Genomic DNA, 44,504 nt, shown 5'->3' on the forward strand with positions numbered 1-44,504 from the left:
TGCCGTACCCGAAGGAGCGGCGCGGGAAAGCACTACCGAGAGAGGACGTGAGTCACATGCGCGTGGCATTCCTCGTGGCGCCTGAGGGCGTGGAGCAGGTCGAGCTGACCGAACCCTGGAAGGCCGTGGGCAACGCGGGCGGGGAGCCCATCCTGGTCTCCACGGCCGAGGGGGAGGTCCAGGCGTTCCACCATCTCGACAAGGCGGACACCTTCCCCGTCGACCGGACGGTCTCCGGGACCACCGCCGCGGACTTCGACGCGCTCGTGCTGCCCGGTGGCGTCGCCAACCCGGACGCGCTGCGGACGGACGGGACGGCCGTCTCCTTCGTCAAAGGCTTCTTCTCGGCGGGCAAGCCGGTGGCGGCGATCTGTCACGCCCCCTGGACGCTCATCGAGGCCGATGTGGTGCGCGGCAGGACGCTGACCTCATGGCCGTCCTTGCGGACGGACCTGCGCAACGCGGGGGCCACGTGGGTCGACGAGCAGGTCACGGTGTGCACCGCGGCCCCCGGCACCCTGATCACCAGCCGGAAGCCGGACGATCTGAACGCCTTCTGCACCGCGTTGCTCAAGGAGTTCAACGCCTGAACACGTGAGAGCACCCGCGGACTCGGACGCGGGAACGGCCGGATGGAGAACGACACCACGTGTGTGGACGATGACCGGGGGTAGGCGCGATTGCATGACCGTCGCGAAGACCAGTGTTCTTGTCCTTGACTGTGCCGAACCCGCCGAACTGGCGGAGTTCTACTCGTCCTTCCTCGGCGCCGAGACCCGCGTGGGCGCGGATCCCGACGTGCTGGAGATCATCGGACATGACGGGGTCCGTATCGCCGTCAGGCGGGACCACGGCTACGCGCCGGCGAGCTGGCCGCGGCCGGAGAGTTCCCAGCAGGCCCATCTGCGGATCATGGTGTCCCGGGAAGAGATCGACGAGGCGGAGCGCGAGCTGATCGCTCTCGGCGCCCGGCCGCTGGACACCAAGGACAATGGCGGGCCCCGGGACAGCCGGCTCTACTCGGACCCGGCGGGCCACTCCTTCACCCTGGCCGTCCAGCTCTGAGACGACACCCAAGCCGGTCCCGGCCGGAGAGGACTCCGCGAGGGGTCCCCGCCCCCGCCCTACTGCTCGTCGGGCGACTCGGAAACCCTTCGGGCCGAGCGCTCGGGAGGCCGTTTCGGCTGCTCCCCCGGCCGGGGAGGGCGGGGTTCCCGGGCCCGGACACGCCGGCCGAAGGCAAACCCGGCGATGAGGATGCCGACCCCCACGAGACCGAAGACGAGGGGGAGGAAGGCCGCAGCTCCGGGGGCCGCGACGTACATCGCTGCCAGTGTGTCGCCCGTGTCGCTGTTCATGACGGCCGCGTACCCCGGAATGCCTCACCCAGGCTCTCCCGACCGGCTCGATTCCCGCGCCCACCCGTACGGCCGCCTTGCCCCTCCCCTTGAGTTTCAGAGCGCGCGCAGCGCGGGCAGCAGCGTCTTCTCCGACCAGTCGAGGAAGGGGTCCTGGTGCGCGCCGCCGATCTGGATCAGCGCGATCTCCGTGAAGCCCGCGAACGGGCGCACACCAGTGGCGCGCAACGGCTTCGGGGGCCCGGCCGCCGCCACCCGCGCTCAACACACCGCGGTTCGACCGGGGCCGCGCCGAGGGACGGCGTTTCGATCCCCGTATAACGGCAAGTCGACCCAGGAATCCTTATGCCGAAAGGAGACACCTGATGAGCACGATCACGGATTCCGTGGACGTCCACGTCCCGATCCATACCGCGTACAACCAGTGGACGCAATTCGAGGAATTCCCGAATTTCATGGAGGGCGTGGAGCAGATCACGCAGATCGACAGCCGCCACAACCACTGGATCACCAGTGTCGCGGGGGCCCGCCGGGAGTTCGACACGGAAATCGTCGATCAGCTCCCGGACGAACGGGTCGCCTGGCGCACCGTGTCCGGGGATGTGAAGCAGGACGGCGTCGTCAGCTTCCAGCGGCTGGACGAGACCCTTACGCGGGTCCATCTCGCCATGATCGTCGAGCCCACGGGGATGGCGGACAAGGCCGCCGACGTGGTCGGCATCATCGACCGCCGGGCCAAGGGCGACCTGCGGCGCTTCAAGCAGTTCATCGAGGAGCGCGGCGGCGAGAGCGGCGCCTGGCGCGGCCGGATCCCCCCGTCCTGACCGGGCGGACAGCCGTACGGCCCGGAACGGACCCCGGCCGGCGCAAGCGGCGCGGCCATTCCGTCACCCGAATCGGAAAGGCCGTGTATCACCGGGAATTCGGGGCATCCGATTCTTCAGGAGGTACTGAAATGATTCCGCTGCTTCTGGTACTGCTTCTCGTCCTGATTCTATTCGGGGCGGGATTCGCGGTGAAGGTTCTCTGGTGGATCGCCCTGGCTGTGCTGGTCCTGTGGCTGCTCGGTTTTGTCGCGCGGAGCGCCGGCCCCAGCGGGGGCAGGTCGCGCTGGTACCGGTGGTAGCCGTATCCGAAACGGCACCCGGGGCCATGCCCACCGGTGCGGAAAGGGCGGCGGAGGCTTTCCGCCGCCCTTTCCGCCGTCGACACGGCGTACGGCACTTCCGGGCTTCCGGGCGCTGAGCCGTTCGGCCCTGTGCCGGCGAGCACCATCGCGTAGTCCGTAACGAGAATCGAGACGTGACCAGGCCGGCTCCGCCTGAGCTCCTCGAACAGAGAAGCGCCCGAGCGAGACAGGAAAGCTTTCTCATGCTGCAAGCCATCGCCGATGTCCTCCGCGGCGCCTCGGACACCGCACACGGCCGCCGCGGCTGATCGCACCGGCTGGGACCGGCCACCCGGTGAGCCGTCATCGCACACAACAGGAGGTGGGCACGGTGCCCAGTGGATCGAACGCCAAGCGTGAACGGCAGTACGAGCACATCAAGGACAGCGCCAAGGACCGCGGCCAGTCCGACCGGCGCGCCAGGGAGATCGCGGCGCGCACCGTCAACAAGGAACGCGCCCGTGCCGGCGAGTCCCGCACCGCCGGCCGCACCTCGACCGAGGACATCTCCTCGTCCCGGCGCGGCGGCCTGCGCTCACACTCCGGCGCCAAGGGCCCGACGAGGGACCAGCTCTACAACGAGGCCCGTCAACGCGACATCAAGGGCCGCTCCACCATGACCAAGGCTCAACTGAGCAAGGCACTCGGCCGCTGACACCCGCACCGGCAGGGCACGGCGAGCGGTCGCGCCGGCACAGTCAGCGCTTCCCTCGACGTCGGCCACGACCTGACTGCACGTCCGCGCGGCATGAGGGGCAAAGGGGGGCCGGCAAGTCAGTGGCCGAAGTACTGGCATGTCGGGAGGGGCGCCGGTGAATACCGACAAGCTGGAGCGCGCCTTGTACGAGGCGGAGCGCCGGGTACTGAAGATCCAGACCAAGCTGCACGGTTGGGCTCGTGATGATCCTCATCGCAGGTTCGACGACCCGTTCATCGTTGCCGATCCGGGCTTCCTGCTGGTGGCCTGGGATCGGGTGCGGGGTAACAAGGGTGCACGCACGGCCGGGGGGACGGGCGCACAGCGCGGCGAGGCTCTCGTCGACGCCCGCGCGTACGGACTGAGGGTCGACAACCGCAAGCAGAACGCTGCGGGCGCGCCTGGGCCCACGCCCGCCGGGGCGTGCTCACACGGCTCCAGGAGGCGCATCCGTTACTCCCTGACGGCGTGCAGTTGCTGTTCATCGAGAGCCTCCGGCCTCCGGCCCCGCAGCGCCGGTATTTCGAGGAGTACAGCGCCGAGCTCGCGCGCGCCCATCCGGACTGGCAGGCTGCCCAGCTTCGGGAGGCCGTCAGCCGCTTCGTGTCGCCTCCGGAGATCGCGCCGCACTCCGCCTGCGCGGCCGTCGACGTGACCCTGATCGACGACCAGGGCTGCGAGCCGACCATGGGCACGCGCGTCAACGCTTCCCAGGAGGAAGACGCTGCATCATCACCGACCTTTTCGTGAAGGAGGAGCGATCTGTGGGACACACGCGGGCAGAGCAGTCCGAGGTTTTCGCCGAGGATCATGGGCTGCGGGCTCTCGGAGATGAGGAGAAGGGTCTGCTCGCCGAGCACGTTCCGGTGCCCGAGGGCGGGCGTGCCCTGGATGTCTGCCTCGGTGGCGTCGACGAGTTCGCGGATCTCCTGGTCGGACCCTTCTGGGCGATCGGGGCGGGGGAAGAGCGGGGGATACGGTTCATGGGCAAATCTCCTGTCCGCTGAGGTCGCCGTATCACGCGGGCTTTGCGCGGCAGCGCCTTTGACGCCGTCTCAACGCTCCACGCTTTCCCGCCATTCTGCTGTCCCCTCGCATTTCCGCCTCCACGTCAGGCAGGGTTGACGCGACAGAAAGCGATTTTCCCATCCGCGGATGGGAACATTGCGGCACGGTGGCCGTTATCGACCCCCAGCCAGACGGACCACAGGTCAGAGGTTATGATCGATCAAGAACCCACGCACAAGGTCATTGAACTCGGCCGGCTTCTCGAAAAAGGGAGCGTGGCGGGTGTCCGGAATTCGCACCGGCGCAGACCGCCAGAGCGCGGAGAACGGCAACGCGTCCACGTATTCACGATTGACGAATGGATCGTCGGCCCCGTCAATGATTCCCAGCGGCACCGGTGGAGTCAGCGATAGTTGCCGCTTGTCCTGGCCCTCACCAGCCATCAACGAGTCGAACATCCGTTTGCGCGCGCGCCCGTCCGCTCGAACCACATTCGCCGTAATGTCACCGGGAGCGGGGGTGACAGTCGACTGTTCAGCCATTTCCACCGCCTGCTCGGCCGTGAGCACCTCCTGCCCGATGTACTCAAACGTCGGATTATTCAGGAAGCCCTGGAAAAGTGTCTCGTGATTGACCGGCGGCGTTCCCACTGTGATCAGCGCCGCCACACCCGAGTGCTTGGCCGCCAGTTCGTACCCGATGTACCCACCCAGCGACCAACCGATGACGACAACGCGCTCGACCGCGAGAGCATCCAGCACCTCGATGAGGGTGTCGGCATACCCCTCATGCGTGTAGGCAGCGAAGGGGTCTGCCGCGTCATCCGACTCGCCATGTCCGAGAAGGTCCACCGCCAAGAGACGCCGCGGGCCGAAGTCGCCGGCCAGTTGACCCTGAAAGACCCTTTGCGAGACCGAGTTTCCGTGCACGAACAGTAGGGGTACTCCGCCCCCCAGATTTCTGTCCGAGTGATTGTCGAAGACGCTGACCCGGCCGAATCGTGTCGCAACACGACTGACACCGGGCAGGGTTTCACGCAGATTGCTGGTTGCCATGCGAGCAAGCTACAACTTGACATCGTGTAAGATTCAAGTTGCTGTGACGCACCACACACGGAGGAAGCATCATGCGGATCGGGGAACTGTCCGAGCACACCGGCGCCAGTCCACGGTCGTTGCGTTATTACGAGCAATGTGGATTGTTGACGGGCCATCGCCGACCGGGAGGACATCGCACATATGACGAAACTGACATCGCCCAGGTCCGCTTCATCCAGGGCCTGTTGTCGACAGGCTTGTCAACGAGCGTCATCCGCGAGCTTCTGCACCAATGCAATCAAGAAACGAGTAGCGGCACGTCCCGGACCACGACGATACTCATCGAGCAACGCGAACGTCTTGATAATTGCATCGAGAAGCTACTGAGGGCCCGGGTGCAATTGGATGAATTTATTGCGGAGGTACACGCACCCGACCTCAGCACGCGGGCTTAAGGGGCAGTTCTCTGCCCCTTAAGTAATTCGACCTGGACCTGGGAGATTCACTGTTACGGGGCCTTCGAATTCAGTACTGCAACGACACTCCGTTGACGTCGTCTGCGGGGACTGCTCAGCGAGACGGAACGCAAGAACGGCTGGACCCTGGCGGAGGCCGCCGGGGACGACGGCCCTCAGGGGATGCCGCGCCGGCCGAGCCGTTCGCCGGAGTCGATGCCCTTGCGGGCGATCCGGACGCCGATGCGCTTGCCCCATAACCATCGCCGCAGGTGAGGCACGTCGTACGCCTTGTCGGCGTGAAGCCGTTGGGGTGTGGAATCGGCCGCATGGGATTCGTGTCCCATACGGAAATGGGACAGCATCGGCTTCAGGGCCCGGCTGTCGTGGGGTTGGCCGCAGAGACTCCGACGCGTAACGGGAGTCCGTTCGCGTCGGACAGGACGTGCGTCTTGGAACCTGGCTCACCCCGGTCCACGGGATTCGGGCCTGTGAGTTCGCCCCTTTTTTTGGCCCTTACGTGCGCGGAGCTGCAGGACTTTCTGATGCAGCCGTCCCCGGACTCCCGCACGAGACCAGATGACGAAGCTACGGTGCACGGTCGACTTCGACGCTCCGAAGCACGGCGGCAGCGCACGCCAGGCGCAACCGCTGACCAACACGTAGATGATCGCGGCGAAGTCCGCCTCGCCATCGATGTTCGCGACCCCGCCGCCCTGCGGACGCACCCGCGCCGACGGCAGCAGCGGCCTCGCCAACTCCCACAGCCCGTCCGGAACAATCCATCCCCACCGCCCACTCCCCATACGAAGCACAACGGTCAACCGGCCATGTAGGACACAGTCTTAGAGGTCGATGACAACCTTGCCCTTCACGCGCCGGCCGGCCTGGAGCTCGACCGCGCGGCGGATCTCCTCGATCGCGAAACTCGCCTCGATAGGCACGCGGAGTCGACCCTCCGCGACCAGGCGCGCGATCTCTTCCAGGGTGCCGGGAGCCGCGTTCGCGCCGTTGGCCGCCGTCACGCCGTCGATCCGTGCTGCGATGGTGCAGATCCGCTTGTCCGGGACGCCGAGTTCCCGTGCGACGTGCACGGTCTCCTCTCCGTGCAGGTCCATGGCGGCGGTGACGCCGTCGGGAGCGAGGGCACGGACCCGGTCGGTCAGGCCGTCGCCGTAGACGACCGGTTCGGCTCCGAGTTCGCGCAGGTAGTCGGCCGAGGACGGCGATCCCGTCCCGATCACGCGCGCTCCGGCGATCCGGGCGAGCTGGACGGCGAACACCCCGACCCCGCCTCCGGCGCCGCCGATCAGCACGGTGTCGTCCGGACCGGGGTTGATCGCGGCGAGGGCGGCGGATGCCGTCCGGCCCGCGATCGTGAGGGTGGCGGCGACGCGGTCGTCGACGCCGTCGGGCGTGTGGTGGGCCTCGTTCGCCGCGGTGTCCCCGGATGAGTCGACCACCACGAAGTCGGCGACCGCGCGGGACAGGGCGCTCCCGAACGCCCGGTCGCCGGACGTGAAGCCGCTCACCCCGTCGCCGACCTGGTCGACCACTCCCGCGTAGTCGGTCCCGAAGCCGACCGGCAGGGTCAGGCCGAACCGGGCGGCGGTGTCCGCGTCGGTGGTCATGGACCAGTCCATCGGATTCAGACCGGCCGCGGTGACCCGCACACGGACCTGTCCCGGGCCGGCCTGCGGTGCGGGAACCTCGCGGACGTCCAGGACGTCGGGGCCGCCGAATGCATCGAGCTGGACCGCCCTGCTGCGACCCGTCGGCGTCTGATTGCTCTGTTCCTGCATGTTCCTCTGTCTCCTTGGACCTGAGTACGCAGTGGACGCATGGACGCACTGAAACGGACTATGCTCCGTTTATATGGATGACCGTAACACAAACGGAGCGCGTTCCGTTTCGACTGACGCGGAGATGCGCGCGCCACGGGCGGACGCGGCCCGCAATCGTGACCAGCTGCTCGCGGTGGCGACTCGCGTGTTCGCCTCGGCGGACGCCGAGCCGTCGATGCGCGCGATCGCGCGCGAGGCCGGGGTCGGCATCGCCACGCTCTACCGGCACTTCCCGACCCGCGAGTCGCTGGTCGACGCGGTCTACCGGGACCAGGTCGTGGGCCTGACAACCGGCGCCCACGAGCTGCTCGGTCGGCTGGCCCCGGCTGCGGCAATGCGGCGCTGGATGGACTTGTTCGGGGACTGGATCGCGACCAAGAACGGCATGCTCGACACGCTGCTCGCGATGATCGAGTCGGGTGAGATCGCCCATGCGCAGACTCGGACCGAGCTCCTGACGGCCATCACCAGGATGCTCGACGCCGGCCGCGCGGCGGGCGACCTCCGCTCCGACGTCACCGCCGAAGACATCGCCGCCGCCCTCATCGGAATCTTCACCGTGGCCCCCCGACCCGAGCGCGAAGCTCAGGCCGGCCGCCTGCTGAACCTCCTGATGGACGGCCTCCGCGCCACGGACCGGCCGGCCTGAGCCCGGATCGAGGCCGACGCACCTGGGCTCTGCCCGACTGACGCCAGGCCGCTGCTGACCGCCCATCACTGGTGGTCGTCGGTGAGGGGCTCGGTCAGCTGGGCGTCCACCAGTCGTACCTGCTCGGTGAACGGCTGCAAAGTGGCGGCGACGTCCGTGAGTTACTCGTCCTCGTCGGCGTCGGTGACGACCAGCTCAAGGTTCTGGTCGATGATGCGCATGTGCAGCTCGCTCTTCAGAACCGCGGGGTAGCCCCAGTTGTACTGCGGGAAGACGAAGAGAACCCGTCGTAGCCGCTGGCTGTCCGGCTCCAGCGGCGCGTGTGCTCGTGCTCGTACTGACCGAGGACGGGCTTGCGCAGCTCGTAGGTGAGACGGCTGTTCTGGTGGGCTGTCTTGCGTACCCACCCGGCGATCTCGGGGCAGCTGCGGGTCGGTCGAGTGCTGCCGACGACGACCGCGATGCGACGGTCCGTGGTTGTGCTGTTCTCTGTCACGTCATGCATGCTCCCGGTAGAGTGCCGCTCCACGGGTGAGCGCCGCGGCGGGTGGAGCCGTCGAACTTGCGTGATCTCGGGGCCGCGTTGAGCTGCTGAATTCCTCCGAGCCGCGTTCTGCATGTCGGCTCCCCCGGGCGGTGACTGAGAGGGCGTTTGATCTGGAGCGTGTCTCCTTGGTGTTGTCCGCCATGCGAAGCTGTTCGCCATGGCGCCTTCGACAGTCCGTGGACTTGCTCTGCCCGCCCCCGCTGACATCGCTCATCGATCGCGACCTCTGGCGACACCCGGGCGATGCGGTGCCAGCGAAGGTCATCCCGTGGTTCAAGGACCCCCTTGCCTTCGTATCGAACCCCGAGCAGAGGGCGTACGCGTCCCAATCAATGGACATGTTCGCCGATGATCCACACTCCGCCTTCTTTCGCCAGGCACGCGGAATCAGGGGCGCCGCCCCGCTCGAACTTCCTTGGCTTGACGTTGAACAGGCAGTGCTGATCGCCACCACTCGCAACCCGGGCGATGACGGCGCCCTGGCTCTCGACTACCGGACTGACCCCTCAGATCCCCGCGTAGTCGGCAGTGACTGGACAGACCACCTTCTGTGCCAGTGGCGGGTCGTAGCACCTACTTTCTCAGGCTTCGTCTCGAGCTTGGGCCTGTAGCTTCTGCAGTCATGTCATTGACGCGCCCGGACAAGGATGGACGCGACGTGGAGTGCGGCCTGGTAGGCAATGGCGCGTTTGTGAGTCCGCAGGGCCAGCCCGCGCCACTGCTTGAGTCGTATTTCTCGGCGTCGAAGCTGGGCGGGCGGCCTCCGGCACGGCCTGGCCGCAGGCGGTGACCGATCTGGTCGGCGGGCTGCGGGACGACAGCCCGGATGCCTCGGCGACGAAGGTGTCCACGGATCGCGCGGGACGAATAGGCGCGATCCGCCAGGACGATTGCCGGGCGGATTCTTGGCCCCCCGGGTCCGCTGCGCGGGATCCGGATCCTGGCCATGACCGCCTCGGAAGCCGGTGCGTCACCAGCCTGATCGGCGGTGACGTGGGTACCCAGGGGGCGAGCCCGACTGTCACTGGCCAAGTGGACCTTCGTGCTCAGCCCGCCGCGGGACCGAACCGGTCGGTCCACCAATGCGGCAGCACCTCGCTCGAGGTGAGCGACTTGCTGTCGAGCTCCGGGATACGCCCGTCACGCTCGGGGCCGTAGTTGCACGTAGTTCCTCGGATCACATGCGACCCGCCCCCGACAAGGAGAGAACGGCTGTCGGGGCCTCCTGGTGGATCACGCCCGTGGTTTCCGACAGCCGGGCACCACGGCCGCCGTGGCGTAGGAGGAGTATCTCGGCGGCGATGGACAGTGCGGTTTCCGCCGGGCCGGCACCGCCCAGGTCGAGCCCAGCGGGGGAACAGAGCCGCCTCAGTTGGTCGTGGCGCACTCCCGTGGCCCGCAGGGATGCCCTGCGTTGCTCTGCGGTTCTCCGGGAGCCCAAGGCTCCGACGTAGGCCAGGTCCATCCCCAACGCGGCCTGAAGCAAGGGCACGTCGAACTTGGGATCGTGGGTGAGCGAGACGACCACCGTTCTGCCGTCGATCCGGCCTGCCGCCGCCTCGGCGGCGAGGTGGCGGTGGGGCCAGTCCACGACGACCTCGTCCGCGTCCGGAAAGCGTTCGGGGGTGGTGAACACCGGCCGTGCGTCGCACACCGTGACCCGGAAACCGAGCAGTGCACCCTGGCGGGCGAGGACCGAGGCGAACTCATTGGATCCGTAGACCAGCATGCGGGGCGGCGGTGCCAAGCAGTTGACGAACACCCGCGGGCCAGTGCCGGAGTCCCCGTCGGCGGACCCGGTGCGGAACGTGCCGGAGCGCCCCTGCCCGAGCAGTCTCCTGGCCGCTCCGGCGGTGTCACCGTCGAGGGCGGAGTCGCCCGTGCTCCCGCTCGTACCACTGTCCCAGCACACCAGGTGCGTGCCGGCTCGTACCGGCCCGTCAGCCTCGACGACCGTGGCCAGAGCAACGGCGACCCCGCCCCGCATGTGGTGGAGAAGGGTGCCCAATTCGGAGAAGGACTGCTGGTCGACGCGCTCGACGAGGACTTCGATGGTGCCACCGCATGTCAGGCCGACCGCTCCCGCGTCGTCATCGCTCACCGCGTAGCGTTCGAGCACGGGAGTGCCGTCCCGCAGGACCTGCTGTGCCAGGTCGTAAACGGCGCCCTCCACGCAGCCGCCGGACACGCTGCCGGTGACTGTCCCGTCCGGGGCGCAGATCATGATGGCTCCGGGTCGGCGGGGAGCCGAGCCGTACGCGGAGACAACCGTGGCGAGCGCGCACGGTGTGCCGGCTTCCCAGAGACGGTGGAGCCGCTCCCACATGTCGTTCATCCTGCTTCCTCAGCTCCGATGATCTTGTCCAGGGTGAGGGGCAGGTCCCGGATGCGGCGCCCGGTAGCGTGGTAGACGGCGTTTCCGATGGCGGCCGTCATGCCGGTCATCGGGGTTTCTCCGAACCCGCGTGCGCCGAACGCCTCGTGGTTCGCCGGGTCAGGTTTGTCCACGAAGCCGATGTGGATCTCGGGGATATCGGCGTTGACAGGCACCAGATAGCCCGACAGATTGGGGTTGACGATCCGCCCCAGGTGGTGGTCGACCATGGTGTGCTCGGACAGGGTGAAGCCGACGGCCCAGACCGCTCCGCCGATCGCCTGGCTGCGCAGCGTCCTGCGGTTGAGGACTCGGCCAGCGTCGAAGATCCCGTGCATACGGGTGACGCGGACCTGTCCGAGCCTGGGGTTGACGCGTACCTCCGCGAAGACCGCACCGGTGGAGTAACCGGGGGGAATGGGAACTGGGTTGGTGGTCGCTTCCACGGGCTTGCCGTGACGGGTGACGACCGCGCGGATGGTGTCGCGGAGTTTTGGCCGGTCGGTGTCGTGCAGGATCCCGCCTTCGACAGTGATCTGGTCGGCCGGGATGCCGTGCAGGGGGGACCGTGGGTCCGCTACTGCGATGTCGATCACGGATCGGCGGGCTGTGGTGCACGCTCGGTTGACGGCGGCGCTCACACCGGGGACCGTGGCCGACGCGGCGGAGACGAACGCGAACGGGTAGTCGGTGTCACCGAGTTCGAAATCCACGTCGTCAAGATCCAGTCCCAGGCTGTCCGCGGCGACTTGCGACATCACCGTGTAGGTTCCGGTTCCGATGTCGTGGGTGGCGACCTGGACCACTGCTTTTCCATTGGCGGAGATCACTACACGGGCGCCGGCTCCCGGCCTTCCGCCAGTTGTGTGCGCCGCGGACGCCATGCCCAAGCCGATCAGGGTGTCGCCGTCGCGCATCGATCGCGGGCGCGGATCGCGCTTGCTCCAGCCGAATACGTCCGCGCCCCGGCGGTAACACTCCTGTAGGTGCTTGCTGCCGAAGGCGGCACCGTTGTCGGGATTGACCGAGGTGTAATTGCGCAGCCGGAGCTCGATGGGGTCCATGTCCAGCTCGTAGCTCAGCTCGTCGAGTGCGGTCTCCAGACCGTGGGAGGCGACGACTTCCGGTGACCTCATGTTGCTCGGGGCGGGCAGATGAAGTTTCACAGCCCGCTGGGCTACATGCACGTTGGGGCAGGCGTACAGCATGCGCGTGGGTTCGCTGGTGTTGAACAGTAAATCCTCGGTCCGACTGACCTGGGACGTCGTGATGTGGTCGATCGCGGTGAGCGTGCCGTCCAGCTTGGCTCCGATCCTGAACCGCTGGTGGGCTTCGGGGCGGTGGCCGTTGGAGGTATATGCCTGGGCACGGGAGAGCACCAGTTTGACCGGACGCCTCAAATGGCGGGCGAGGGCGGCGGTGAACATGGTGTGTGGCCACACCGGGCCCTTCGCTCCGAACCCTCCGCCCAGGAACGGGGACAGTACACGGATGTTGGCAAGGGGCACATTGAGCGCCTCGGAGAGGCTGAGCCGGGTGGCGTTGATGCCCTGCGCGGTTTCGTGCACAGTCAGCCGGTCGCCGTCCCAGACGGCCGTCGTCGCGGACGGCTCCAGGGCGTTGTGATGGTGCATCGGTGTCGTGTAGCTGACATCGATGCGGACATCGGCCTGCGCCAGCCCCGCCTCGGTGTCGCCGCGGGTGACCTCGTTGGGACCCTCCAGACCCGGATCGGGCACATATGCCTCGTCCATGGCTCCGGAAAGGCTGGTCCGGGGTGTGCGAGCGTCGTAAGTAACGCTGACGAGCGACGCCGCGTGCTGAGCCTGCTCCAGAGTCTGTGCCACCACGTAGGCCACGGGCTGGCCGCTGTGGTGGATGTCCGCGTTCTGCAGGGGGATGACACGCTTCCAGTAGGCCGCGAGCTGCGAGGTGGGAACGGCCAGGCGGGGCATGTTCCGGTGGGTGAAGACGCCGACCACACCGGGCGAACGTTCGGCGTCCTGGGTGGTGATGCCGGTGATGCGTCCGTTGGCGATGGTGCTGAGCACCAGGTAGCCGTACAGGGCTCCGCTGACCTGAGTGTCCGCGGTGTAGGTGGCCGCTCCCGTGACCTTGGCGCGTCCGTCGATCCGGGCTACGGGGCTCCCTACAATCGGGCTCATTTGCGGCCTCCAAGGTCCTTGAGGATGTCGGCCAGGGCGCGCTGAACCAGCTCGACCTTGAACGCGTTGTGCTCCCGCGGCTGAGCGCCGTCAACCAGCGCTCGGCCGGCTGCCGCGATGGTGGCCTGGGTCAGCGGGTGGCCGCGCAGGGCCTCCTCGGCACCGGCCGAGCGCCACGGCCTGGTGGCAATGCCACCGAAGGCGAGCCGCACATCGGTGACCACTCCTCCCGCCTGGGTCAGCGCGGCGGCCACGGAGACCACGGCGAACTCGAACGTGGCCCGGTCACGCAGCTTGAGGTAGCGGGAGCCAGCTGCTGGTCCGCTCTCGGGAATCTCGACAGCAGTGATGAGCTCGCCGTGCCGTAGCGCGGTCTCCTGGTCCGGAGTGGAACCGGGCAGACGGTAGAAGTCCCCGATGGGGATGGACCGGCGGCCATCAGGTCCAAGAGTGAGCACCGTCGCGTCCAGAGCGGTCAGCGAGACGGCCAGATCGGACGGGTGGACGGCGATGCAGTGATCGCTGCCGCCGTGGATCGCGTGCCAGCGGTTCTGTCCGCCGATGGCGGGGCAGCCGCTGCCGGGTTCACGCTTGTTGCAGGCGCTGCCGACGTCCCGGTAGTACCAGCACCGGGTCCGTTGCATGAGATTTCCGCCGATGGTGGCTCTGTTGCGCACCTGTGGGGACGCAGAAGCCAGCAGGGCTTCGGAAATGACGGGAAACCGCTCACGGACCACCGGGTGTTCGGCCACATCCCCCATCCGGGCCGTGGCGCCGATAAGCAGCCGGCCCTTTCTCACGCCGATGTCTGCCAGGGCCAGCGCGCCCACGTCCACGACGAGGTCCGGGGCGAGGACACCGTCCTTCATCAGATTCGTCAGTTCGGTCCCGCCCCCGATGAACGCGCCACCGGGGTGGCCCGCAACCAGGCCGACAGCGTCACATACACGCGACGTACGCGCGTAGTCGAAGAGCTTCACAGCTTGCCTCCCTTCGCGGCGTCTCGTACTGCTTCGACGATGTTCGGATAGCAGCCACACCGACACAGGTTGCCGCTCATCCAGTCACGGATCTCGGCATCGGACCCGGTGTGGCCCTCTTTGATGCAGGCGACGGCCGACATGATCTGCCCGGATGTGCAGAACCCGCACTGGAAGGCATCCCGTTGGATGAACGCCGCCTGTACAGGGTGCAGTTCGTCCCCGCGGGCCAGACCTTCGATTGTGGTGATGTCACGGTTGTCCTCCATGACAGCGAGCGTCATACAGGACTTGACACGCCGGCCCTCGACGAGGACGGTGCAGGCGCCGCATTCACCGCGGTCGCAGCCCTTCTTCGGCCCAGTCACACCCAGACGCTCACGGAGCGCGTCCAGCAGAGTGACGCGGGATTCGACCGTTACATTACGTTGGACTCCGTTGACACGAAGTGTCACCTCGGCAGTCGAGGCCGGGGACGGCAGCGCCGGCTCCGCCGCGACGGCCGGATGAGCAGGCGCGAGCGGCGCCACGCCTCCCGACACGGCCACAGCGGCGCCGCCGGCACCGGCCTTGAGCACGCTCCGGCGACTGTGCTCGCCAGTTGACAGTGCGTCAGAATCGGCCATTGGTGTGTCTCCTCGCGGGTAGGTGATGGGGAGATCTGCCTTCCTCCGCACGGGAAGGCATCAGCGATGCAGTGTGGGGGCTGACACGGCTGGTCCTTGTGTGATGGCCGAGAGGTAGGGCTCGGCGACCTATGCCGGTGCGGAAGCCAGCGCACGAGTGCGTGACGATCCGGAGCAGGGAATCACCGGATGGACTGGTTCAGGGGCAGTCAGCTTCCACCGGACCGGTTTCAGGACAATCCCGGGGGTCGCAACACTCCTCGACGCGGGGAGGCCAGGAGGCGGCTGCCGCCTTCTTCGATTACAGCGGACGGCGGCTCGCCCTGCTTCCCTCCGGTTGCCCGAGCAGCCATCAGGACCCTCCGGAGTCCGGCGGACACGAAGCGCGCCGACGGGAGACCGAGCCCCTTGCCATCCGAGGACCATCGCAGCTTTTACCGATGGGACTCTGCGAGAGCAGTTGGGCCCCGACGCCTCTCCACAGGTGACGCGGGACAAGCCGATGACGTCTGCGTCAGGCCCACGACGCCGCCCTCTAAGGTGTCGCCATGGCTTGAACCTCCGCACGATATGGACGCCTCGTCTACTTATTACGATACACAGAAATGTACAAGCAGTCCACAAGCGGGTGGGATTGGGGGACACCAGTCGACTTCCGCGCCCAACTCCCCTGCTCAACACGGCCAAAGCCCTGAACCGAGAGTGCATTCAGCGTGGGCGAATTGCCACGTATGACCTCGTGGTCTCCTCGCCGGGTTGGCGTTGTGCGAAGGGGTGGGCCAGCTGCCGGACCCGCGTGGATCAGCGCGGTAATCTCCGCAGTGCCCGCAGACTTCGGCGCCCGCCGCCCTCGTACGGCAGTACGATCACCACGGGATGTGGCCATGGGTGCGCGTCGGATCTGTCCACCGGGGGCACACGTCCGTATCCCGTTCTCCGGACAGACCCGTGCGTGCTCGTCCTCCCGCACACCCCCTTGGGGCAGAGATACAGTGTTGCGATCCGGCGGATGAACAGCGGTTCCGCCGACGGTGGTCGTGCACAGGAATCGATGCTCCAAGGGCGACATCCGCGCTCCGACGAGCTGCTTGCATGACGAAAGGAAGAATCGCCCCGATGACCAGTGAGGACACCGGGTCCGAAGAGCCGGGCCGCACGCGTGTGATCGCCGACCGCTACACCCTGCTGTCGCCCCTCGGTGAGGGCGGCATGGGCACCGTGTGGCGCGCCCACGACAAGGTGTTACACCGCAAGGTCGCCATCAAGGAGGTCCGGACGCCTGCCGGGCTGGCCACGGCAGCCATCGAGCGGATGTACACGCGGCTGGAGCGTGAGGCGTGGGCTGCGGCCCGGGTGTCGCACCGGAACGTGGTGACCGTCTACGACGTGGCCATGGAAGAGGGCCGCCCGTGGATCGTCATGGAGCTGGTACAAGGTCAGTCGCTGGCCGACCTGCTCAAGTCCGAGGGCCCGCTCACCCCACAGCGCGCCGCGTCCATCGGTGGTGAGGTGCTCGCCGCTCTCCGCGCCGCCCACGAGGCCGGCGTGCTGCACCGCGACGTCAAGCCGGCCAACGTGCTGATGGCCAAGGGCGGCCGGGTGGTACTCACCGATTTCGGTATCGCCGAGGTCGAGGGCAACACTGCGCTCACCATGACCGGTGAAGTCGTTGGATCGCCCGAATTCCTAGCCCCGGAACGTGCGTTGGGCAAGCGGCCCGGGTTCGCCTCGGACCTGTGGTCGCTCGGCGTGCTGCTGTACGCGTCGGTCGAGGGGATCTCGCCCTTCCGCCAGAACACAGCTCTCAGCACCCTGCGGGCCATCGTGGACACGGAGTTGCCACCCCCTCGACGGGCCGGCGCCCTCACCCCGGTCATCGAAGGACTGCTGCTCAAGGATCCGGACGAACGCCTCGGCGCCGAACCGGCGGCGCGGGAACTGCGGTTGGTCAGTGAGAACGGCACGCCCGACACGGGTACCGCGCGGCAGGCGCCTCACTCACCGACCATCGGGGCAGAGCCCGAGACCGAGTTCACGACGCAGGCATCCCCGGCCCAGGCGGAGACCCAACACACGACGCAGGCATCCCCCACCCAGGCGGAGACCCAACACACCACACAGGTGTCTCCGACCCAGGCCGAGACCGAGTCTGCGGCCACGCAGGTGTCCCCCACCCAGGCGGAGACCGAGCCTGCGGCCACACATCCCTCGGCGCAGCTCACCGCCGTGAGTTCCCCGGCGCAGCCGATCGTCACGCAGCCCGCGGCGCAGCCAACCGCCACGCAGCCCGCCACGCAGCCGACGGCCGTGCACCCCTCGCCGGATACCACCACTGTGGGAACGCCCGCGTTCCCCGTCCCCCCGGCTCCCTCACGCCGCAACCGGCGCGGCACTGCCCTCATGGCGGCGGGCGTGGCCCTGTGCGCTCTGGCGCTGGCCGGGACGGGCTATGCCGTCGTGAACGCCGGGGACGACGACGAAAAGCAGCAGAACGCTGCCACCGCAGGCGCCGGTGCGGCCTCTCCGGATACGAAGGATGCCTCACAGGACGCCTCACAGAACGCCGAGGAGACCGCCGCTCCCAGCACAGGGGCCGGCGGGCAGGACACCTCCACGTCCGAGGGGGTGCAGATGCAGGTGACGGGTTCGCAGGCAACGTACTCGGGACCGTGCCCGCCCCCGAGCGGGGAGGCGCCCATCTTCACGGCGTCGTTCACGGTGGACCGGCTCCCGGCGCAGTTCTCCTACCGGTGGGTGTCCACGGACGGCACGGTCACCGATGAGACGTGGAGGACGCTGTCATTCCCGAACGGCGGAAGCCTCACCAAGCAGGTCAGCGTCAGTCTGACCACGTGGGCGAAGGCCGGAACGTTCGAGAGTGAAATCGGCGTGGAGCTCAATGCCCCTCTGAAGGGCAAGTCCAACATGGTGCCTCTCTCGTTGACGTGCGAGGCGGGAACGACCGGAGGCGCATCGCATGGTCAATGACGGCTCGTGAACGCGTGACCGAGTCCAGGCACGCTGCCCTCCGGCCGGTTGGGTCTCCGAAGAGTTGAACCGAACCGGGCCCGCCCACGCGTGAGTGACAGTTTCGTCCTCATGCCGGGTCAGCCGCATCACGCGGCCTCTGTTTCCCTGTTGAGTATCATCCGCTAGGAGTAGCCGTGCCATCGGTCATCGTGGGGCAAACGGGTCCCTTCACTGGTCAGAGTGTCGTGCTGAGCGCCACTCCTCTGACGTTCGGCCGCAAGAGCGACAGCGGCGTCGTGATTGTCAGCCTCAGTGCCTCCCGCCTGCACGCCGAAATCGTGGAGGAGGACGCCGGCTTCGTCCTGTACGACCGCAGCCGCAACGGCACCTTCGTCAACGACCAGCGCGTCACACGGCATGTACTGCGCGCCAACGACCGCATCCGGATCGGTGAGGAGACCTTCCTCTTCGAGTCGCAGGACGCCGTGGAGACGGTCATGGACCTCTCCCTCCTCGACATGCCCCGGGCCAAGGCATCCGCGGATCCCGGCCTGCTCCGCGTCACGATCACCGGCGGGGGGCCGGTCGGCCTCGCCTTCGCGCTGACGCTGGAGAACATGCTGCGAGGGAGGGTCGCCATCAAGATCTACGAAGGCCGGTGGATCAAGAACGGCTCCTCTGTGGTCTGGAAGGACGAGACCCACGGAAACACCCGTCGTCAACAGGTCGTGACCATCCAGAGCCGGCAGTACCTCGCTCTGCCCGAGGAGATGCAGTCGGCGCTGTTCGGCTCAGGGGACTTCGCGGAGATGTGGCCCGTCGGACCGGACTCCGTGGAGGGCCGGCCTCCTCGCAACATCCGGATCGCCTACATCGAGGACCGCCTGCTGGAGCTGGCGAACAAGAGCACCGCGATCCGGCTGGTACCGGAACGCTTCGACCCGTCGGAGCACCAGGGCCGGCTCTCGCAGGAACACGTCCTGGTGGTCTGCGAGGGCGGACGGTCGCGTACGCGGGAGCACTACAACGACTTCTTCGGCGCGGCCGACGCCTCGATCTACTCCCTCGAAGGCGACCATCTGCAGGACGTGGTGCTGGGGCTACGGGTGAAGTCCCCGCTGCCCGACCCGATGAGCGTTCTGCTGACCGTTTCGCAGAACAGGTTCCTTCTCAACTCGCTCCGCGGCGAAGGCTTCTTGAACATGCGCCTCACCCGTGAGGAAGCCAAGAACGTTGTCGGCCTCGACCCGGTCCGCCATGTCTTCGAGGAGTGCATCGCCGCTCGTCCCTGTGTCATGAGCCGTGAGGAGGACAACGAGTTCCGCTGCCCCTCGCACGGAACCCTCTTCCTGCCCGCCCTGCTGCGCAGCTCGCCCCTGTGGAAGCGGATCCGGGAGGGCCTGAAGCTGTACGGCATGACCGAGGACGATCTCACGGCGGTCACGTCGTTCCGACTGGACATGGTGCAGCGCCCACGGTTCACGGCGCAGCTGACCCGCCCGACCTCGACGAGCCCCGGCACGTACGGCTTCCTGCTGGGCGACGCGGCCAACGCCATCCACTTCTGGCCGGGCCGCGGCCTCAACAGCGGTTTTGCCTCCGCCACTTCGCTGGCCCGCTCGCTCAGCCGCGCGTGGCAGGGAAAGCCGCTGCGTGACGCCGACTTCATCCGGCACGAGGCGGCGATGTCCATGCTTCAATACAGGCACAAGAGCCGGGCCTGGAACGCCATGGTCACCACCGACGAACAGGGTGCCACCCGCGCCATCAAGGACATCATCGCCGGCAGTCTAGAACCGGCTCCCGCCGACGGCTCCACGTCCCAGCAAACCCACCTCGACGCCCTGTTGGAGAGAATGAGTGCGATACGCGAGCGGCTCGCGCCGCGCCTCCCCGGCATGCCCACCGACGAGGAACTGCGCAGCCACCTCTCGGCGTTGGAACCTGCCACGCTCCGCACGCTCCAGGAAAGCGGTGCGTGGGACACCTTGATCGTCGGCGGCGAAGAGGCCGACATCGATCTCTTCTACCAGTCGGACGCCCCCGTCTACGTTCCTCGCCCCGCCGACCCGCAAAATATCCCGTCGGGTCTCGCAGAGCAGGAAGCCGCGTCCGTAAATCCGGCCTGAGGGTGGGTGCGCAGGGCCACCCGTACGCTGCGACAGCCAGCATGACCGGCCCCGCACGGCGGCTGCGCTCGAATCTTCTCGGTTCAGTCCGAGGTTCCCCTCACACCTGGGTGTCGCGGGCTCGGCGCAACGGGTCACCATCGTCGGACCGGCCGGCGGCAGAGCCGTCTCCTTTCGGTGGCCGGCTGCGGGAGAGCGGGCGGAGCTGGAGCGGCTGCGGGCCGAGGCCAGAGGGAAGGACAAGCGCATCCGCGAGCTGGAGATGGAGCGTGATGTCTGCAAGCGATTCGTGGCCTTGTGGGTGAAGTAGCTGACGCGGACCCGGGCGTTGCGGTCGGGGTGATCAGCAGCTGCAAGGCCGAGCAGAAGGTTCCATTCCGTACCGCCTGCCGGGCGTTGGGGGTGTCGGAGTCGTGGTTTTACAAGTGGCGCGACCGCCCGCCCACCGCGTGGGAGACGCGGCGACAGCACCTGGCGGAGGACATCGAGTAGGGCTGGACACGCTCTTGGCCGACGGACCCGCGGTCGAGATCCTCGCCGATGCCGGCTACCAGGGTCTGGGCGCTCAGACAGGTGGGCGGGTGGTGACACCGCCCCGTCGGAGGTTCAAGAAGAACGCGCCCGCCTGGTGCACCAGCGCCAGCGCAACCCACACTCCTCGCGCCGTACCCGGGTCGAGCACGGCATCGCCCACCTCAAGCACTGGCGAGCGCCGGCCCGACACCTCGGCCGCCGAGGTCCTCGACGGCTCACCGCTTGTCGTGCGGCGAGCTCGTTGGACGTCATCTCATTTGGTTCGGTAGCCCGTTGGTCGTGGTTTCGATCGTTGAGCGGCTGGTGCCGGATGAGTTGTGGGAGTTGTTACAGCGAGTGGCCCCAGAGGCACCGTCGCGGGCCCAGGGCGGCGGTCGGCGTCGGCATGGTGACCGGGAGGTACCGGCCGCAATCGTGTTCGTGGCCACGTCGGGCTGCACGTGGCAGCAGCTTCCGTCGACGTCGTTCGGTCCGTCCGGAGCGACGGCTCACCGGCGCTTTGCCGAGTGGTCCAAGGCTCGCGTGTGGGCCAAGCTCCACCGCTTGGTCCTCGACGAACTAGGCTCCCGCGGCGAGTTGGACTGGTCCCGTTGCGCGATCGACTCCGTGAGCATGCGGGCCCTGAAAAGGGGGAGCTGACAGGCCCGAATCCTGTGGACCGGGGCAAGTGCGGCTCGAAGATCCATCTGATCACCGAACGGGCCGGTCTGCCTCTGTCCGCCGGAATTTCTGGAGCGAACCTGCACGACAGCCAGGCGCTGATCCCACTGGTGAAGGGGATACCGCCGATCCGCACCCGGCGCGGACGCCGGCGACGTAACCGGGAAAGCTCCACGCCGACAAGGGATATGGCTACGACCACCTGCGGCGATGGTTACGCGGACACGGCATCCGCCACCGCATCGCCCGCAGAGGCATCGAGTCCTCGACCCGCCTGGGCCGCCACCGCTGGGCCGTAGAACGCACCATGTCCTGGCTTGCCGGATGCCGCAGACTGCACCGCCGCTACGAGCGCAAAGCCGAGCACAGGACGGCAACATGCTCGACATCCTCGCCCAGAACCGGCGGGACAAGGTTGCGGCCAGGCGCTCCTTCCGTCGCCTGATGAAGATGACGGGTGCGGTGCCCGGGGTGGTCGTCACGGACCGGCTCCGCTCCTACGGCGCGGCCTACCGCGAGGTCGTGCCCTCGGTGGAGCACCACTCACCGTGATGATTCTGGAAGCGTCAGTTTGAATCTTGCCGTAGCGGGATGATGCCTTCGGTGGCATCGCCCGTGGGCCTGACTCAATCACTCACTGACGCTTCGGCTGTCCGTCTCGTGAACTGTCGGTCCACCAGGCGGTGCCACCTCGCACGTAGCGGGTGGGGCTCCCGTGAATTGATAGGTGCTCGACCAGCGGTCCCATCACTGTGCTGTCCGTCAGCCCGGCCGAGACGTGCTCCCCCGGATCACTCGGACGAGCTACGGACTGCCCCATGAACGCTGAACCCACACCTGTGATCGGCGGCATCGACACCCACACCGACTTCCACCAGCTCGCGGTCATCGACACCGTCGGCCGACACCTGGCCACCAAGTCCTTCCCGACCACCCCGGACGGCTACCACGGCCTCCTGCGGTGGCTGCGAACGCACCGCGAGGTCCTGGCAGTCGGGATGGAGAGCACCGGCCACTATGGGCCGAACTCGCCCGCTTCCTGCACGTCCACGACGTCCAGGTCATCGAGGTCGACCGGCCCGGCAGGCGCACCCGCCACGTCTACGGCAAGACCGACCCCCTGGACGCCTACACCACCGCAGCCGCCGTTCTGTCCGGCTGTGCCAAAGGCACCCCCGGAGAGCCACAACGGCACCGTCGAGTCGATACGCGTGCTGCGCATGGCCCGGATCAGCGCCATCAAGGCCCGTACTCAGGCGATCAACCAGATCCGCGCTCTGATCATCACCGCTCCCAGCGAGGTCCGGGAACTGACCACCGGCAAGCTCATCAAGGCCCTGGCCCGCACCCGCCCGGCCGGTGATCCCGCCGACCCGGCACACGCAGCCAGGATCACGCTGCGCGACTGGCCCGCCGCTACCTGGCGCTGAACGAGGAGATCAAGGAGACCGCGGCCGAGATCGAACCCCTGGTCGCCCGGGCCGCGCCACAGCTCGTCACGCGGTCCGGGATCGGCCCGGAGACCGCCGGCCAGCTCCTCATCAGCGCAGGCGACAACCCCCAGCGGCTGCGGACCGAAGCCTCATTCGCCCGGCTGTGCGGCGTCGCTCCCCTCCCCGCGTCCTCGGGACGCACCGACCGCCACCGCCTCCACCGCGGAGGGACTGTCCAAGAAGGACATCATCCGGTGCCTCAAACGCTTCGTCGCCCGCGAGGTCTACCACCGCCTACCTCGGTTCACCTGGCACCTCGAAGTGGCTCCCGAGGCCGCTTCGAAACGGTCTCCGGTCCCTTCGTGCACACAGCCAACCCTCGCGCACACGCATACTGACGAGTCGTCATAGAAAGCACGGCCCTATGCTGTAGTGGCGTCAGACACCCCGCCGCCGCCACGGCGCGCTGGGCTACCTCTCCCCGTTGGAGTTCGACCAACAGCACCACAGGACAGCTGAACTCTCACTCGCAGCATGAACCCCTGTGTCCACACTCCGGGGGTCACCTCAAACTTCCCAAGGGCACCGACCTGGACTGCTACCCGAGTTCCCTCGAACGTGCCGTCCTCGCCATCGACTCCGCCCGAGTGGGGCGCCTGCCGGTTTCCGGGTGACGCACTCCCGTTGGACGGGCTGGGGGAGCTTCTCGGCGTCTCGACGCGAAAGGATCACCGCGCACTCGTCGGCGATGAAGATGCCCATCAGCGCCATATGGGTGTTGCCTGAGCTGTGGTCAGGGCTGTTCCACTTCGATGCGGAGGATACGGTCGTCGCCGGAGCGAGGATCGGTACCGCCCCAGGTGGCACCGTCGGTGTTGGAGGTGATGATCCACAGGGATCCGTCAGGTGCGACTTCGACGGTGCGGATGCGGCCGTATTCGCCCTGGTAGTAGGCGATGGGCTCGGCGGTGGCGGCTTGGCCGTCGACGGGGAGTTGCCACAGCCGCTGGCCGCCGAGGGCGCCGATCCACAGGGATCCTTCGGCGTAGGCGACGCCGGAAGGGCTGGCGTCGTCGGGGTGGATGACGGCGATGGGTTGTTCGCCGGCCGATCCTTGGGTGCCCTCGGACTCCGGCCATCCGTAGTCGGCGCCCGCGCGGAGCACGTTGACCTCGTCCCAGGTGCGGTGGCCGAGTTCGGTGGCGTAAGCAGTGTCGTCCGGCCCGAAGGTGATGCCCTGAACGTTGCGGTGCCCGCTGGAGTAGACCGGTGAGTCTTTAGGGTTGTCTCGTGGTACGGAGCCGTCGGTGGCGATGCGAAGGATCTTGCCGTTGAGGGAGTCGTCGTCCGCGGCGTTTTCGGGTTCGAAGGCGTCGCCGGTGCCGATCCACAGGTGGCCGTCGGGACCGATGACAATCCGGCCACCGTGGTGGCGGTCGGCGGTCTGGATGCCTTCGAGCAGAACCCGTTTGAGGGCGAGGGCGTCGTAGTCCGCGGCGATCGTGAGCGCGACGATACGGTTCTCGCTTGCGCCGGAGACCGAGGCGTAGACCGTGCGATCGTCGGCGAAGTCGGGCGAGGCGACGATGCCGAGGAGTCCTCCCTCCGATGTGGCGTTCACATCAGGGACGACCCCCACCGTGCGGGCGTCACCGCCGTCGGCAGGTACGCGCAGGATCTCACCGGTGATCCGTTCGGAGACCAGCGCCGAGCCGTCGGGCAAGAAGGTCAGCCCCCACGGCGCGTCAAGTCCGGTGGTCAGTTCTGTGGGTTCGCCCAGCGTCGCGGCGCCCCCGCCGCCGGACCTCGCAGACGTCGTCGGCAGCGACGCCCTCGACCGCTCCGACTCCTCGGACCTGCCGGAACAGCCGCTCAGTACAAGTCCCAGGCACAGCGCCCCAGTCGACAGTCCGACAACCGTCGCCCGCGCAGAACCACGCAGACTCCCGCTCCACCCACGTGCCACACCATTCATGACTTCACCTTCAGTGTTTCGGCGAACCCGAGCCGCCGCACGAAAGCCTCGCGTGTCAGGTCGCTGAACGCCATGACGTGGTCGACGCCGGCCTCAGCCGCGTCCACCACCGAACGGAAGGGCTTGTTCCCGACCGGCAGGGCGAGGATGCGCTCGATCTCGTCCGCGACGCTCTGCGGGTCGGCCGTCGTGCCCGGCGCGAAAAGCTGATCGTGCGCCTCGTGCGTGCGCTCGACCAGTGGGTCCAACTCGGCGTATTGCACCGCCACTCTCAGGTCGCCGGCGTGGCTGGCCCCGAGGAAGTGATCAGTCCCCCGGGTGATCGCGCCGGGCATCACGATCGACGTCTCGATGCCGAACTGCGACACCTCGTAGGAGGTGACCACGGCTAGTGCGTCGAAGGCGGCCTTGGAGGCCACGTAAGGGCCGAGGAACGGTGGAGTGGTCACCTGGATGGTGCTGCCGACGTACAGCAGCGTGCCGGAACGGCGGGAGCGCATGTGCGGCAGTGCCGCGCGGTTCACCCGGTGAGCGCCGATGGTGTTGACGTCCAGCAGGCGGCTCACGTCGTTGTCGGTGAACGCCTCGACGTACCCGATGTACAGGTGTCCCGCGTTGTGCACGACGGCGTCGAGACCGTCGGTCTCGTCGAGAACGTGCCGGACGGCGGCGTCTGCAGACTCCTGGGATGTCACGTCGAGCTCGACGACCCGCAGCGTCCAACCCTGGGAGCGTGCGAGAGCCTTGAGATCGGACACAGCGCCGGCGTCGCGGTGGCCGGGGTCCCGCATCGTCGCGTACACGGTGTGGCCGGCGACGGCCAGCGTTTCCGCGGTTCGGCGTCCGATACCGGTGGATGACCCTGTGATCAGTACGGTTGACATGCCTGTCCCCTCAGGCCATGGCGCCGTTGGTATGGAGAACCTGGCCGTTGACCCAGCGGGCGGGGCCGGCGAGGAAGGACACAGTTTCGGCGATGTCCTCGGGCGTGCCCAGGCGCTGCATGGGGTTGGCGTTCGCGATCTGGTCGACGGCTTCCTGGCTCTTGCCCTTGAAGAACAGAGGGGTTGCGGTAGGTCCGGGAGCGACGGCGTTGACGGTGATGTCTCGGCCCCGCAGTTCGCGGGCAAGGATGAGCGTGAGTGCCTCGACTGCGCCCTTGGAGGCCGCGTAGGCGCCGTAGGTGGGGATGTGCAACCGGGTTACCGACGTGGAGAAATTGATGATCGATCCGCCTTTGCGGACACGTTGTGCGGCGAGCTGGTCGACGACGAAGGTGCCGCGCACGTTGGTGCGCTGGATGCGGTCGAAGGTGTCCAGGTCCATCTGCGCGATGGGGGCGAGCGGCATGATGCCCGCCGTGTGGACGACGACGTCGACGCCGCCGAGTTCTCTGTCCGCGATGTCGAAGACCGCGGTCATGGCTGCTTCGTCCGCTACGTCGCCACCCACGGCGACGGCCGGGACTCCGGCACGGGTCAGCGCGCTCGCGGTCGCCTCGGCTCGGTCCTCGGCGCCCGCGAAGTGGATCAGGACCGAGAAACCGTCCGCGGCCAGGCGCTCCACGCATGCCTGTCCGATGCCACCGGATCCGCCGGTGACGACCGCCACGCGGCCAGTGTTGTTCACCATGGCCCAAACCTCCATATGATGGATATGGACGAGCTGTCCACTAGCCACGATACATAGAAATGTACAAGTAGTCCACAAAGGAGATTGTCCATGTCCCAGAACACCGCCGCCCGCCGGGGACGAGGCCGCCGGCCGGCCGCGGAAGTCCGCGCCGGCGTACTCGCGGCAGCGGGACACATCCTGCTCACCGAGGGCTTGCGAGCCGTCACCTTCGACCGCGTCGCCACCGAAGCCGGATCAAGCAAGATGACCCTCTACAAATGGTGGCCCTCACCTTGCGCCCTCGCCGCCGAGGCATACTTCACCCAGAGCGGCCAAACCCTGCAGTTTCCCGACACCGGCGACCTCCGCGCCGACCTGATCACCCAGCTCAGTTCCTTCATCCGCTGGCTCGACGAAGGCGCAGCAAAACCCGTCTCCGAACTCATCGGCGCCTCCCAGACGGACCCCGACCTCGCACACGCCTGGTCAAACAGCTATGCCCTGCCCCGCCGCGAACTCGCCCGCGCACGCCTGCGCACCGCCCAGGAGCAAGGCCAGCTACGCCAGGACGCCGACCTCGACATCATCGTCGACCAACTCTGGGGCGCCTGCTACCACCGACTCCTCGTACTCAAAGTCCCCTTCGACGACACCCTCGCCGAACGCCTCGTCGACCAAGCACTCCGCGGCGCAACACCCCACACGACATGACCGCCTCATCGCGGCCGCGACCGCCCGGGCCCGCGCCCGTGCCACCTCGTCCTGGCCCGGTGAGGAAACTGGCTGACTCTGCTATCGAACGGAGCCAGAGCGAGCGAGCAGGTCCTGGTCCGGCTCACTGCCGGCGGCGTGGTGCACGGTGTCACGGAATTGTTTGGGTGAGGTGCCGGTCACGCGGCGGAACGCGGTGCTGAACGCGCTCTCGGATTCGTAGCCGGTGGCGAAGGCGAGTTCGGAAATTGACCGGGTATTGCGACGCAGGGCGTCGCGGGCCAGGCTCATTCGCCACTGGATCAGGTATTCCAGTGGCGCGGTTCCGGTCTGCTTCTTGAAGGAGGCGGCGAATGCCGAACGGGACATCCGGCCGATTTCGGCGAGCTCTTGCAGGGTCCATTTGTGTCCCAGATCGGCGTGCATGGCGCGCAGTGCGGCGCCGATGCCGTTGTCGTTGAGTGCTCCCAGCCAGCCGGTGGGCCGGTCGGTTTGCTCGGCGTGAGCGCGCAGCACCTGAACGAACAGGATCTGCGCGAGATGGTCCATGACCAGAGAGCGGCCGACGGCGTTGCTCTCCACCTCGCTGTTGAGCAGCTCGGTCACATGCGCGAGCAGCACGCTGCGCGGGTCGGTGGCCCGGATGTGGACGAGCCGCGGCAGGATATCGATCAGTATCGAGGCGTTGGGCTCGTCGAAGTAGAAGTACCCGCCGCACAGGTAGGTGTCTTCCTCGGCCTCGGAGCCGATGCGCGCCACCCCGTTCGTGGCGGTCTTCCACAACGTTTCCGCCGGCTGCGGTTGCGTGGCGAGGGTGCTGGCCATCCGGTAGGACGGCGGGTTGCCCAGGAGGTAGAAGTCGCCCTCGCGCAGGTGCACGGGCTCGCGCCCGTCCAGGGCCAGCCAGCATTCCCCGCGGACGACGCCACCGATTTTGACGTGAGGGAACGCATCGAACCGTAACGCCCACGGTTGTGCGGCGCGCAGAGCCGGGTCGACCACGGTGCGGGGCCGCAGCAGGCCGATGGCACTGGCGATCGGGTCGCTGGACCCGAGCGGAGCACCGGTCGTGGACGATGCGTAAGGAAGTTTGGACTCCACATTATGGATTGTAGCAATCCGCTCTCGCATCCTTGATCCAGCGGGCAAGCGGATTTCACGCCGTCTGGCCCGTTACCAAAGGATTTCGTTCGAGCGTACCCGCGCAGAACGAACAAAAGGCATTGGGCTTCCGTTCCCGGGGGCCGAAAGAAAGGCCATCATGTCTGCCAACGACCTGCGCACGTTCTACCAGCGCTACATCGACATGCTCAACGCCCACGAACTGCACCGCGTGGACGAGTTCATCAGCGATGAAATCACCTACTACGGCGATCCGGCGACTCGTGCCCAGGCCCACGCCGCACTGACCGCCGAGATCGAGGCGGTGCCGGACTTCCACTGGGAGCTTGAGGACCTCAAGGTCGACGGAGACACTATCGCCGCCCGGCTGACCAACACGGGCACGCCCGTGAAGGAGTATCTCGGCGTGGCTCCCACCGGCGCCTCGTTCGAAATCGTGGAGTACGCCATCTACCGGGTACGCGACGGACGGTTCGTGCACATGACCAACCTGCACGACACCGAGACGCTCAAGCAGCAGCTGCGTGCCTGACCTCCGCCGTCCGATCGGAGTCGGCGTCGTCGGCCTGAGCGCGCGGGGAGGCTGGGCGGCCGGCGCCCACCTGCCCGCGCTGGCGGCCGTCAACGGAATGGAGCTGCGCGCGCTGGCGGTGAGCTCACCGGCTTCGGCGCATGCCGCTGGAGCGATGTACAACGTGCCTGCGTACACCTCGGTCGAGGAGCTCGCCGGCGACGACAACGTCGACCTCGTCGTGGTCGCCGTCAAAGTGCCCCGGCATCGCGAGATCGTGCTGCCCGCGCTCGAAGCGGGCGTGCCGGTGCTCACCGAATGGCCGCTCGCGGTCGACCTGGCCGAGGCCGAGGAGATGCAGCATGCCGCCGGAAGGACACGTACCTTCGTCGGCCTGCAGGGGCGCTCCTCGCCCACCTTCCGCTGGCTGACCGACCTGGTCTCCCAGGGGTTTGTGGGAGAGGTGCTCTCCGCCACCGTGGTGGCCTCCTCGACCGAATGGGGCACCCCGGTCTCGCAGCGGCAGGTCTACACACTCGACCGTCAGCTCGGGGCCACGATGCTGACCATCGCCTTCGGGCATGCGATCGACCTGGTGTCGATGGTCGTCGGGGAGCTTCAGGACGTGGTCGCCACGACCGCGACCCGGCGCCCCCAGGTCCCTCTGGGCACCACCGGGCAAGTGGTCCCGATGACCGCCGAAGACCAGATCGCGGTCTCCGGCACGGTGAAGGGCGGGGCAATCCTGTCCGTCCACCACCGTGGGGGCGCGGCGTCGGGTGCGGGATTCTCGCTGGTCATCGACGGCACGCAAGGACGACTCGAAGTCACCGGCGCCGAGTTCCCGCACATCGGGCCGGTCACGGTGCACGGCACACGCAACGGCAGCCGGCCTGCCCGGCTCACGCCGCCCAGCGGCCACGACCGTTATCCCGACCTGGCCGGAACCGTGAGCCACACGCTGGCCCACGGGTACGCCGCCATCCGCCACGACCTCATCCACGGCACGGCCCTGGCTCCGGACTTCGCCCACGCCGTCAGGCGCCACCGGCTCCTGGACGCGATTCAGCGCTCCGCCACCACGGGGCGACGAACCACCACCCACCTCTGACAGACGAAACGGCGCCGGGTCGCACAACAGGCGACCCGGCCCGCCACTCACGGCCAGCTCCTCCTTGAGCCGGGCCACACAAGATATCCCCGCACAGCGCCATGCGCCTGCTTGAAGGCCTCGGCCGAGACAGCAACAGGACACGCCACGCACCGCGGGCGGGACGCCCGTTCCCCCTGGACCCCAACCGCCGCGGAGCGCAGCCGCGTTGGTGCGACAGAGCCCGTCGATGCAATCGCATCGTACAAAGTAGAAGATGGAGACCCCAGTGGGACAGCTCGACCACAAGACCGCCCTCATCGCCGGTGCCACCTCCGGCATCGGACTCGCGGCAGCTCGCGCGCTCGCCGCCAAAGGGGCATACGTCTTCTTGACCGGCCGACGCGAGGAACGGCTGGAGGAGGCCGTGGCGGAGATAGGCGCGGACAGGGCGACGGGCATCGCCGCCGACGTCACCGTCCTCTCCGACCTTGACCGCGTCATGACCATCATCAAGGAGAGCGGTCGCGGACTCGACATCCTCTACGCCAACGCGGGCGTCGGCAGCGTCGGCTCCCTGGGCGAGATCACCTGGGAGGAGTTCATGTCCACGTTCAACACCAACGTCGGCGGCATGGTGTTCACCGTCCAAAAGGCGCTGCCGCTGCTCACGAAGGGGTCCTCGGTGATCCTTTGCGGCTCCTCCATCGATGTGAAGGCCGCCCCCGGCATGGGCGTCTATGCCGCAACCAAGGCCGCCGTCCGATCCCTGGGCCGCACCTGGGCCGCGGAACTCGTCAACCAGGGCATCCGCGTCAACGTCCTCGCTCCTGGAGCCACCAACACGGCCGCTCTCGCCGAACTCACCGACGACCTCGCAGCACTGATGGAGAGCCTGACCACGGCCACCCCCATGAACCGCATCGCCACACCCGAGGAGACCGCCAACGTCGTGGTCTTCCTCGCCTCGGACAGCAGCAGCTTCATGACCGGATCAGAGATCTACGTCGACGGCGGCCACAGCCAGCTCTGAGTGGGCATTCAGACCGTCATCCCGTCAGGGAGCGCCTTGGCGTCGCCGTCGCTGACGATGTGGCCGCCGGTCGGGGTGCCGAAGTGGGCGCTGAGGATGAGCGTCCCGGTGTCCGCGTACTGTTTCACGAGCGCGTCACGGGTCTCGGCCGAGGCGTGCTTGTCGAAGTCGAACTCGGCCGACCAGTCCGGGCGCGTGACTTGGCACGGGTAGTGCATCAGGTCACCGGTGATCTCGGCGCTCTCATTCTTGGATTCGATGCGCACCGCGACGTGATGGGGTGTGTGGCCGAAGCTCGGGACGAGTGAGACCTCCGGGGTCAGTTCGCTGTCCGGGTCCACGAAGCCGACCAGTCCGGCGTCGGCGATCGGGCGCACCGAGTCGTTGAACACCGCGGGGCCGTCCATCATCGTGCACGCGAACTCGGAGTACGAGGTGCCGGAGCCGTCGGTCTTGGCGTATCCCTTCCAGAATTCGAACTCCTCACGGACGCAGTGGTAGGTGGCGTTGGGGAAGGTGGGCGCCCATGCTCCGTCGACGAGACGGGTGTTCCAGCCGACATGGTCGGTGTGCAGGTGTGTGCAGATGACCCCGTCGACGTCGGCCGGGTCCCACACCTTGCTGAAGCGCTCCAGGAAGTCGGTCCGCAGCCCGTTGAACGACTCGTCCATCGGTGCCCAGAACGCCACCTCTTCGATCTTGGTGACGGTGACGTCGCCGATCTCCCACTGCTCCGTTGCCATGGCTGCTTCTCATTTCTCGCGGGAACCGGGCGGGACGCGTCCTGCCCGGCGCCGGATTTCGGATGCCGAACGACCACATCGGGTCCGTTCCTCCAGTGTTATGGCCGCTCCACACCGCTCGGGCCTGCGAGGATGGCCCAGTTGGACCCAGGTTCGGCCGGCCCCTCCCCGGTTCCGCAGGGTGGCCGGACAGGACATGCGTCTGGGCCCGACCGCTCGAACGACCGGGCCCGGACGCGTACTCACCCGCGAATCGTGGGTCAGCGCGAACAGATCGAGACCGACTCAGGCCTGCCCCGCCGTACACGGTCCACCGAGGGCGGCACCGGCATCCCCCTGCGCTGGTACGTCCGCAACGGAGCGGGCACCGGCTCCGCGGTGGTCCACGTCCACGGCGGCGACAAGATCGGCGGCACCGTGGAGAGCTACGACCCGCTGATGCGCCACTACGTCCAACTGACCGGGGTGCCCTTCCTCACGGTCGGCTACCGCCTGGCCCCCGAACACCAGGGCACCACCTCGGCCGAGCACCTTCGCCGCACTCCTCCGGCTGCACGAACACGTCGGCCAGCTCGGTGTCGACCTCGCGCACATCGCCGTCATGGGCGACAGCGGCGGCGCCATCTGCGCGGGCGCGGCCGTACCGGCCCGGGACAACGACATCCCGCTCGCCCGCCAGATCCTCGTCTATCCGATGCTCGACGACCGCAACATCGTTCCCGACTCCGTGCCGGCCCCCACCGCGACGTGGACCTACGACAACAACTACACCGGCTGGGCAGCCCTGCTGGGTGACGGCCTCGGCACCGAGTCGGTCTCGTCCGTGGCGGCGCCGGGCCGGCTGACGGACTTCACCGGCCTCGCACCCGCCCATATCGAAGTCGGCACGCTGGACATCTTCCGCGACGAGAAGAGCATCGACTTCGCCAGGAACCTGCTGCGAGCGGGCGTCGAGTGCGAACTGCACGTCCGCCTCGGAGCGCCGCGCGGCCACGACTGGCTCAATCCGGACTCGGCCCTCAACAATCGTGTCATCGCGGACCGGACACGAGTCATCACCTCCCTGTAACGCGACTCCTCGACCGCGGGTGACGGCACCGCGCCTCTCGGATCCGTCGGCGACTGTCTTCGTATGCGGCACCCTCACAACCACGCTGTGGGGCCGACAACGAGCGGCGTATCCGAAGCAACTCAGCCCACGTCGTCCTCAGCAATCGGCGCGGCCCGGCCACCCTGGCCGTGCTCGTGGCCGAACTCGGCCCGCGCGCCCGAGCGGCCACCCCCGTCGAGGCCGCAGCAGCGAGCGAACTGGTCGTCGTGACGATTCCCCTGCCCGCCTACCGCACTGTCCCCGTCGAACCGCTGCGCGGCAAGACGGTGATCGACACGAACAACTACTACCCGGCCTTTCAAGGCGGCGCGATCGACGAGCTGGAGGCAGGGACCACCACCATCAGCGAACTCCTCCAGACCCACCTGCCCGCATCCCACGTGGTCAGGGCCTTCAGCAACATCGGCTCGACCCACCTGGCCAAGCTGGCCCGCCCCTCCGGCGCCCCTGACCGGTCCGCACTGGCGCTCGCCGGCGACGACGCACACGCCACGCAGCAGGTCACGGCCTTCCTCGACACGATCGGCTACGACGCCGTGGACGCGGGCATCCTCGCCGAGGGGTGGCGCTTCGAGCAGGACACACCGGCCTACAGCGACCCGTACTTCAGCGAAGGCCACAGCACGACAGCCGCACTGCAGGGCGGCGACCCCGGCCCGGGACAGCAGGTCACGGCTGACACCCTGCGGCACGAAGACCTCGCCGACGCGGGTATCTGGCCTCAGAAATGCTCGGGGCTGCAGGAACTGTTCAGAGGTTCGGAGGCGGTGCGCGTCGACCACTGACTTGTCCTGATCTGCCCAACAGGTCGCCTGACACTCCATCAGAACGGGCGTCAAATGAGCATCATTTCAGCATCGGGATATCGCCCGTAACACCCACAACGCACTTAATGCGCGCACGAACCTCAGGCCAAGAGCCCTTTGCGGCCGGTCCAAGTCAGCATCGACTCAGCATGAGTACGATCAGAAGTGATCGAAGACGGCGAAACCGACACTTCCACTTTCTCTAGCTTTCTGCTTGTGACCTGCAAACATGCAGCTCACAGCAGAAAGCCGGAGAGCGCGCCACAAAGCTTGGGCGATCCCCCGCGTCGCCCAAGCCCTGCGGCAGCCCCGTGCGCCGACCCGGAAGGGCCCTCGACGGGACGCCCCGAGTATACTGGCTTAGAGCCAGTCAACGCAGGAGTCAAGCATGTCCCCGCGGAGCGCGTCGGTCAATGAGGAGCTGCGCCGGCGCTCCCGGGAGCGGCTGCTGCAGGCCACGGTGGAGCTGGTGGCCGAGCGCGGTTATGAGGCGACGACGCTGGCCGACATCGCGGACCGGGCCGGTTCCGCGCGCGGGCTGATCTCGTACTACTTCCCGGGCAAGCGCCAGCTGTTCCAGTCCGCCGTGCACCGGCTGATGCACCGCACGCTCGCCGCCGCGCTGGAGCGGGAGCCGGCCACGGAGGACGGCCGGGAGCTGATGGCGCGGGCGATCGACGCGATCCTCGGGCTCACGGTGGAGAGTCCTGTCCTGATGCGCGCCCACATGGCCGGCATCCTCCAGGCGGAGGGGTTCGTGCAGTGCTCCGAGCAGCAGCGGCTCGCGGGCCTGCTGCGCGAGACGGTGGAGCGGTACGGGTCGGCGGATCCGGACACCGACTATCCGATGCTGCGTGCCCTGCTGATGGGCGCGGTCTTCGCGGCGCTGATGCCGGGGGCGCCGATGCCGCTCCCCCGGCTGCGGGCCGAGCTGTTCGACCGCTACGGCCTCGACTGGGAGTCGGGGTCCGCCGTATGGGCCCGGCCGGATCAGGGAACACCCGCCGCGCCGACGGCTGTTGTCACCGCGGGCAGGCGAGCCCGGCCGGACCCGGACGGCAGACCCCGGGTCCGGTCCCGCCGGGCGTGAGGCCGCCCGGCGGAACGTCTCAGGACATCGTCCCTCAGTGGCCGAAGTCGGCGAAGTAGTCGGGCTGCGTCTGGACGTTCAGCTCGTCCATCCGCACCCGCTTCGCGGGATCGGTCAGGCGGTCGTCGAGCTTCAGCACGTCGAAGCCCTTGACCATGTCGTTCGAGTAGATGTAGCCGTTGTAGTAGTACGAGGACCAGGTGCCGCCGCCCACCAGCGTCTCGGCCGAGATCGGACCGCGCTCGAAGTACGCGATCTCCTTCGGCTTCGAGGAGTTGGTGAAGTCCCAGACGGAGACGCCGCCCTGGTACCAGGACTGGACCATGATGTCGCGGCCCTTGACCGGGATCAGCGAGCCGTTGTGGGCGACGCAGTTCTCGGTGTCGGCCTGGTGCCGGGGGATCTTGAAGTAGCTGCGGAAGACCAGCTTGCGCTGGTCGCCCTTGCCGACGATGTCGTAGATGCCGTCGGCACCCCGGTTCGGACCGATCGCCTCGTTGCAGGTGGCGGCGCCACCGCCGCCCAGCTCATCGGTGAAGATGACCTTGTTCGCCTTCTGGTTGAACGTGGCCGAGTGCCAGAACGCGAAGTTCACGTTGTCCTGGACCTGGTCGATCACCTTGGGGCGTTCCGGGTTCTTGATGTCCATCAGGATGCCGTCGCCCATGCAGGCACCGGCGGCCAGGTCCTTCGAGGGCAGCACGGTGATGTCGTGGCAGCCGGTGGTCGCCGAGACGCCCGGGTTGGTGGGCGCTCCGGGGTTGCCGCCCTCCGGGAACAGCACCTCGAAATCGAGGAGTTCGGCCTTCTGGGGTGCCTTGCGCGGCACCTTGATGATGGAGATGCCGTCGTGCGGCGGCTGGCAGTCCGGGAAGGACGTGCTCGGCGAGTACGACGAGACGTAGACGTAGACGTCCTTCTTCTTCGGCACCAGCGTGTGGGTGTGCGAGCCGCACGCCGTCTCGACCGCGGCGACGTACTTGGGGTTCCGCTTGTCGCTGATGTCGAAGATCTTCATGCCCTCCCACGACTCCTTGACCGTCGCGGACTGCGCGACGCTGTTGCAGGAGTTGTCACTGCGGGAGGAGTCGGTCGAGAGGAAGAGCAGGTTGCCGGAGACCGAGATGTCGTTCTGCGATCCCGGGCAGAGCACCTGCGCGACGGTCTTGGGGGACTTCGGGTTGCTGATGTCGAAGATCCGGAAACCGTCGTAGTTCCCCGCGAAGGCGTACTTGCCCTGGAAGGCGAGATCCGAGTTGGTCCCCGTGATCAAGTCCTTCGGGACATTGGCCACATGCGTGATGTTGGAGCTGTGGACGACTTCGTCCACGCCGGGTATGTCGCCTTGTGCGATGGCCTCCTTCACGTCGGCGGCCTGGCTCTTGGAGACCTTCTCCTTGGCCGGGGCGTCACCGGGGTCGGGTGTGGCGAGCGCCGGCCCTGCGGTCAGCAGCGTCGCGAAGAGCCCGGCCGCGGCTGCCGCCACGCCCAGACGTCTGCGCCGCACGCGGGTGGTGTGCAACGAGGTCACTGCGTCCTCCCTTGTATCCGTCCAGAGTGGAACGGGTCTCGGACCTCGGCAGTATCGTCCTTCTCATGTACATCTCAACAGATGGCAACAGAGACGTAATGAAAGTTTTTGATCACTCGCACGCGGAAGCGTGTTAGGAACGTGTTCTGTCCTGCCCCTGCGCTGTAGGAGGTCACCGTGTTGATCCGCCACCGGAATCCGCGTACCCGCCGGTCCGCCGTCGCGGCGGCGGTGGCCGTCGCCGTACTCGCCCTGGGAGCCTGCGACTCGGGGGACGACAAGGCCGCGGAGACGAAGGCGGCGCAGGGTCCTGGCGTGGTGGCGCCCGGGAAACCGGGTGAACCGGCCAGGACGCTCTCCCCCGAGGAGGCGAAGAAGGCCGCGCCCGACGACACCCCCAACGCGGCCGACTTCACCTACGCGCAGATGATGATCGTCCATCACGGCCAGGCGCTGGACATGACCGCGCTCGTCCCGGAACGGGCGTCCTCGACGCAGGTGAAGCGGCTCGCGTCACGGATCTCGGCCGCGCAGGAGCCGGAGATCGGCGCCATGGAGGCGTGGCTGAAGAACAACGGCGGGGCCGAGGAGCAGAACAGCCATGACCACATGACGATGCCCGGCATGGCCACCGAGGCTCAGCTCACGCAGTTGCGTGCGGCGAAGGGCACGGCGTTCGACGAGCTGTTCCTGAAGCTGATGATCACTCACCATCAGGGCGCGGTCACGATGGCGACCGAGGCGGTCTCGGAAGGGAACAACATCCTGATCGGGGAGATGGCCAACGAGGTCATCGCCCAGCAGACCGTCGAGATGAACCGGATGCGCTCGATGTGAGCCCGAACGGCACCCGCTGACGCCGCGTGAGGTCAGCGGCGGTGGTGACGGGGGCTGAGATGACCGTCGTCGCGCGCCCCCGCGATCAGCCGGAGCGCCTTGCGTCGGCTGAATCCGGTGGCGGACATGACGGCGAGCACGGGGTCCTGGCCGGCGCTCTGGGCGGCGCGGTAGATCTCGGCGACGCCGCGCCGGGCCGCGCCGCCGCGCGAAGCGGACGTACGGGCCCGGTGGCGGCCGGATTCCACGGGCCCCCGCTCGCCCCCGGAAGGGTCTCCGGGGGCGGTCGGCGCAACGGAGGGGGCCGGCGCCACGGGGACGGCGGCCTGGGGCTCGGCGGTGGCCGGTGTCCCGGCGAGGGAGGGGGGCTCGGAGACGGCTGGGGTCCCGGAGATCTTCGGCGTCTCGGGGGTGGTCGGCGTCTCGGCGCTGGTGGGGGGCTCGGAGACCGTCGGCCCCTCCGGGGGCGCCGCCTCCGGGGCTGCCGGCGTGCCGGGCGTGGGCACAGGGTCCGTCTCGGTTCCCGGGCCGGGCCGGGTCATGTGTCCGGGCCAGGCATCCGTGCCGGGAACGGGGCCGGCGTGAAGACCGGCGGGCGGCGTCGGCCTCTCCGGCGGACCCGCCATACCCGCCGTACTCTCCGTACCGGACGCGCCCGACGCACTCGAAGCGTCCATCGCGTCCGCCGCCTCCGCCGGGCCGCTCCGGCCCTCGGGGGGCGGCACCGGACCAGGCTGGGGTACGGGCGGTCTGTGCGGCCCGGCGACCACCTGGCAGGCGTTCTGGAGGGGCGCCTCGATCGCGTCGGCCAGCGCGGCGAACCCTTCGAGCGCCAGTGGCGGATCCGCCTGCGCGTCCTCGATGGCGATCCGGCCCTCCCGTACCACCGCGAGCACATCGATCCGGGCGCCGTCCTGGAACGTCAGCCGGACATCGACCCACGGCGGCAGGAGCTCGCATCGCCCGGCGCCGTCCCGGGGGTCTCCGGCGACGGTCACCGTGCCGTGCCCCTGCACTTCCCACACGGGCCACTCGCACGCGTCGCGGTCAGGGGGTTCTTGGGCGGACATCAGTCTGTGTTCCGACACATTCACAACTTAATCAGGCAATCCGCCCCTATGGTTTTGGCGCGCACGCGTCGGCCCGTACGGCACCCTGTCGGCTCATAGCACCAGCCCGTCGCCGCACATCATGCCTGATCAGAGGGGTGAAGCAGCGAGCCTGACCTCCTGCGCGGCGGCGGCGTCGAGGACGCTGTCGAGCACCCCGGGGAAGAGCGTGTCCAGGTCCTCCCTGCGGAGCCCGCTCATCTTGGCCGTCCCCCGGTAGACCTGCCGGATCACCCCGTTCTCCCGCAACACCCTGAAGTGGTGGGTGGTGGTCGACTTGGTGACGGGCAGGTCGAAGTGTGAACAGGACAGCTCCCCGCCGTCGGCGTCCAGCTCCCGGACGATCCGCAGCCGCAGGGGGTCTGCGAGCGCGTGCAGCACACCCTCCAGGCGGATCTCCGTACAGGAGGGGTGGGCAAGCTCACGGGTGCTGGTCGTGGCGGTCACGGCGGCTCCACTCGATCGAGGCGTGCGTCCATTATACGAAGATCTTCGTAGTTTGACATTTCCCGTACTACGGTGGGTACCGTACGAAGCATGAGCCGAGCCTTCCCCTCCAGTACCGCCCCCGCCCCTCAGACACGTTGCGAATGGAGCCTGCCGTGAGCTCACTGTTCGAGCCGTACACCCTGCGATCCCTGACCATCCCGAACCGGATCTGGATGGCACCGATGTGCCAGTACAGCGCGGAGGAGTCGGGCCCGGACGCCGGTGTGCCGGGCGACTGGCACTTCGCCCATCTCGCGGCGCGCGCCGTCGGCGGTACGGGCCTGATTCTCACCGAGGCCACGGCGGTCAGCCCGGAGGGCCGGATCAGCCCCGCCGACCTCGGTATCTGGAACGACACCCAGGTGGCCGGGTTCCGCCGGATCACGCGCTTCCTCGCCGAGCAGGGGACCGTCTCCGCGATCCAGCTCGCACATGCCGGGCGCAAGGCCAGCACGGACCGGCCGTGGAAGGGCGGCGGCCCGGTCGGCCCCGAGGCGAACGGGTGGGAGCCGCTGGCGCCGAGCCCGGTGCCCTTCGCGGACGGCCACCTCCTCCCCGCCGAGCTGACGGTGGAGCAGATCGAGGAGATCGTCGGCCAGTTCGCCGCGGCGGCCCGGCGCGCCCGGGAGGCAGGGTTCGAGGTCGTCGAGGTGCACGGGGCACACGGCTATCTGATCGGCGAGTTCCTGTCGCCGCACAGCAACCGGCGTACGGACGCCTACGGCGGCTCCTTCGAGAACCGCGCGCGCTTCGCCCTCCAGGTCGTGGACGCCGTCCGCGCCGAGTGGCCCGACGAGCTGCCGGTCCTCTTCCGGATCTCCGCCACGGACTGGCTCGACGAGGGCGGCTGGACCGTCGACGACACGGTGCGCCTCGCGGACGAGCTGCTGGCGCACGGCGTGGACCTGCTCGACGTGTCCAGCGGCGGCAACGCCTCCGGCGTGCGCATTCCGGTCACCCCCGGCTACCAGGTGCCGTTCGCGGCGCGCGTCAAGGCGGAGACCCGGCTGCCCGTGGCGGCGGTCGGTCTGATCACCCGGCCCGAGCAGGCCGAGAAGATCCTCTCGAACGGCGAGGCCGATGCCGTCCTGCTCGGCCGGGAGCTGCTGCGCGACCCGTCCTGGGCCCGCCGCGCCGCCGGTGAGCTGGGCGGTACGGTGCACACCCCGCCGCAGTACGACCGGGCGGTCTGAGCGGCGGGAGAGCCGGAGCGGTGACTGCGGGGAGCGCGGACCGGCGGTCACCCGGCCGGGCTTCCCGGCGCCGACCCGCCCGGCGCCGACCCGCCCGGCCGCGCGACGTACGATGACGCGGTCGTGGCCCGGTCGTCCGGCCGGGCGGCCAGCGAACAGGGGAACGAGCCATGGGAACGCCGGCTCAGCAGACCGTCGTCCGTCCCGCCGCGCCCGCGGATCTCCACGCCGTGGCCGGGATCTACGCCCACTACGTCCTGCACAGCGTGGTGACGTTCGAGGAGGTGCCGCCGACGGCCGACGACTGGCTGCGGCGCTTCCAGGACCTCACCTCCCGGGACGCCCCGTTCCTGGTCGCCGAGGTGGCCGGGGAAGTGGCCGGGTACGCGTACGCGGGACCGTGGCGCCCCCGGCCCGCCTACCGGAACACGGTGGAGGACACGATCTACCTCTCCCCCCGCCACACCGGCATGGGCCTGGGCAGCGCCCTGCTGGGGACCCTCGTGGAGCGGTGCGCGCGGGCGGGCCGACGGCGGATGGTCGCGGTCATCGCGGACACCGGCCAGGACGCGTCGGCCGCGTTGCACCGGCGGTTCGGCTTCACCCACGCCGGGCGGCTGACGGAGGTCGGCTACAAGCACGGGCGGTGGGTCGACACCGTACTGATGGAGCGGGACCTCTCGCGGGAGCCCTGACCTCCCCCGCGGACCGGCGGGACGGCCCGGGCGCTTCGAAACATTTCGCTGCCAATTCCGAATGACGCAGAGGGTATTGACGCGCGCGCTGGGGCTTCTATCATCCAAGACGTCCGAAGCGCCGGTCTGTGTTCGACACTTCGAACCTGCGGTTCTCGAACCATGACCGATCCGACGCGGTCCGCGCACCTCACCGCACCGCGCGGGCCAGGCAGTTCCGCATGTCGTTCTCCCAGCACCCGTCGGCAGTTCGGGCGACTCCGTCGAAACCTTTCGCACCGTACGCGAGGAGGAACGGCCGACATGTCATGGCTCGAACAAGAACACAGCCGACGCGGGGCACTGGTGACAGCCACCGGACTGATCGCCGGCGCCGCGCTGCCGGGTACGGCGACCGCGCACGCGGCGACGTCCGCGCCCGTGGCCGGTGCCGCCGTCGCACCGGCGGCACCGGCCGCCGGGCCGTACACGAATCCGGTGGTGTGGCAGGACTTCGCGGACATCGACATCATCCGGGTCGGCGACGTCTACTACTGCTCGGCCTCCACGATGCACTACTCGCCGGGAGCCCCCGTCCTGCGCTCGTACGACCTGGTCAACTGGGAGATCGCCGGTCACTCCGTGCCGGTCCTGGACTTCGGGAGCAAATACGACCTCAACGGCGGCCGCGGTTACGTCCGGGGCATCTGGGCGTCGTCGCTCGCCTACCGCCCCGGCAACCGGACCTTCTACTGGCTCGGCCAGATCGACTTCGCCCGTACGTACCTCTACACGGCCACCGCCGTCGAGGGCCCGTGGAACAGGCTCACGACGATCGGAACCGCCTACTACGACGCGGGGCTGCTCGTCGACACCGACGACACCCTGTACGTGGCGTACGGCAACACGGAGATCAGCGTGGCCCAGCTCTCCGCGGACGGGCGCACCCAGGTCCGTACCCAGCAGGTGTTCAGCACGCCCTCAAGCATCGGGACCCTGGAGGGGGCGCGCTTCTACAAGATCAACGGCAACTACTACATCTTCCTGACCCGCCCCGCCAACGGCCAGTACATACTCCGGTCGACGAGCGGACCCTTCGGCCCGTACACCCTGCGGCAGGTCCTCCTCGACCTCGGGGGGCCGGTGCCCGGCGGGGGCGTCCCGCACCAGGGCGGACTCGTGCAGACCCGGAACGGTGCCTGGTACTACATGGCCTTCGTGGACGCCTACCCCGGCGGCCGGGTCCCGGCCCTGGCACCGATCGCCTGGACCTCGGACGGCTGGCCCGTCGTGCAGCTCGTGAACGGCGCCTGGGGAGCGTCGTATCCCTCTCCCGTCGTGCCGCCACCGCCCCGGCAGGTCACCCCGATGACCGGCGTCGACACCTTCGACGGCACGGCCCTGAAACCCCGGTGGGAGTGGAACCACAACCCGGACAACGGGAAGTGGTCCGTCGGCAACGGCCTGACGCTGCGCACCGCGACCGTCACCGACGACCTGTACTGGGCCCGGAACACACTCACCCACCGCGTCCAGGGCCCCACGTCCACCGCGACGATCCAGCTCGACTGCGCCGGGATGCGGGACGGCGACCGGGCGGGGCTGGCGCTGCTGCGCGACGCCTCCGCGTGGATCGGTGTGAAGCGGGACGGCGGCGTCCCACGGATCGTCACCGTCGCCGGGCTGACCATGGACGGCAACTGGAACACCACCGGCACCGGGTACGAGACGGCGGGCGCCCCGTTCTCCGGTGGCCGTCTCTGGCTGCGCGCCACCGCCGACATCCGGCCCGGCGCACCCCGCCCCGGCACCTTCTCCTACAGCACCGACGGCGTCAACTTCACACGCCTGGGACCCGCTTTCACCATGGGCAACAACTGGCAGTTCTTCATGGGGTACCGGTTCGCCCTCTTCAACTACGCGACGCAGGCGCTCGGCGGCTCGGTCGGCGTGGCGCGGTTCGAACTCTCGACGCCCTGAGCCCTCCTCTCCACTCACACCGCATCCGCATCCCTGTCCCAACCGACCGTACGAGGAGAACCATGAATCCACTCATACGACGCGGCCGCCGCCGCGCCTCGGTGTTAGGCCTGCTGACCGCCTCCGCGCTGCTCGCGACCGGGGTCGCCGCCGCCGCGCCCGTCGATACGACCGAAGCAGGAACCGGGACCGGGGCCACAACCGTCCGGGCGAGCACCCTGGGCGCCCAGGCGGCCCAGTCCGGGCGGTACTTCGGGACCGCCGTGGCCGCCGGCAAGCTGGGCGACGGAACGTACGCGACGATCCTGGACCGCGAGTTCAACTCGGTCACGCCGGAGAACGAGATGAAGTGGGACACCGTCGAGCGGTCCCGCGGCTCGTTCAACTTCGCCCCCGCCGATCAGATCGTCAACCGCGCCTCGGCGCGCGGCCAGCGCGTCCGGGGTCACACACTGGTCTGGCACTCCCAACTGCCCAGCTGGGTCAGCTCCCTCACGGACGCCAACACACTGCGCGGCGTGATGAACAACCACATCACCACCGTGATGAACCACTACAAGGGCAAGGTCCAGGCCTGGGACGTGGTCAACGAGGCGTTCGCCGACGGGGGCAGCGGTCAGCACCGCCCCTCGGTGTTCCAGAACCTGCTCGGTGACGGCTTCATCGAGCAGGCCTTCCGCACCGCGCGGGCCGCCGATCCGGCGGCCAAGCTCTGCTACAACGACTACAACATCGAGAACTGGAACGACGCCAAGACCCAGGGCGTGTACCGCATGGTGCGCGACTTCAAGGCGCGCGGTGTGCCCATCGACTGCGTCGGCTTCCAGGCCCACTTCGGCACCGGCGGCCCCCCGGCCGCCTTCCAGACGACGCTGTCGAACTTCGCGGCGCTCGGCGTGGACGTACAGATCACCGAACTCGACATCGCCCAGGCGCCGACGACCGCGTACGCGAACACCGCCCGGGCGTGTATGAACGTCCCGCGGTGCAACGGGATCACCGTGTGGGGCATCCGCGACAGCGACTCCTGGCGCAGTGGGGAGAACCCGCTGCTGTTCGACAGTGGCGGCAACAAGAAGGCGGCCTATCAGGCGACGCTGACCGCCCTCGGCGGCAGCGCGGTCACGACGGCGGGCACCCCGGGCACCCGCGGGGCGACCCCGGCGGGCGCCCGGTCGGCCTCCGCGCCGGCGGCGCCGGCGGCCCTGCCCGGCAGCTTCTCCTGGAGCTCCAGCGGCGCGCTGATCGCCCCGAAGCCGGACTCGACCCACAACATCGCCGGGATCAAGGACCCGTCAGTCGTCTACTACAACGGCAAGTACCACGTGTTCGCCAGCACGGCGAGCGCCGCCGGCTACAACCTGGTGTACCTGAGCTTCAGCGACTGGTCCCAGGCCGGTTCGGCGACCCACCACTACCTGGACCGCAGCGCGATCGGCACCGGCTACCGGGCCGCGCCGCAGGTCTTCTACTACGCCCCGCAAGGGCTGTGGTACCTCGTCTATCAGACCGGCAACGCGTCCTTCTCCACCAACCCGGACATCAGCAACCCGGGCGGCTGGAGCGCGCCCCGCAACTTCTACTCCGCGATGCCGGACATCATCAGGCAGAACATCGGCAACGGCTACTGGGTCGACATGTGGGTGATCTGCGACAGCGCCAACTGCTACCTGTTCTCCTCCGACGACAACGGGCATCTCTACCGCTCGCAGACGACGGTGTCCCAGTTCCCCAACGGGTTCACCAACACCGTCATCGCGGCCCAGGATGCCAACAGGTACGCCCTGTTCGAAGCCGCCAACGTCTACAAGGTGCAGGGCGCCAATCAGTATCTGCTGGTCGTGGAGGCGATCGGCTCCGACGGCCGGCGCTACTTCCGGTCCTGGACCGCGAGCAGCCTGGCCGGCTCGTGGACTGCCCTGGCCGCCTCGGAGAGCAACCCCTTCGCCCGGGCGAACAATGTCACCTTCCCGGCCGGATCCTGGACCAGGGATGTCAGTCACGGCGAGATGATCCGCGCGGGCTACGACCAGACGCTGACGATCCCCGCCTGCAAGTTGCAGTACGTGTACCAGGGCATGAACCCCGCCGCGAGCGGCGACTACAACACACTGCCGTGGCGGCTCGGCCTGCTCACCCAGACCAACTCGGCCTGCTGACCGAGGGGCCGGCATCCGCCGGGGGGGGCCCCCGGGGGGCGGCCCCCGGGGGAGGGGGACAACCCCAACCCCAGGAGGTTAAAAAAAAAACA

The 44,504-nt window shown here is 68.2% G+C and carries 41 protein-coding genes and 7 pseudogenes; 30 read left to right on the top strand and 18 right to left on the bottom strand.

The annotated features are described in order from the left end of the window. Positions 1–56: 56 nt before the first annotated feature. Together ACFTZC_RS31470 and ACFTZC_RS31475 are read left to right on the top strand one after the other, a co-directional pair. On the top strand, positions 57–590 hold the full coding sequence (locus tag ACFTZC_RS31470; RefSeq protein ID WP_382895462.1) for a type 1 glutamine amidotransferase domain-containing protein: 534 nt from the start codon (positions 57–59) through the stop codon (positions 588–590). A 94-nt stretch (positions 591–684) separates the two neighbouring features. After that, positions 685–1,065: a VOC family protein gene (locus ACFTZC_RS31475; protein WP_382895464.1), complete on the top strand. Its 381-nt coding sequence runs from the start codon at positions 685–687 to the stop codon at positions 1,063–1,065. A gap of 59 nt (positions 1,066–1,124) precedes the next feature. Here ACFTZC_RS31475 and ACFTZC_RS31480 read toward each other — a convergent pair whose 3' ends face one another. Both ACFTZC_RS31480 and ACFTZC_RS31485 read right to left on the bottom strand, forming a co-directional pair. Next, positions 1,125–1,358, bottom strand: a complete 234-nt coding sequence (locus ACFTZC_RS31480; RefSeq protein WP_382895466.1) for a DUF6479 family protein — start codon at positions 1,356–1,358, stop codon at positions 1,125–1,127. Between the two features lie 96 nt (positions 1,359–1,454). After that, positions 1,455–1,571, bottom strand: a pseudogene (locus ACFTZC_RS31485) (LLM class F420-dependent oxidoreductase); the annotation flags it as partial. Positions 1,572–1,723: 152 nt separating this feature from the next. On the opposite strand from ACFTZC_RS31485, the gene ACFTZC_RS31490 reads away from it, so the two are divergent. From ACFTZC_RS31490 to ACFTZC_RS31510, 5 genes are all read left to right on the top strand, one after another. After that, the gene (locus tag ACFTZC_RS31490) at positions 1,724–2,182 is read left to right on the top strand and encodes an SRPBCC family protein (RefSeq protein WP_382895468.1); all 459 of its coding nucleotides are present in this window, start codon (positions 1,724–1,726) and stop codon (positions 2,180–2,182) included. 131 nt (positions 2,183–2,313) lie between these two features. Beyond that, complete coding sequence (locus tag ACFTZC_RS31495; RefSeq protein ID WP_382895470.1) at positions 2,314–2,484, top strand: hydrophobic protein; 171 nt, start codon at positions 2,314–2,316, stop codon at positions 2,482–2,484. Between the two features lie 373 nt (positions 2,485–2,857). Next, positions 2,858–3,181, top strand: coding sequence for a plasmid stabilization protein (locus ACFTZC_RS31500; RefSeq protein ID WP_382895472.1), 324 nt, complete (start codon positions 2,858–2,860; stop codon positions 3,179–3,181). Between the two features lie 510 nt (positions 3,182–3,691). After that, positions 3,692–3,973, top strand: coding sequence for a hypothetical protein (locus ACFTZC_RS31505; protein ID WP_382895473.1), 282 nt, complete (start codon positions 3,692–3,694; stop codon positions 3,971–3,973). Then, positions 3,970–4,230, top strand: coding sequence for a hypothetical protein (locus ACFTZC_RS31510; RefSeq protein ID WP_382895475.1), 261 nt, complete (start codon positions 3,970–3,972; stop codon positions 4,228–4,230). Before ACFTZC_RS31505 ends, ACFTZC_RS31510 begins: the two co-directional genes overlap by 4 nt. 204 nt (positions 4,231–4,434) lie before the next feature. Here ACFTZC_RS31510 and ACFTZC_RS31515 read toward each other — a convergent pair whose 3' ends face one another. Next, positions 4,435–5,286: an alpha/beta fold hydrolase gene (locus ACFTZC_RS31515; RefSeq protein ID WP_382895477.1), complete on the bottom strand. Its 852-nt coding sequence runs from the start codon at positions 5,284–5,286 to the stop codon at positions 4,435–4,437. A gap of 71 nt (positions 5,287–5,357) precedes the next feature. On the opposite strand from ACFTZC_RS31515, the gene ACFTZC_RS31520 reads away from it, so the two are divergent. After that, complete coding sequence (locus ACFTZC_RS31520) at positions 5,358–5,723, top strand: MerR family transcriptional regulator (RefSeq protein ID WP_382895479.1); 366 nt, start codon at positions 5,358–5,360, stop codon at positions 5,721–5,723. Between the two features lie 188 nt (positions 5,724–5,911). On the opposite strand, the pseudogene ACFTZC_RS31525 reads toward ACFTZC_RS31520, so the two are convergent. Both ACFTZC_RS31525 and ACFTZC_RS31530 read right to left on the bottom strand, forming a co-directional pair. After that, positions 5,912–6,529 (bottom strand): annotated as a pseudogene (locus ACFTZC_RS31525) (IS5 family transposase); the annotation flags it as partial. 39 nt (positions 6,530–6,568) lie between these two features. Next, positions 6,569–7,525 (bottom strand): NADP-dependent oxidoreductase, encoded by a 957-nt coding sequence (locus tag ACFTZC_RS31530; RefSeq protein ID WP_382895481.1) that lies wholly within the window; start codon positions 7,523–7,525, stop codon positions 6,569–6,571. 124 nt (positions 7,526–7,649) lie between these two features. Between ACFTZC_RS31530 and ACFTZC_RS31535 the strand changes: the two genes are divergently transcribed. Both ACFTZC_RS31535 and ACFTZC_RS31540 read left to right on the top strand, forming a co-directional pair. Continuing rightward, entirely contained in the window at positions 7,650–8,216 is a 567-nt protein-coding gene (locus tag ACFTZC_RS31535; RefSeq protein ID WP_382895531.1) for a TetR/AcrR family transcriptional regulator, read from the top strand. Positions 8,217–8,287: 71 nt separating this feature from the next. Beyond that, the gene (locus ACFTZC_RS31540; protein ID WP_382895483.1) at positions 8,288–8,509 is read left to right on the top strand and encodes a hypothetical protein; all 222 of its coding nucleotides are present in this window, start codon (positions 8,288–8,290) and stop codon (positions 8,507–8,509) included. An 879-nt stretch (positions 8,510–9,388) separates the two neighbouring features. On the opposite strand, the pseudogene ACFTZC_RS31545 reads toward ACFTZC_RS31540, so the two are convergent. From ACFTZC_RS31545 to ACFTZC_RS31565, 5 genes and pseudogenes are all read right to left on the bottom strand, one after another. Next, positions 9,389–9,828, bottom strand: a pseudogene (locus tag ACFTZC_RS31545) (transposase); the annotation flags it as partial. Between the two features lie 112 nt (positions 9,829–9,940). Then, complete coding sequence (locus tag ACFTZC_RS31550) at positions 9,941–11,098, bottom strand: XdhC family protein (RefSeq protein ID WP_382895485.1); 1,158 nt, start codon at positions 11,096–11,098, stop codon at positions 9,941–9,943. Further along, positions 11,095–13,302, bottom strand: coding sequence for a xanthine dehydrogenase family protein molybdopterin-binding subunit (locus tag ACFTZC_RS31555; RefSeq protein ID WP_382895486.1), 2,208 nt, complete (start codon positions 13,300–13,302; stop codon positions 11,095–11,097). Before ACFTZC_RS31555 ends, ACFTZC_RS31550 begins: the two co-directional genes overlap by 4 nt. Next, the gene (locus ACFTZC_RS31560) at positions 13,299–14,282 is read right to left on the bottom strand and encodes an FAD binding domain-containing protein (RefSeq protein ID WP_382895488.1); all 984 of its coding nucleotides are present in this window, start codon (positions 14,280–14,282) and stop codon (positions 13,299–13,301) included. The genes ACFTZC_RS31555 and ACFTZC_RS31560 overlap by 4 nt, the downstream gene beginning before the upstream one ends. Next, on the bottom strand, positions 14,279–14,908 hold the full coding sequence (locus tag ACFTZC_RS31565) for a (2Fe-2S)-binding protein (protein ID WP_382895490.1): 630 nt from the start codon (positions 14,906–14,908) through the stop codon (positions 14,279–14,281). The genes ACFTZC_RS31560 and ACFTZC_RS31565 overlap by 4 nt, the downstream gene beginning before the upstream one ends. A 1,116-nt stretch (positions 14,909–16,024) precedes the next feature. On the opposite strand from ACFTZC_RS31565, the gene ACFTZC_RS31570 reads away from it, so the two are divergent. The 7 genes and pseudogenes from ACFTZC_RS31570 (at position 16,025) to ACFTZC_RS31600 (ending at position 23,032) form a co-directional block, all read left to right on the top strand. Beyond that, on the top strand, positions 16,025–17,896 hold the full coding sequence (locus tag ACFTZC_RS31570) for a protein kinase (protein ID WP_382895492.1): 1,872 nt from the start codon (positions 16,025–16,027) through the stop codon (positions 17,894–17,896). A 176-nt stretch (positions 17,897–18,072) separates the two neighbouring features. Then, positions 18,073–20,007 carry an FHA domain-containing protein gene (locus tag ACFTZC_RS31575; RefSeq protein WP_382895494.1) on the top strand — a complete coding sequence of 645 codons (1,935 nt, stop codon included), beginning with the start codon at positions 18,073–18,075 and terminating at the stop codon, positions 20,005–20,007. 339 nt (positions 20,008–20,346) lie between these two features. Continuing rightward, a complete protein-coding gene (locus tag ACFTZC_RS31580; protein WP_382895533.1) occupies positions 20,347–20,499 on the top strand; it encodes a helix-turn-helix domain-containing protein in 153 nt (50 codons plus the stop codon). Positions 20,500–20,814: 315 nt separating this feature from the next. Next, a pseudogene (locus ACFTZC_RS31585) lies at positions 20,815–21,646 on the top strand (IS5 family transposase). Continuing rightward, positions 21,568–21,747: pseudogene (locus ACFTZC_RS31590) on the top strand (DDE-type integrase/transposase/recombinase); the annotation flags it as partial. The pseudogenes ACFTZC_RS31585 and ACFTZC_RS31590, both read left to right, overlap by 79 nt. Positions 21,748–22,019: 272 nt before the next feature. Then, positions 22,020–22,631, top strand: coding sequence for a transposase (locus tag ACFTZC_RS31595; RefSeq protein WP_382895496.1), 612 nt, complete (start codon positions 22,020–22,022; stop codon positions 22,629–22,631). A 110-nt stretch (positions 22,632–22,741) separates the two neighbouring features. After that, positions 22,742–23,032, top strand: a complete 291-nt coding sequence (locus tag ACFTZC_RS31600) for a transposase (RefSeq protein WP_382895535.1) — start codon at positions 22,742–22,744, stop codon at positions 23,030–23,032. A gap of 395 nt (positions 23,033–23,427) precedes the next feature. On the opposite strand, the gene ACFTZC_RS31605 is transcribed toward ACFTZC_RS31600, so the two are convergent. From ACFTZC_RS31605 to ACFTZC_RS31615, 3 genes are read right to left on the bottom strand one after another with little or no spacing between them, the layout of a single operon-like run. Further along, a complete protein-coding gene (locus ACFTZC_RS31605; protein WP_382895498.1) occupies positions 23,428–24,609 on the bottom strand; it encodes a PQQ-dependent sugar dehydrogenase in 1,182 nt (393 codons plus the stop codon). Beyond that, entirely contained in the window at positions 24,606–25,493 is an 888-nt protein-coding gene (locus tag ACFTZC_RS31610) for an SDR family oxidoreductase (RefSeq protein WP_382895500.1), read from the bottom strand. The genes ACFTZC_RS31605 and ACFTZC_RS31610 overlap by 4 nt, the downstream gene beginning before the upstream one ends. 10 nt (positions 25,494–25,503) lie before the next feature. Further along, complete coding sequence (locus ACFTZC_RS31615) at positions 25,504–26,241, bottom strand: SDR family oxidoreductase (RefSeq protein WP_382895502.1); 738 nt, start codon at positions 26,239–26,241, stop codon at positions 25,504–25,506. A 90-nt stretch (positions 26,242–26,331) separates the two neighbouring features. Here ACFTZC_RS31615 and ACFTZC_RS31620 point away from each other — a divergent pair, with 90 nt between their 5' ends. Then, entirely contained in the window at positions 26,332–26,934 is a 603-nt protein-coding gene (locus ACFTZC_RS31620; RefSeq protein ID WP_382895503.1) for a TetR/AcrR family transcriptional regulator C-terminal ligand-binding domain-containing protein, read from the top strand. 81 nt (positions 26,935–27,015) lie between these two features. Here the strand turns inward: ACFTZC_RS31620 and ACFTZC_RS31625 are convergent, their stop codons facing one another. Further along, on the bottom strand, positions 27,016–28,035 hold the full coding sequence (locus tag ACFTZC_RS31625) for an AraC family transcriptional regulator (RefSeq protein ID WP_382895505.1): 1,020 nt from the start codon (positions 28,033–28,035) through the stop codon (positions 27,016–27,018). Positions 28,036–28,195: 160 nt separating this feature from the next. Here ACFTZC_RS31625 and ACFTZC_RS31630 point away from each other — a divergent pair, with 160 nt between their 5' ends. The 3 genes from ACFTZC_RS31630 (at position 28,196) to ACFTZC_RS31640 (ending at position 30,690) form a co-directional block, all read left to right on the top strand. After that, complete coding sequence (locus tag ACFTZC_RS31630) at positions 28,196–28,588, top strand: ester cyclase (RefSeq protein WP_382895507.1); 393 nt, start codon at positions 28,196–28,198, stop codon at positions 28,586–28,588. Then, complete coding sequence (locus ACFTZC_RS31635) at positions 28,581–29,678, top strand: Gfo/Idh/MocA family protein (protein ID WP_382895509.1); 1,098 nt, start codon at positions 28,581–28,583, stop codon at positions 29,676–29,678. The genes ACFTZC_RS31630 and ACFTZC_RS31635 overlap by 8 nt, the downstream gene beginning before the upstream one ends. A gap of 268 nt (positions 29,679–29,946) precedes the next feature. Further along, positions 29,947–30,690, top strand: coding sequence for an SDR family NAD(P)-dependent oxidoreductase (locus tag ACFTZC_RS31640; RefSeq protein ID WP_382895537.1), 744 nt, complete (start codon positions 29,947–29,949; stop codon positions 30,688–30,690). A gap of 8 nt (positions 30,691–30,698) precedes the next feature. Here the strand turns inward: ACFTZC_RS31640 and ACFTZC_RS31645 are convergent, their stop codons facing one another. Further along, positions 30,699–31,433 (bottom strand): MBL fold metallo-hydrolase, encoded by a 735-nt coding sequence (locus ACFTZC_RS31645; protein WP_382895510.1) that lies wholly within the window; start codon positions 31,431–31,433, stop codon positions 30,699–30,701. 132 nt (positions 31,434–31,565) lie between these two features. On the opposite strand from ACFTZC_RS31645, the pseudogene ACFTZC_RS31650 reads away from it, so the two are divergent. The 4 genes and pseudogenes from ACFTZC_RS31650 to ACFTZC_RS31665 all read left to right on the top strand — a co-directional run. Beyond that, positions 31,566–31,934, top strand: a pseudogene (locus ACFTZC_RS31650) (alpha/beta hydrolase); the annotation flags it as partial. A 40-nt stretch (positions 31,935–31,974) separates the two neighbouring features. Beyond that, a pseudogene (locus tag ACFTZC_RS31655) lies at positions 31,975–32,502 on the top strand (alpha/beta hydrolase fold domain-containing protein); the annotation flags it as partial. Between the two features lie 110 nt (positions 32,503–32,612). Continuing rightward, complete coding sequence (locus ACFTZC_RS31660) at positions 32,613–33,329, top strand: NADPH-dependent F420 reductase (protein ID WP_382895538.1); 717 nt, start codon at positions 32,613–32,615, stop codon at positions 33,327–33,329. A 409-nt stretch (positions 33,330–33,738) separates the two neighbouring features. Further along, positions 33,739–34,440: a TetR/AcrR family transcriptional regulator gene (locus ACFTZC_RS31665; protein WP_382895512.1), complete on the top strand. Its 702-nt coding sequence runs from the start codon at positions 33,739–33,741 to the stop codon at positions 34,438–34,440. A 34-nt stretch (positions 34,441–34,474) separates the two neighbouring features. Here ACFTZC_RS31665 and ACFTZC_RS31670 read toward each other — a convergent pair whose 3' ends face one another. Next, positions 34,475–35,971 (bottom strand): LVIVD repeat-containing protein, encoded by a 1,497-nt coding sequence (locus ACFTZC_RS31670; RefSeq protein ID WP_382895513.1) that lies wholly within the window; start codon positions 35,969–35,971, stop codon positions 34,475–34,477. A gap of 183 nt (positions 35,972–36,154) precedes the next feature. Here ACFTZC_RS31670 and ACFTZC_RS31675 point away from each other — a divergent pair, with 183 nt between their 5' ends. Then, the gene (locus ACFTZC_RS31675; protein WP_382895540.1) at positions 36,155–36,808 is read left to right on the top strand and encodes a DUF305 domain-containing protein; all 654 of its coding nucleotides are present in this window, start codon (positions 36,155–36,157) and stop codon (positions 36,806–36,808) included. Between the two features lie 32 nt (positions 36,809–36,840). On the opposite strand, the gene ACFTZC_RS31680 is transcribed toward ACFTZC_RS31675, so the two are convergent. Both ACFTZC_RS31680 and ACFTZC_RS31685 read right to left on the bottom strand, forming a co-directional pair. Beyond that, on the bottom strand, positions 36,841–37,896 hold the full coding sequence (locus ACFTZC_RS31680; RefSeq protein WP_382895514.1) for a DUF6214 family protein: 1,056 nt from the start codon (positions 37,894–37,896) through the stop codon (positions 36,841–36,843). A 111-nt stretch (positions 37,897–38,007) separates the two neighbouring features. Then, complete coding sequence (locus ACFTZC_RS31685) at positions 38,008–38,364, bottom strand: ArsR/SmtB family transcription factor (RefSeq protein ID WP_382895516.1); 357 nt, start codon at positions 38,362–38,364, stop codon at positions 38,008–38,010. 155 nt (positions 38,365–38,519) lie between these two features. Here ACFTZC_RS31685 and ACFTZC_RS31690 point away from each other — a divergent pair, with 155 nt between their 5' ends. The 4 genes from ACFTZC_RS31690 to ACFTZC_RS31705 all read left to right on the top strand — a co-directional run bounded on the left by ACFTZC_RS31690 (position 38,520) and on the right by ACFTZC_RS31705 (position 44,412). Continuing rightward, positions 38,520–39,599, top strand: coding sequence for an NADH:flavin oxidoreductase/NADH oxidase (locus ACFTZC_RS31690; RefSeq protein WP_382895518.1), 1,080 nt, complete (start codon positions 38,520–38,522; stop codon positions 39,597–39,599). Between the two features lie 170 nt (positions 39,600–39,769). Next, on the top strand, positions 39,770–40,294 hold the full coding sequence (locus tag ACFTZC_RS31695) for a GNAT family N-acetyltransferase (protein WP_382895520.1): 525 nt from the start codon (positions 39,770–39,772) through the stop codon (positions 40,292–40,294). A 303-nt stretch (positions 40,295–40,597) separates the two neighbouring features. Next, entirely contained in the window at positions 40,598–42,253 is a 1,656-nt protein-coding gene (locus tag ACFTZC_RS31700) for a glycoside hydrolase 43 family protein (RefSeq protein ID WP_382895522.1), read from the top strand. A 62-nt stretch (positions 42,254–42,315) separates the two neighbouring features. Beyond that, entirely contained in the window at positions 42,316–44,412 is a 2,097-nt protein-coding gene (locus ACFTZC_RS31705; protein ID WP_382895524.1) for a non-reducing end alpha-L-arabinofuranosidase family hydrolase, read from the top strand. The last annotated feature ends 92 nt before the right edge of the window (positions 44,413–44,504 follow it).

The organism is Streptomyces sp. NPDC056987 (assembly GCF_042673865.1).
In the GTDB taxonomy this organism is placed as follows: domain Bacteria; phylum Actinomycetota; class Actinomycetes; order Streptomycetales; family Streptomycetaceae; genus Streptomyces.

Bases quoted from the DNA above. Each gene is read 5' to 3' on its own strand.
- ACFTZC_RS31470 (WP_382895462.1), top strand. From the start codon at position 57: ATGCGCGTGGCATTCCTCGTGGCGCCTGAGGGCGTGGAGCAGGTCGAG.
- ACFTZC_RS31475 (WP_382895464.1), top strand. From the start codon at position 685: ATGACCGTCGCGAAGACCAGTGTTCTTGTCCTTGACTGTGCCGAACCC.
- ACFTZC_RS31480 (WP_382895466.1), bottom strand. From the start codon at position 1,358: ATGAACAGCGACACGGGCGACACACTGGCAGCGATGTACGTCGCGGCC.
- ACFTZC_RS31490 (WP_382895468.1), top strand. From the start codon at position 1,724: ATGAGCACGATCACGGATTCCGTGGACGTCCACGTCCCGATCCATACC.
- ACFTZC_RS31495 (WP_382895470.1), top strand. From the start codon at position 2,314: ATGATTCCGCTGCTTCTGGTACTGCTTCTCGTCCTGATTCTATTCGGG.
- ACFTZC_RS31515 (WP_382895477.1), bottom strand. From the start codon at position 5,286: ATGGCAACCAGCAATCTGCGTGAAACCCTGCCCGGTGTCAGTCGTGTT.
- ACFTZC_RS31520 (WP_382895479.1), top strand. From the start codon at position 5,358: ATGCGGATCGGGGAACTGTCCGAGCACACCGGCGCCAGTCCACGGTCG.
- ACFTZC_RS31530 (WP_382895481.1), bottom strand. From the start codon at position 7,525: ATGCAGGAACAGAGCAATCAGACGCCGACGGGTCGCAGCAGGGCGGTC.
- ACFTZC_RS31535 (WP_382895531.1), top strand. From the start codon at position 7,650: ATGCGCGCGCCACGGGCGGACGCGGCCCGCAATCGTGACCAGCTGCTC.
- ACFTZC_RS31550 (WP_382895485.1), bottom strand. From the start codon at position 11,098: ATGAACGACATGTGGGAGCGGCTCCACCGTCTCTGGGAAGCCGGCACA.
- ACFTZC_RS31555 (WP_382895486.1), bottom strand. From the start codon at position 13,302: ATGAGCCCGATTGTAGGGAGCCCCGTAGCCCGGATCGACGGACGCGCC.
- ACFTZC_RS31565 (WP_382895490.1), bottom strand. From the start codon at position 14,908: ATGGCCGATTCTGACGCACTGTCAACTGGCGAGCACAGTCGCCGGAGC.
- ACFTZC_RS31570 (WP_382895492.1), top strand. From the start codon at position 16,025: ATGACCAGTGAGGACACCGGGTCCGAAGAGCCGGGCCGCACGCGTGTG.
- ACFTZC_RS31595 (WP_382895496.1), top strand. From the start codon at position 22,020: ATGAACGCTGAACCCACACCTGTGATCGGCGGCATCGACACCCACACC.
- ACFTZC_RS31605 (WP_382895498.1), bottom strand. From the start codon at position 24,609: ATGAATGGTGTGGCACGTGGGTGGAGCGGGAGTCTGCGTGGTTCTGCG.
- ACFTZC_RS31610 (WP_382895500.1), bottom strand. From the start codon at position 25,493: ATGTCAACCGTACTGATCACAGGGTCATCCACCGGTATCGGACGCCGA.
- ACFTZC_RS31615 (WP_382895502.1), bottom strand. From the start codon at position 26,241: ATGGTGAACAACACTGGCCGCGTGGCGGTCGTCACCGGCGGATCCGGT.
- ACFTZC_RS31620 (WP_382895503.1), top strand. From the start codon at position 26,332: ATGTCCCAGAACACCGCCGCCCGCCGGGGACGAGGCCGCCGGCCGGCC.
- ACFTZC_RS31630 (WP_382895507.1), top strand. From the start codon at position 28,196: ATGTCTGCCAACGACCTGCGCACGTTCTACCAGCGCTACATCGACATG.
- ACFTZC_RS31645 (WP_382895510.1), bottom strand. From the start codon at position 31,433: ATGGCAACGGAGCAGTGGGAGATCGGCGACGTCACCGTCACCAAGATC.
- ACFTZC_RS31665 (WP_382895512.1), top strand. From the start codon at position 33,739: ATGTCCCCGCGGAGCGCGTCGGTCAATGAGGAGCTGCGCCGGCGCTCC.
- ACFTZC_RS31695 (WP_382895520.1), top strand. From the start codon at position 39,770: ATGGGAACGCCGGCTCAGCAGACCGTCGTCCGTCCCGCCGCGCCCGCG.
- ACFTZC_RS31700 (WP_382895522.1), top strand. From the start codon at position 40,598: ATGTCATGGCTCGAACAAGAACACAGCCGACGCGGGGCACTGGTGACA.
- ACFTZC_RS31705 (WP_382895524.1), top strand. From the start codon at position 42,316: ATGAATCCACTCATACGACGCGGCCGCCGCCGCGCCTCGGTGTTAGGC.